This window comes from Arthrobacter sp. NPDC057388 (assembly GCF_042668165.1).
In the GTDB taxonomy this organism is placed as follows: Bacteria; Actinomycetota; Actinomycetes; order Actinomycetales; family Micrococcaceae; genus Arthrobacter.
Map to the genome: position 1 here is coordinate 57672 of NZ_JBHVBL010000009.1, position 56737 is coordinate 114408.

The following is a 56737-nucleotide window of genomic DNA, read 5'->3' on the forward strand; positions in this document are numbered from 1 at the left end:
AGGTACTGCGGATCCGTTGCGCCGAGCAGCGTTTCGATGTCCTCCTGGGCTCCGACGTGGGAGTCGGCGTGGGAGTGGAACTGCTGCTTGAGGCCGAAGTCCTCGAGCAGCGTCTTGCCCAGCCGGTTGTGGCCGGCGAACAGGTCGCTCCACGCCTTGTCGCTGAGCGTGCCGCTCTCCACGGCCTCGCCGGTGACGTCGTCGCGCCACATGGCCGGGATGACCACGATGTGCTCGCCGCCCATGGCTGCGGTCAGTTCGGCGACCTTGCGGGCCGGCTCCCAGGCTGTTTCCCACTGGTCCAGGCCGCGGTGGAACGCCGTGAAGACCGTTCCGGCGCAGACCTTCAGGTCGCGCTGCTTGAGCTCTTCGGCCAACCGCGCGGGGTCCGTGGGCAGGTAGCCGTACGGGCCCAGCTCGATCCACTTGTAGCCGGATTCGGCCACTTCGTCCAGGAAGCGCTCCCACGGCGTCTGCTTGGGGTCGTCCGGGAACCAGACACCCCAGGAGTCGGGTGCGGTGCCGATGATCAGCTTGTTCTCTGTCATTTCCGTTCCTTCTCATCGATTGCTCCGCAGGTGCCCTTTTGGACGCTCAAAACGGCGGTTACGGAGCAATCGATAGTGGCGTTGGGGGTTAGTTGGAGGGGAAGTTGTAGGAGGCGCCGGAGGCGTGGGTGGGTTCGGGCCAGCGGGAGGTGACGACTTTGCCGCGGGTGTAGAAGGAGACGCCTTCGGGGCCGTAGATGTGCTTGTCGCCGAAGAGGGAGGCCTTCCAGCCGCCGAAGGAGTGGTACGCGACCGGGACCGGGAGGGGCACGTTGATGCCGATCATGCCGACGGTGACACTGCGCTGGAACTTCCGGGCGGCGGCGCCGGAGGAGGTGAAGATGGCGGTGCCGTTGCCGTAGGGGTTGGAGTTGATCAGCTTGATGCCGTCTTCGAGGGTGTCGACGCGGACGACGACGAGGACGGGTCCGAAGATCTCCTCGGTGTAGGCGGACATTTCGGTCTTGACGTGATCGAGAACCGTCGGCCCGACCCAGAAGCCTTCCTCGTGGCCGGGGATGACGAGGTCGCGGCCGTCCACGACCATCGCGGCCCCGGCGGCTTCGGCTTCGGTGACGATCTTCACGATCCGTTCCTTGGAGGCCGGGGTGATGACCGGGCCCATTTCGGCGCCGGGGACGGTGCCGTTGTTGACCTTGACCGCGGTGGCGCGTTCTTCGACCTTCTTCACCAGCAGGTCGGCGGCGTCCCCGACGGCGACGGCGACGGAGATCGCCATGCAGCGTTCCCCGGCGGAGCCGAACGCGGCAGCGGCAAGGTGGTCGGCGGCGTTGTCCAGGTCCGCGTCCGGGAGCACGATGGCGTGGTTCTTCGCCCCGCCCAGGGCCTGGACGCGCTTGCCGTGCTTGGTGGCGGTCTCGTGGACGTACTTCGCGATCGGGGTGGAGCCGACGAAGGAGATGCCGTCGACGTCCGGGTGGGTCAGGAGCCCGTCGACGGTTTCCTTGTCGCCGTGCAGGACCTGGAACACACCGTCGGGCAGGCCGGCGTCCTTCCACAGCTTCGCGAGCAGGAGGGAGGCGGAGGGGTCGCGTTCGGAGGGCTTGAGGATGAAGGCGTTGCCGGTGGCGATCGCCATCGGGGCCATCCACAGCGGCACCATGACCGGGAAGTTGAACGGCGTGATGCCGGCGACGACGCCGAGGGGCTCGCGGAAGGAGAACACGTCGATGCCGGTGGAGACCTGGTCCGAGTAGTCACCCTTGAGCAGCGACGGGATGCCGCAGGCGAATTCGATGACCTCCAGGCCGCGGCCGATCTCACCCTTGGCGTCGGAAAGGACCTTGCCGTGCTCGGCCGTGATCAGCGCGGCGAGTTCGTCGATGTGTTCGGCGACGAGTTCGCGGAACTTGAACAGGACGGCGGTGCGCTTGGCCAGGGAAATGTCGCCCCAGGAATCGGCCGCCTTGCGGGCGGCGGCGACGGTGGTGTCCAGGTCGGCCCGGTTGGCCAGGCGCAGTTCCGCGCTGACCTGGCCGGTGGCCGGGTTGTAGACGGGGGTGGTGCGGTCGCCCTCGCCGGCGGTCTCGGCACCGTTGATGAAGTGGTTGATGGTGGTGGTGACGGTCGTCGTTGACATGTAATGACTTCCTTGGTCTGTAGCTGGTCGGAAAGCGTTGGGGGGGATTTAACCGAGCAGTTTGCGCTGGCGGTTCTTGTGGTCGGTGTAGGTCTTGAACGCCTGCTGCGTGGACTCCAGTTCGGAAACCGCGGAGACGGGCACGTCCCACCAGGACTCGGAGGACGGGGCGTCCAGCAGCGGGTCGGACTCGACGTGGATCACGATCGGGCCGCCGGTTTCCGGGGCGGCCTTGGCGTCGCGGATGGCCTGTTCGAGTTCGGCGATGGCCTTCTCCCCCGGTTCGATCCGGATGACCTTCACGCCGAGGGATTCGGCATTCAGGGCCAGGTCCACCGGGAGCCGCTCGCCCTCGTCGAAGGAGTGGTGTTCCTCGTCCAGGGCCCGGTACTGGGTGCCGAAGCGCTGCGAACCCAGCATCTCCGAGAGGGAGCCAATGGAGGCGTAGCCGTGGTTCTGGATCAGGACCACGATCAGCTTGATCCGTTCGGCGACGGCGGTGACCAGTTCGGTGTGCATCATCAGGTAGGAACCGTCCCCCACCATCACGACGACGTCGCGCTTCTCACCCCCCGATTTGGCTTCGGCGATCGCGGCGCGCTTGACGCCCAGGCCGCCCGGGATTTCGTAGCCCATGCAGGAGTAGGCGTATTCGACGTGGTAACCGAACGGGTCCCGGACCCGCCACATCTTGTGCAGGTCACCGGGCAGCGAACCGGCCGCGCAGATCACCACGTCCTGGGCGTCCATGGCCCGGTTGGTGGCGCCAATGATCTCGTTCTGCGCCGGCAGCGGCGTGTACCGGGTATCGAAGGCCTCGTCCACGGTCGCGTCCCAGCGTGCCTTCTCGGCGGCGATCTGCTGTTCGAGGTCGGCGCCGACGCGGTAGCCGCCGAGGGCCTGGTTCAGCTTGACGAGGGCCTTGCGGGCGTCGGCGACGATCGGCAGGTGCGTGCCGTGCTTGTACGCATCAATGGCTGCGACGTTGATGTTCACGAAGCGCACGTCGGGGTTCTGGAACGCGGTGCGGGAGGCGGTGGTGAAGTCCTCGTAGCGGGTGCCGATGCCGATGATCAGGTCCGCTTCGGCGGCGATGGCGTTGGCCGCCGTCGTGCCCGTCGAACCGATCGCGCCGAGGGAGTATTTGTGGTCCCACGGCAGGACGCCGACGCCGGCCTGCGTGTTGCCGACCGGGATCCCGGTCAGTTCCGCGAACTTTGCGAGTTCGTCGGTGGCGTAGGCGTAGAGGACGCCGCCGCCGGCGATGATCAGCGGCCGCTTCGCGGCGCGGATCGCTGCGGCGGCGCGGGCGATGTCGTCGTCGTCCGCTTCCGGGCGGCGGATTCGCCACTCCCGCTCGGCCAGGAATTCCTCGGGGATGTCGAACGCTTCGGCCTGGACGTCCTGCGGCAGCGAGATGGTCACCGCGCCGGTTTCGGCCGGGTCGGTGAGGACGCGCAGGCCGTGGTGGAACGCGGAGAACAGCTGCTCCGGGCGGGTGACGCGGTCGAAGAACTTGGACAGGGGCCGGAACGCGTCGTTGACGGTCAGGTCGTAGGCGTAGGGCTGTTCGAGCTGCTGCAGGACCGGGTCCGCCGCCCGCGTTGCGAACGTGTCCGAGGGGAGCAGCAGGACCGGCAGGCGGTTCGTGGTGGCCAGCGCGGCGCCGGTGAGCAGGTTGGAGGAACCCGGGCCGATCGAGGTGCTGACCGCGTAGGTCTGGCGGCGGCGGGTGTGCCGGGCGTAGCCGACGGCCTGGTGGACCTGGGCCTGTTCGTTCCGGCCCTGGTAGTAGGGCATGATCCGCGGGTCCTGGGACTGGTACTGCTTCAGGGCCTGGCCCACGCCGGCCACGTTCCCGTGCCCGAAAATACCGAACGTGCCCGGGATCAGCCGCTCACGGAAATCGACCCCACCCACGGAATCGACGGTGTACTGCTTGGAAAGATACTCGACCACGGCCTGCGCCACGGTCATCCGGCGGGTTCCAGTTCCTGTTTTCGTCTCCATGGGAGCTACTCCGATACTTCTGCGGTGAAGGGTGACGCGGTGTGGTGCAAGAGGGAAGCGGCCGCGGCGACAGCCCCGGCAACGTCACCGTCGGCCGGGTAGAGCAGGGTGCGGCCCACGGTAAGGCCCTGCACGCCCGGGAGGGCAAGGGCGGCTCCCCAGGTGGCGAACACCTCGTCTTGGCTGCCGGCCGGGTCCCCGCCCAGCAGCACGGTGGGCATGGTGGTCGCGGCCATGACGCGTTCCATCTGATCCACGACCGGCAGCTTCATCCATGTATAGGCACTGGTTGACCCCAGGCCCTCGGCGATGCCGATCGACTTGATCACGGCGTCCGTGGACAGGTCGTTGCGGACCCGGCCGTTCTCCCGGACGGACAGGAACGGCTCCACCATGGCGATGAGCTTCCGCTCGGCCAGTGAATCGATCGCCTTGGCGGTCGCTTCGAGGGTGGCCACGGTGTCCGGGTCGCCCAGGCAGATCCGGGTCAGCATCTTCCCGCCGTCGGCGCCCAGAGCCTCCAGCGCGGCGGCGGTGTGACCCGTGAAACGGTCATCGAACTCGTTGACCAGACCCGACAGCCCGCCGCGGTTCATCGAACCAAACACCAGCTTGCCCTCCAACGCGCCCAGGAGCAGCAGGTCATCCATGATGTCCGGCGAGGCCAGAACACCGTCAACGGCGGGGTTGGCCAGCGCGATCTGCAACCTGTCCAGGAGCTGGCGGCGGTCCGCCATGGCCACCGGGTCGTTGCCGACGGCGAGGGCGCCGCGGGCCGGGTGATCGGCGGCGACGATGAAGTTCTGCCGCCCGTACTTCAGGCCGGGGTGGCGACGGCGTGCCTTCGCGGCACGGGCCACTGCCTCGGGGTCTTCGAGGCGGATGGTGCTCAGGTGCTCGTAACGGCGGGGGTCGTCATCCACCGCCAGGGTTGCGGTGCCGGGGTGCAGGCTCACAGGGCCGCTCCTTCAGGGGTAAGTGCAGTGGGAACAGAGTCCTTGCCGGGGACAGCATCGCCGGGGACCAAACGTCCGCGTTCGGCCAACAGCGAGGTGACCTCGCCTGGCGTCGGCATCGCATCCGCGCAGGACAGCCGGGAAGCGACGATCGCGCCGGCCGCGTTGGCGTAGTCCAGGACCTGGGCCAGCGGCCAGCCCGAGAGCAGGCCGTGCACGAAGGCGCCGCCGAAAGAATCCCCGGCCCCCAGGCCGTTGACCGTCTCCACCGGGACCGGGGCGGACACCACGCGTTCGGTGCGGGTCTTGGCCATCACGCCTTCGGGGCCGAGCTTCACGACGGCGATCTCCACGCCGGCGTCCAGCAGCCGGTCGGCCTGCTCATCCGGGGTTCCCGGGCCCACGGCCACGGAGCATTCCTCGTCGTTGCCGATCGCAACGGTCACGTGGGGCAGGATCCGCGCCACCTGCTCCCGGGCCTCCTCCTCGGAAGCCCAGAACATCGGACGGTAGTCCAGGTCCAGAATGGTGTACTGGCCCTCTTTGAGGCCGGTGCGCGGCCGCGCCTCGTGCGCTGCAACATGCGCGGTGCGGGAAGGCTCCTGGCACAGGCCCGTCACCGTGGACCAGAATATCCGTGCGTTCCGGATCGCGTCCGTGTCGAGCTCATCGGCCCTGATCTGCAGGTCCGGTGCCGTGGGAAAGCGGCCGTAAAAGTACAGCGGGAACTCGTGCGTCTCGGGCATGATGGCGCAGAACGTCGCCGGCGTCTGCAGGCCCGCAACCGGGGAGACAAAGGAATCATCAACGCCGAACTTTTCCAGTTCGCGGTGCAGGTACGCACCGAACGGGTCATCCCCGGTGCGGGTGATAACGCCCGTGCGCCGGCCATGGCGGGCGGCGGCGACAGCAACGTTGGACGGGGAGCCGCCAAGGTACTTGCCGAAGGACGAAACATCCTCCAGGCCAACCCCGATGTCGTTCGGGTAAATATCAACGCTGATGCGCCCGATCGTGAGCAGTTCGTGGGTCACGGTGATCGTGGACCTTTCTTTTTGGATCTCAACCTCTAGGCAGTCGAACGGCCAAGGCTCCGGCGTTCCGGGCCCCGTGAGCGGGACCACAAGGACTACTGTGCCCTAGAATTTTTGTCCTGTCAAAGGTTTGTACTGACATATTTACAACGAGCAGAAGTCAGGGCTGACGCGGGCATTTCAGGACCACAAGGCGTGGCCCTGAGGCCTTTTGTCCCCCTATTTCTTGGGTACGGAAAGCTCTCCTGTGACGTACTGTGCGCGGCCAAAACCGAAGGACCAGTCACCCGCAGTGTTCTCGACATAGCCGATAAAGACATCTTCGCCGGCCACCCCCAGAGTCCCCAGCTTTTCCGCGACTGCCGCAAACAGGCTCTGCTTCGCCTCCTGGCTGCGTCCGCCCTGCGTGAAGATCTGGATCATCACGACGTCCCGCGTCCGCTCGAAACCAAGGCCGGCATCCTGGGCCACGATCTGCCCCGGGGCGTGTTCGGTGACGATATGGAAGTAGTCCCGCTCCGGGATGCCGTATTCAGCCAGGATGGCGTCGTGGATGCCTCGGCTGAGGAGGTTGAGGTCTTCCTGGGAGCGGCCCGAGTGGACGTCGATTCGTACGAGCGGCATTGCATCTCCTTTGATAGTTTGTACTGACATACTATCAAAGTGACTTTCAAGCGCAAGAGGGGTCGTCCTGACTGGCACCGCTGGGCCTGCGCTTGAAGCCCGACGGCGGCCGGTGACGTTTCGGGCAAAAGTCACCGACCGCCGTCGGACTGGCAAGTGGTGCCGCGCACCTATTGACCGAGCAGCTCTTCGAGCCGCTCGTAGCCGTCGCGCATGCCGGTTTCCATGTCTGGCTGGGCCATCCCGTCCCGGGCTTCCACCGTGGGACAGACCAGGTGGCCGCGGAGCCGGCAGCGCCCGCCGCCCAGGTCTTCGAAGTTCGTGAATTCGATCATCACCAAATCCGGGTAGCCGCTGAATTCAAACGTCTGGACGGCGAACTCGTTTTCCCGGACGGTGTGGAAGATTCCGTTGGCTGCGTGGGTCACGCCATCGGTGCCGGCATGGTTGTAGAGATAGCTCCCGCCGGAACGGAAGTCGTAGTGGTCGATCTCCACGTTCGTGCCCCGCGGGCCCAGCCACTGTTGAACCAGTCCGGGCTCCTGGTGGGCGCGGAAGACCGCCGACACCGGAAGGTCGAACTCCCGCTGCCAGTCAATGAAGGGGACGCCGTCCGGGACTGTGAAATTGAGTGCATTGCTCATGATCGGTCCTTGTCACTGCCGCCGCGGAAGGCGGCCCTTGAGCGGAGTACGGCATCAAAGTAGACCCCTGTCTGATGGCGCGCAAGAGGTCTCCCTTAAACGCAGAAACGCGGGGTCACCCGGCGCCCAATCCGGGGGGAGGATTGGGCTGGGAGTGACCCCGCGTTGCCTGAGGCGCGGCTTAGAGCGCGGCGTAGACCTCGCGCAGCAGCTTCGCGGTCTCGGACGGCGTCTTGCCGACCTTCACGCCGGCAGCCTCGAGGGCTTCCTTCTTCGCCTGGGCGGTACCGGCGGAACCGGAGACGATGGCGCCTGCGTGGCCCATGGTCTTGCCTTCCGGCGCGGTAAAGCCTGCCACGTAGCCGACGACCGGCTTGGTGACGTTGGCCTTGATGAAGTCGGCTGCACGCTCTTCGGCGTCGCCGCCGATTTCGCCGATCATCACGATGGCCTTGGTCTCCGGGTCAGCCTCGAACGCGGCCAGGGCGTCGATGTGGGTGGTGCCGATGATCGGGTCACCGCCGATGCCGATGGCCGTGGAGAAGCCAAGGTCGCGCAGTTCGTACATCATCTGGTAGGTCAGGGTGCCGGACTTAGAGACCAGGCCGATGGGGCCCTTGCCGGTGATGTTGGCCGGCGTGATGCCCACGAGGGCCTCGCCCGGCGTGATGATGCCGGGGCAGTTCGGTCCGATGATGCGGGTGACCTGGTTGCCGTCGGCGTCGACCGTGGCCTGTGCCAGTGCCCAGAACTCGGCAGAGTCCTGGACCGGCACGCCTTCGGTGATGACAACCACGAGGCCGATGCCGGCTTCGATGGCCTCGACCACGGCGGCCTTGGTGAATGCCGGCGGCACGAAGACGATCGAGACGTCAGCGCCGGTCTCCGCGATGGCTTCCTTGACGGTGCCAAAAACGGTGATTTCCTTGTCGCCGTGCAGCACGGTGGTGCCGGCCTTGCGGGCGTTCACGCCGCCGACGATGTTGGTGCCGGCCTTGAGCATCAGGGCGGTGTGCTTGGTACCTTCGCCACCGGTGATGCCCTGGACGATGACCTTGGAATCCTTGTTCAGGTAGATAGACATGTTTTCTTTCCTAGATCTCGACAGGCTCGATCAGCGGGCGTTGGCGAGCTCGGCGGCCTTGTCGGCGCCCTCGTCCATGGTTGCTGCCAGGGTCACCAGCGGGTGGTTGGCCTCGGTGAGGATGCGGCGGCCTTCTTCGACGTTGTTGCCGTCAAGGCGGACAACCAGCGGCTTGTTGGCGGAGGAGCCGAGTTCGGCAAGGGCGCCGACGATGCCCTTGGCCACAGCGTCACAGGCGGTGATGCCGCCGAAGACGTTTACAAAAACGCTCTTGACCTGCTGGTCGCCCAGGATGACGTCCAGGCCGGCAGCCATGACCTCGGCGGAGGCTCCGCCGCCGATGTCCAGGAAGTTGGCGGGCTTAACGTTGCCGTGGTTCTCGCCGGCGTAAGCGACGACGTCGAGGGTGGACATCACGAGACCGGCGCCGTTGCCGATGATGCCCACTTCGCCGTCCAGCTTCACGTAGTTGAGGTCCTGCGCCTTGGCCTTGGCTTCCAGCGGGTCGGCGGCGTCCTTGTCCTCCAGCTCGGCGTGGTGCACGTGGCGGAAGTCGGCGTTCTCGTCGAGGGAGACCTTGCCGTCCAGGGCGACGATGTCACCGGCGCCGGTGCGGACCAGCGGGTTCACCTCGACCAGGGTGGCGTCTTCCTTCTTGAAAACGTCCCACAGCTTCAGGATGACTGCGGAGACCTTGGGGGCCAGCTCGGCAGAGAAGCCGGCGGCGGCGACGATCTCGTCGGCCTTGGCCTGGTCAACGCCCACGGCGGGATCGATGGCAACCTTGGCAAGGGCCTCGGGGCGCTCGACGGCGAGCTGCTCGATTTCCATGCCGCCTTCCACCGAGCACATGGCCAGGTAGTTGCGGTTGGCGCGGTCCAGCAGGATGGAGAAATAGAACTCTTCGGCGATGTCCGCACCCTGGGCGATCATCACCTTATTGACGGTGTGGCCCTTGATGTCCATGCCCAGGATGTTGGTGGCGTGCTCAAGTGCCTCATCGGCTGACTTGGCGACCTTGACGCCGCCGGCCTTGCCGCGGCCACCGACCTTAACCTGTGCCTTGACGACAGTTACGCCGCCGATGTTCTCGGCAGCTGCCTTTGCTTCTTCAGGGGTGTGCGCCACGATGCCGGCGAGCACGGGTACACCGTGCGCTTCGAACATATCGCGCGCCTGATATTCAAACAGGTCCACGGTTTAGTGTCCTTCTACGTCGAAGTAGTTTCTGTACAGCCGGAAAACACCCAAAGGTGCGGGCCGGGCTGCGGAATTTACACGTCCCGCGGCAAGTCCGGAAACGAGCCACGCGGCGTATTGCTCCTTTGGGAACTTTAGTCCTTCGGAGCGACCGGCCCGTTCCAGACTACCTGTTCTGTGAGTAAGGACACTATTCTATGGAACGTAGAAAAACCGCGTGATTACGGGGTTTTTGAGGCTTGGGCTGGCGCCGTTTGGGCGTTTTTGCCCTTCGCGGCGATGAGTTCGTAATGATCCCGGCTGATAAAGAAACCGACGCCGGCCGAGACGTTTCCGCAGGCCACCCCGAAGCGGTAGGCGGAGCACCGGAGGCCGTTGCGTTCGAGGTTGCCGCCGTCGGCCAGGACGGGCAGTTCGGAGACGGGTCCGCCGGCTCTTCCCTTGGGCCCGTACTCGGTTTCCATCTGCGTAACGCCGGACCGGCATTCGCCGTAGCGGGCGCGGTCGGGCGTCAGGAGTGCCGCACCGCCGAGGTAGCCGAGGCCGGTCCCCGAGCAGTTGTCGCTGACGTCCGCAGCCGCCGGTGCCGGGTACACGGCGAGCTCGCAGTGCGCCACAGGCACGGTGGCCAGTTTTGTGTTGTCCGGATCGCCGAAGTTGTTGGCTTCGTACGGCAGGTTCAGGTGCGGACCGCGGGCGGACGTCAGTGCGCACACGATGTTCCGGTCAGCGGTGACAAACGCCAGCACATCCTCCCCGGCCGCGAATGGGGCGGGGTCAGTGAGCGGGGCCTGTTTCAGCTGTTCGATGGCCGGCAGCGGCGGCGGCGGGGTGTAGTCCGGATCCGCGACGGTCACGGAACAGCCGGCCAGCGTCATGGTGGACAACGCGGCGCATGCCAGCACGGCCAGCCGCGCGGCAACGCGTTCCGGGCGTGGCGGCACGGTCAGGCGTCGACCTTGGTCAGAGGCGCGTACCGCAGCAGCAGCCGCTTCTCGCCGACGTCGAACTTCACCTTGGCCACGGTCTTGTCCCCGGCGCCTTCAACGGCGAGGACGGTGCCGTTGCCGAAGCTGGTGTGGTTGACCTTGTCCCCCACGCTGACCGCGATGACTTCCTTCTGCGGCTGCACCCGGTTTTTGGCCACGGAGGCAGGAACGTCGGCGTTGAAGCCTGCGGAGGAGTCTGCCCTGTTGCCCCGGGCTGTTCCAGCGCCCCAAAAGGAACCGCTGTACCGGCTCGACCCGATGGACGCCCCGCTCCCCCAGCCTCCTACCTGCCGGCTGGTGCCCTCACGCTTCCATTCGACAAGCTCGGAAGGAATTTCCTCCAGGAACTGGCTGGCCGGGTTGTACTGGCTCTGCCCCCACATGTTGCGGACCTCGGACCGCGTGACGTACAGCCGCTTCCGGGCGCGTGTCAGTCCCACATAGGCAAGCCGCCGCTCCTCCGCCAGTTCCTTGGGGTCCGTGGCGGAGCGCTGGTGCGGGAAGAGCCCGTGCTCCATGCCGGTAAGGAACACCACCGGGAATTCCAGGCCCTTGGCGGTGTGGAGCGTCATGAGCGTGACCACGCCCAGCCGCTTGGCCTCCGCCACCGCGGCGTCGATGTCCGCGCCCGGGGCGTCCGGGATCTGGTCGGCGTCGGCGACGAGGGAAACCTGTTCCAGGAAGGCCTCGAGCGACCCTTCCGGGTTTTCCTGCTCGTATTCACGCACGACGGCGACGAGCTCGGCAAGGTTCTCCACCCGGGACTCGTCCTGCGGGTCGGTGCTGGAGCGCAGCGTGGCGAGGTAGCCCGTCTGTTCGAGCACGGCCTCGAGCGCGGCGGCGGCACCGGAGCCTGCGGCCACCTCGGCGAGGTCATCCAGGAGCTTCACGAACCCGAGCACCGCATTCACGGACCGGGTGGCCATGCCGGGTGCCTGGTCGGCGCGGCGCGCAGCCGCCATGAACGAGATGCGTTCCCGTTCGGCCAGTGCGGCCACCGCACCCTCGGCGCGGTCGCCGATGCCGCGTTTGGGTTCGTTGAGCACGCGCCGGAGGTTGACGTCGTCGTCCGCATTGACCAGAACCCGCAGGTAGGCCAGGGCGTCCTTGATTTCCTTGCGCTCGTAGAACCTGGTGCCGCCCACCACCTTGTACGGCAGGCCAACGCGCACCAGGACATCTTCGATGGAACGTGACTGCGCGTTGGTGCGGTAGAAGATGGCGACGTCGCCGGGGCGGAGGTTGTCTTCGTCCTGCAGCCGGTCGATTTCCTTGGCGATGAACTGGGCTTCGTCGTGCTCGTTTTCGCCCACATAGCCGATGATCTTGTGGCCCTCACCCTCCGCGGTCCACAGCCTCTTCTCCGGGCGGTTGGGGTTCCGGGAGATGACCGAGTTGGCCGCGCTCAGGATGTTCTGGGTGGAACGGTAGTTCTGTTCCAGCTTGATGGTGTGGGCGTCCGGGTAGTCTTTCTCGAACTCCACGATGTTGCGGATGTCCGCGCCGCGGAAGGCGTAGATCGACTGGTCCGAGTCGCCGACGACGGTCAGTTCCGCCGCGCCCGGACCCTCGCCGACGATCTCGCGGACCAGGGCGTACTGCGCGTGGTTGGTGTCCTGGTATTCGTCCACCAGGACATGCCGGAACCGGCGCCGGTAGGAATCTGCGAGCGCCGGGAACGCCCGGAACATGTAGACGGTCTGCGCGATCAGGTCATCGAAGTCCATGGCGTTGGCCTGGCGAAGCCGCTGGGTGTAGCCCTTGAAGACATCGGCCACGGCGCTTTCGAACGGGTCGCTGTGGTTGGCGGCGGCCGCGAAGGCGTCGTCGTCGATGAGTTCGTTCTTGAGCGCGGAGATCTTGTGCTGGATGGCCTTGGGGGCGAACTTCTTGGGGTCGAGGTCCAGGTTCTTGGCCACCAGCGTGATCAGCCGGAGGGAATCAGCGGAGTCATAGATGGAAAAGTTGGACTTCAGCCCGACGTTCGCGGCCTCGCGGCGCAGGATCCGGACGCAGGACGAGTGGAACGTGGAGATCCACATGGCCTTGGCCCGGCCGCCCACCAGGGCCTCGATGCGCTCCCGCATTTCCGCGGCGGCCTTGTTGGTGAACGTGATGGCCAGGATCTCGCCGTGGTGGGCCCGCTTGGTGGCGATCAGGTAGGCGATCCGGTTACTGAGGACACGGGTTTTCCCCGAGCCGGCGCCGGCCACAATCAGCAGTGCGCTGCCGGAATGTTTGACCGCTTCCTCCTGCTGCGGGTTCAGCCCTGCCAGCAGCGCCCCGGCATCGGGGAACTGGTGCCGTGCGTGCTCCTCAGCGTGGCCCGCCTCCTGCCCAACTGCCGGGTGACCAACTGCCGTGTGGCCTGCGGATTCGGCCGGGCCACCGCCGAACGCAGGCGTCATCAGCCCGTTCTCGGGGCGTGACTTGGTGATGGCACCGGCGTGGGAACCAGCCTTGAACGGACCGTCAGCATAGGGGTCAAACAACATATCCATGGTGACTACAAGTCTAGGCGGTGGGGCTGACACTCGAATCCGCCCTGTGGATAACCGGCGCGCCGCGGCGCTCCCTCGCTTGAAAGCCGGGGCGGGAAACTAGTCGACCGAACCGGACTCGAGCGCGGCACGCAGCTGGTGCACCGCCGTCGTTCCTCCCGCCATGAACCATTCCAGGCCGTTGACGTGGACGCTGCCGGCCACTCCGCCGGCGGCCGTAACGATCGCCTTTCCCGGAAGCCAGTCCCATTCGGGGCAGCTGTGCTGGAACCAGCAGCCAAGCTGGCCGTCGGCGACGCGCCCCAGGTCGCAGGAGCCGGAGCCGAGCATCCGCAGCGTCGCAGCCGAGGTGGCAGCGGCGTGCCATGGCATGGCGCACATGGGGTCGGCGAGCCAGCGCGGGTGGATATAGGTGGCGGCGCCGAGGTGCGAGAGGTCGGCGGCGTTCCGGTTGTTTCCGTCCTCCCGGAAGGTGGTGACGGGGTCGCCGTTGAGGGTGGTGGGGCGTTGCTTCCCGCCGACCCAGAGCTTGCCCTCCTCGGGCTGGAAAATGGCGCCGAGGAGCACGTCGGAGTCGTCCTTGAGGGCAATCGCCGAACACCAGTACGTGGAGCCCTGCAGGAAGTTGTAGGTGCCGTCCACCGGGTCGATGACCCAGGTCCGCCCGCTGCTTCCGCGCACCGCGGCACCTTCCTCACCCAGGACGCCGTCGTCGGGGCGGCATCGCTGCAGCTGCTCGAGGACGTACGCTTCGGCAGCATGGTCCGCGGCGGTGACGACGTCGGAGATCGAGGTTTTGCGCTGCGCGTCGAGGCCGCCCTGCCGCATCAGCAGCGCGAGCTGCCCGGCCTCGCGGACCAGTTCGGCGGCCAGCTCATAGTCATCGAGCTCGGGGCTCAGGTTGGTGGCGCTGTGTTTGCCCAGTTTGTGTCTGCCCAGTTCCGTCACGGTCCCACCCTATCGGCGCCGGGCCCGCCCTGCACAGCGATGGTTCACTGCACAGCAGAGGCAGCCTGCGGCGGGCGATAATGGACGCATGGCCAAGACACCTGCACAGCGGATCAAGAAGCACGGCGCAAGGGCCGCAGTTCCCCAGCACCATCTTCCGCCGGTGATCAACCCCGGCACCGACCGCTCGCCCGCGAAGGCGCAGAACAATGCCAACCTGATCGTCATCGCCGGCCTGGTGGCCAGCCTGTTCCTGTTCTGGTACCTGCACCTGCTGACACTGAACCAGCTCACGCAGCTCTCCGGCGGGCTTGCCATGCCCGATTCCCTGGTGGGCGGTTTCGACGCTGGCTACGCCGAACAGCTCCGCCGCGCCCTGGACGGCGACGCCCGCGGCCAGCTGAATTACGTCCACAAGACGGCGGGCACCCTGTTTCCGCTGATCTTCGGCTTCACGTGGCTGCTGCTGATCGGGACCAACGTTGCCCGGAAGGCGCTGCGCTGGGCGCTGTGGGCACTGCCGCTGCTGTTCGTGGCGGTCCGGCTGTGGGGCAACGTCACCATTGATGCCATGATCGCGGCCGTGAATCCCGACGCCGGCCAGGTCGCCTTGGCATCGGGCCTCACCGTGGCCGGCTGGGTGCTGTTCGTGGCCAGCCTCCTCGCCGGCGGCGCCGCCGTGTTCCTGGGACGGCGGTCCTCGAAGAAGGCCGCAGGCCAGCCGGCCGGACCGGGCCAGGAAGCGTAGGCAGGAACCCTCGGCCAGAAGACCAGGCAGGGAACTTCAGGCGCTCCCCGCCACCCGGGCCCTGGCTGCAAGCGCCCTGCGCACCTGCCGCTCCTGCCGGACCCGCTGGGCGATCACGAGGCCGGCAGCCGAGAGGCCAATGGTGATGGGATAGCCCATCAGCCGTTCCAATGTCCCCGGCTCGGGGACGTCCAGGCCGGTAAAGGCGGCCGTGACGAGCGCCGCAGAGGCTACGGCGCCGGCGGCCAGGACAAGCCAGCCCAGCGGCGACTGCCGGAGCCACAGTGCACCGAGGAGCAGCAGCGCCAGGGAGCCGCCGATGAAGTACATGACGGCTCCGGTGTAGTGCCAGCCCGTTTCCAGGTCCTCCGGGACGAGCCCGACGATGATCGTGCCGGTGCCCGCGGCCCCGGTCAGGAGCCGCACCGCCACCGCCGTGTACCAGGGCACTTCCCCCGTGTGGCTCGCCATGACCCGGACGCCGGCCCGGGCGGCCACCCGCAGCAGCGCAGAACTCAGCAGCAGCGCCCCCAGCAGCATTCCCAGGCCCTGCACCACAAAGGAGGCGTTCATCAGCACGTGCAGCGGCGAACAGACGCTGCGGCCGTCGTACAGCCCGCACGTGACGGCCCCCAGGTCGCTGATGAGCCCGGTCCGCCGGCTGTAGGGGTCCGGTCCGGCCCAGGCGCCGATGACGGCGGCCTCGGCGACGAAATACTGGACGACGCTGAGCACCGCCCACGCCCCGACATACTGCCGTGTCGAGGCGGTGTCTGGCAGGAACGTTTCCCGAAACGCGGGGACATGAGCTGCGGCGGCCATGCCAAGAGCGTAGTACGCGCCGTCACCTTGTATGCTTATAGGCGTGCCCGAAGGGGCCGGTCCACAACGCCGGCCGCGGCGGGCGCCCGCCCTCGTAGCTCAGTGGATAGAGCACGGCTCTCCTAAAGCCGGTGTCGTTGGTTCGATTCCAATCGAGGGCACTTGAATCTGCAGCATCCGTCCGGGCTCCGCGACTATCTGCTGGGCGCAACGCCGGCAGAGCCCCCATCCCCCGGCCCTGCCGGGCCAGGGCGATGGTCCGTGGAACGGACCATGCTGGACCGGGCCGCGGGCACCCGCGGAACCTTTGCCGGCGTCGTGATTTTTTCCCCCGACGACGACGGGCTCCGCTTCCACGAGGAAGGGACCGTAATGTGGCCCTCCGTGAACTGGCCGGCCGGGGACGGTGAAACCTTCACCGGCCCCGCCACCCGTGACTATCTGCTCAGGCCGGCGCAGACGCCGGACGCCATGGACATGTTCTTTCCCGACGGGCGGCCGTTCCACCGGATGAGCTTCTCTCCGGAGGCCAGCCAGGACCGTCACTGGTGCGATCCGGACACCTACCGGGTCACCTATGTCCGCCACGGCGACGACGAGTTCAGCTACGCCTGGGATGTCACCGGCCCGCGCAAGGACCTGTTGCTGCAATCAGTGCTGCGCCGGCTGCCCGCCGCCACAGCACCCGACGGGTTAGGCTCGAATCCGTGAATCCGCGCATCATCGTCTCCGCCGTGTGTGTCTATGACAGCGCCGGCCGGCTCCTGACCGTCCGCAAACGCGGCACGGACAAGTTCATGCACCCGGGAGGCAAGCCCGAGCCCGGCGAGACGGCGGTGCAGGCCGCGGCACGGGAACTGCAGGAGGAGGTCGGCATCATTGTCGATCCCCGCGAACTGACGCTCATGGGCGTCTGGCTGGCCGACGCCGCCAACGAGGCCGCCACGGAAATCGAGGCCACGGTCTTCAGCGCGCCGGGCGCCTGGGCGGCGCACCCGTCCGCCGAGATCGCCGAAATCCGCTGGCTGGACATCGCTGCGGAATGGCCCGGCGACCTGGCACCGCTGCTCACGGAGCATATCCTTCCGGCGCTGGTGCACACCGGGCGCTGACCCCTCCGGCCCCGGGCCGGCACCGCGATTTTCACCCGCCGTTTCCGGCTTCGGGCTGATCGCGGGCCGCCCACTTCCCGCGGCAGCGGCCAAGGTTTTCGCAAGCCCCCGACCCTAGCTTCGTCCTGTCATCGGTCAACTGGATCCGGGGGGAGACGGAGATGCGTCGGTTTAGGTCCGCGCTCATTGTGGCGATGCTGCTGACCACGGGATACGTGGCAGTGGCTCCGAACGATTCATCGGGCACCACAGGACTTCACAGCCACTTCGCCGCACTGCCGGCTGCCGCGGCAGAGCCCGTTCCGCTTCCACTGCCCCGCACCGGATGGACAGCGACGGCCAGCGACGAAGAAGCCTCCGGTGAAAACGGCTTGGCGGCCAACGTTCTTGATGGAGATGCCACCACTTATTGGGTCAGCGCAGGCACTGAGCCGCTGCCCCACACCATCACCATAGACACCGGGACAATCCAACCCATCTCGGGGTTCCGCTATCTTCCGCGTCCCGATGTCCCGGACGGCAGGATCGGCAGCTTCGAGATCACGGTGAGCACTGACGGCGCCACCTGGGAGCCGCCCGTTGCCAGCGGTACCTGGGCTGACAGCAGCGAAGAGAAAAGCGTGACATTCACTGCCGTGGCTGCGCGCTACGTCCGGCTCCAGGCCATCACCGAGGCCGGCGGCCGCGGGCCCTGGAGCAGTGCCGCAGAGATCAATCTGGTTGGTGGGGCTGCCAGCACTCCGCCAGCCCAGGAAGAGGGTTCCGGCCTGTTGGGGTCCTGGGGTCCCACCATCAACTTCCCGATTGTCCCGGCGGCGGCGGCACTGTTGCCGGACAACCGGCTGCTGACGTGGTCCGCCAGCGCGCCCGCCATGTACGCCGGCGGCGGAGGCCTGACCCAGACATCCATTCTGAACCTCACCACCGGTGAAGTGACCCAGGCTGAAGTGTCCAACACCGGCCACGACATGTTCTGCCCGGGCATTTCGATGCTGCCGGACGGCCGGATCATGGTCACGGGAGGCAGCAGCACCACCAAAACCAGCCTGTATGACCCCGCGACGAACGCCTGGACCTCGGGGCCGCCAATGCTTATCGCGCGCGGATACCAGTCCAGTGTGACCACGTCCACGGGTGAAGTGTTCACCATAGGCGGGTCGTGGTCCGGCGGCCTCGGTAACAAGCACGGCGAACTGTGGTCCGAAGCAGGCGGCTGGCGCGCGCTTCCCAATGTGCTGTCCAACAGTATCCTGACCAACGATCCCGGGGGCGACTTCCGTTCGGACAACCATGCCTGGCTGTTTGCCGCCCCGGGCGGGCAGGTCTTCCAGGCCGGCCCAAGCCGCCAGATGAACTGGATCTCCACCACGGGAGCCGGCACCATCACGCCGGCCGGGTTCCGTGCGGACAGCGCAGACGCGATGAACGGCAACGCCGTGATGTACGACGTCGGGAAGATCCTGACGGTGGGCGGGGCCACCGCCTATGCCGGGGTCCCGCCCACGGCGAAGGCCTACACCATCGACATCAACAACGGGGTCACAGTGGCCCCGACCGCGAGCATGGAGCACACCCGGCAATACGCCAACGGGGTGGCGCTGCCCGACGGCCAGGTGCTTGTGATTGGCGGCAAAGGCACCCCGGAAACCGCAACGGACACCGGGAACAGGATGTCGCCGGAGATCTGGAACCCGGAGACAGGGCAGTGGACCACCCTTGCCCCCATGGCCGTCCCCCGGGCGTACCACAGCGTGGCCACGCTCCTTCCGGACGGCCGCGTCTTCGCCGGCGGCGGCGGACTGTGCGCGGGTGCCTGCAACACCAACCACCTCGACGGACAGATATTCACCCCGCCCTATCTGTTGGACGCAAACGGGAACGCACGCGTCCGGCCCGAGATCCTCAGCGCGCCGACCGTTGCCGCTAACGGCAGCACCATTTCGGTGACCACCGGCCAGCCGATCAGCAAATTCTCCCTGGTGCGGACGGGCACCGTGACGCACAGCGTGAACACCGATCAGCGGCGCATCCCGCTGACCGCAACTTCAGTATCGGGCAATACTGCCTCCTTGAACCTGCCGGCGGATCCCGGCATCCTCGTACCCGGCAATTACCTGCTCTTTGCCATGGACGACGCCGGGGTCCCCAGCGTCGCCGCCACCGTCAGGATCGACCCCCGGGCGACGCCGCTTTCAACGGCGCGCCTGTCCATCGGCAGCGCCGCAGACACGGTAGCTGCCGGCCCGGACGGCACGCTGTGGAACTACCGGGCAACCGGACAGGGCGGCCTCCAGCCCCGGGTCAAAATCGGCAGCGGATGGACAGGACTCAACAAGGGGTTCGTGACGGACTGGAACGTGGACGGTGTCTTCGACATCATCGCGCAGTGGAAGGACGGGCGGCTGAGCCTTTACGCCGGCAAGCCAGGCGGCGGATTCGCGCCGGCGCAGCACATCGGGTCCGGATGGGGCAAGTACCAGATAGTGCTGGGCCGCTGGCGGACCACCGACAAATATCCCAGCATCGTCGCCCACGACTACGCCGGAACACTCTGGCACTACGGCAACAGCGCAGGAAACACGCTCAGCCCCCGCACCCTGATCGGAAGCGGCTGGCAGGGCCTGTATCCCACCATGGCCGATTTCGACCAGGACGGGAAGCAGGACCTGCTCGCCAAGCGGAGCGACGGCAACCTGCTGCTGTACCGCTCCACGGGGGCCGGCACCTTCATCCCCGAAACCAGGCGGGTGGTCGGCGTGAGCTGGAACATCGTGGACAGCATCACCAAGACGACGGGGTTCACCCCCGGCAAACAAGGCCTGCTCAGCCGGCTCAGTGACGGCAGGCTGGCCCACTATCCCTTCCGGAACGGGATCTGGGGCGCACGGACCATCGTCGGAGCGGGGTGGAGCAACTACAACATCTTCCGGTGAGCCGGCAGCACCTCAGTATTCCGGGACAGCTTCCTCCGCCACCGCGGCCGCCTCAGCGAACTGCGTCCGGTACAGCTCGGCGTAGCGGCCGTCCGCGGCCAGCAGCTCGGCGTGGGTTCCGCGCTCCACGATGCGGCCGTCCTCCACCACCAGGATGGCGTCGGCGGCACGGATGGTGGAGAGCCGGTGGGCAATGACGACGGCGGTGCGGCCTTCCAGCGCAACCCCCAGTGCCGCCTGCACCGCGGCCTCGTTCGTGGAGTCCAGGGCAGCTGTGGCCTCGTCCAGGATCACCACGCGGGGCTGGGCTATCAGCAGCCGGGCGATGGTCAGCCGCTGGCGTTCGCCGCCGGAGAGCCGGTAGCCGCGCTCCCCCACCACGGTGTCCAGGCCGTCCGGCAACGAGCGGACCATCGTTTCGAGCCGGGCCTGGCGCAGCACCGCCCACATGTCCTCCTCGGTCGCCTCCGGGCGGGCCAGCCTGAGGTTGGAGGCGATGCTTTCGTGGAACAGGTGCCCGTCCTGCGTGACCATGCCAAGGGTGGCGCGCATGGAATCAAAGGTCAGGTCGCGGACGTCCAGACCCGCGGCGGGGCCGAAGCCGCCGAGGCGCACGGCCCCGGAGTCGACGTCGTACAGCCGTGACAGCAGCTGGGCGACTGTGGACTTCCCGGCCCCGGAGGAGCCCACGAGGGCGACAGTCTGTCCCGGTTCCACACGGAAACTGATGCCGTGCAGCACTTCCTCGCCGCCGCGGGTATCCAGCGTGGCCACCTCTTCGAGCGAGGCCAGTGACACCTTGTCCGCGGACGGGTAGGAGAAGCGGACGTCGTCGAACTCCACGGCCACGGGTCCGGGCGGGACTTCCAGCGCACCGGGCTTTTCCTTGATGAGCGGATCGAGGTCCAGGATTTCGAAGACCCGCTCAAAGCTGACGAGGGCACTCATGATTTCCACCCGGGCGTTGGACAGCGAGGTGAGCGGGGCGTAGAGGCGGGTCAGCAGCAGTGCCAGCACCACGACGTCGCCCGGGGCGAGCTGGCCGCCGATGGCCAGCCAGCCGCCGAGGCCGTAGACCAGGGACAGGGCCAGCGCGGAGACGAGCGTCAGCGCCGTCACGAAGGTGAACTGCAGCATGGCGGTCCGCACGCCGATGTCGCGGACGCGTCCGGCGCGGAGCGCGAACTCGCGGGATTCGTCGTCCGGCCGTCCGAAGAGCTTCACCAGGGTGGCGCCGGGTGCGGAGAACCTCTCGGTCATCTGGGTGCCCATGGCGGCGTTGTGCTCGGCCGCCTCGCGCCGCAGGTCAGCGAGCCGCGAGCCCATCCGCCGTGCGGGGATCAGGAAGATCGGCAGCAGGATCATGGCCAGCACCGTGACCAGCCAGGAGGTGTTCAGCATGACCACCAGGGTGAGGATGAGCGCCACCACGTTGCTCACCACACCGGACAGGGTCCCGGCGAACGCGGACTGGGCGCCGATCACATCGTTGTTCAGGCGGCTGACCAGCGCACCGGTGCGGGTCCGGGTGAAGAACGCGATGGGCATCCGCTGGACGTGGTCGAACACCTTGGTGCGGAGGTCCACAATGACGCCCTCGCCGATCGTGGAGGACAGCCAGCGGCTAACCAGCCCAAGGCCCGCTTCCGCCACGGCCACGCCGGCGATCAAGGCAGCCAGGCGGAGCACCTCGCCGGCATCCGAGCGTGCCACGATGGTGTTGACCACCTGGCCGGCCAGCACCGGGGTGGCCACCGCCAGGAAGGCCAGCGCGACGGACACGGCCACGAAGGCGGCCAGCCTCCCGCGGTGCGGCCGGGCGAAGCCCAGGACCCGTTTGAGGGTCGCCTTTGAAAACGGCTGGGAGCCGCTCTTGGCCCGGGTGATCTGGTGCAGCGAGCGCCAGGCGACGCCATCCATGCTCATCTGTTCTGCTCCATCTTGCCAGCCGCCAGTTCGGTGACGGCTCCGTTGTCCACGTTCCAGCGCACATCCAGCCGGACATTTTCCAGCAGCCGCCGGTCGTGGGTGACCAGCAGCAGGGCGCCGTCGTAGCTTTCCAGTGCTTCTTCGAGCTGCTCGATTGCCGGGAGGTCCAGGTGGTTGGTGGGCTCATCCAGAACCAGCAGGTTCACACCGCGGGCCTGCAGCAGGGCGAGGGCGGCGCGGGTCCGCTCCCCCGGCGACAGTGAATCCACGGCCCGCTGGGTGTGGTCCGCCTTGAGGCCGAACTTCGCCAGGAGGGTCCTGACCTCGGCGGACGTGTAATCGGTCAGGACGGATTCGACGGCGTCCGCCAGTTTGAGGTGTCCGGCGAGCAGTCCGCGGGCCTGGTCGATCTCGCCCACCGCCACGGACACACCAAGCGAAGCGTCCCCGGAGTCAGGTTCCTGGGTTCCCAGAAGCAGCCGGAGCAGCGTCGATTTCCCCGCACCGTTGGGCCCGGTGATGCCGATCCGCTCACCCGCGTTGAGCTGGAGGTTAAGCGGTCCCAGGGTGAAGCCGCCCTGCCGGACCACCGCGTCGCGCAGCGTTGCCACCACGGAGCTGGAGCGGGGAGCCTGGCCGATGCTGAACTGCAGCTGCCACTCCTTGCGCGGTTCCTCCACCACTTCGAGGCGGGCGATGCGCGACTCCATCTGCCGGACCTTCTGTGCCTGCTTCTCGGACGACTCAGTGCTGGCCGCCCGGCGGATCTTGTCGTTGTCGGGGCTTTTCCGCATCGCGTTCCGGACGCCCTGCGAGCTCCATTCCCGCTGTGTGCGGGCACGGGATACCAGGTCCGCCTTGGTGGCGGCGAATTCCTCATACCGTTCACGGGCATGCCGGCGGGCCACGGCGCGCTCTTCCAGGTAGGACTCGTAGCCGCCGTCGTATACGGCCACCGCGTTCTGGGCGAGGTCCAGTTCCACGATGGAGGTCACGCAGCGGGCCAGGAACTCGCGGTCATGGGAGACCAGCACCACTCCGCCGCGAAGGCCCTGCACGAAGGCTTCCAGTTTGGCCAGGCCGTCCAGGTCAAGGTCGTTGGTGGGTTCGTCCAGGAGCACCACGTCGAAGCGGCTCAGCAGCAGGGCGGCGAGCGCCACGCGTGCGGCCTGGCCGCCGGAAAGGCCGGTCATTTCGGCGTCGGGTCCGACCTCCAGGCCCAGGTCCGCCAGGACAGGTGCTATGCGTTCGTCCAGGTCCGCGGCGCCGGAGGCCATCCAGCGGTCAAAGGCCACCGCGTACGCATCATCGGCGCCCGGCGCCCCCGAGCCCAGCGCTTCGGCAGTGGATTCCATCTCGGCGGTGGCCTTCGCGCAGCCGGTGCGGCGGGCGATGTACGCGGCGACTGTCTCGCCGGGAATCCGTTCATGCTCCTGCGGCAGCCATCCCACAAAGGCGTCCGCCGGGGCGAGGCTCACTGTGCCGTCCTGCGCCTGGTCCGCGCCGGCGAGGAGCCGCAGCAGGGTGGACTTGCCGGCGCCGTTGGCGCCGACCACGCCAACGACATCCCCGGGGGCCACTGTGAGGGACAGCCCGGAGAAGAGGGTGCGGTGGTCATGACCGCCCGAAAGGTCCTTCGCAACAAGGGTTGCAGTCATCAATCCATCCTCTCACCGCTGCCCGTTTTCGCCCGAAAATCCGGGCGGGCATGAAAGAACCCGCTGGTCCGGACTTGGGGGGTGTACGGACCAGCGGGTTCGACCATTTAGCATAGTGGAAGTGGCGCGCTACGTAAAATCGAGGCGGCGGGCTGCCCCTTCCCACCACCTTTCCAGCCAGCAGAGAGCGATCGATGCCCTTACCCGCCAAGGCCTTCCAGCGCTGGCTGCATGGCATCGCCCCCGACGCCAGCGTTGCCGACGTCGCCCGGGCATCAGGGGTCAAACGGACCACCCTTGCCCAGCAGCTGGTCCGCGGCAAGGTGGCCGAGACAACCGTGGTGGGCATCAGCCGGGCCTATAACATCAACCCGGTGGCGGCGCTCGGTTCCTTCGAGCCTTACCGGGATCTGGAAATGCCGCCGATCCCGCCCACCCTGCAGGAGCTGGTCAGCCAGATTGCAACCGCGGACCTGCTGCACGCCATCATCGCCCGCACGGAGCCGGACGGCGGTGCCGGTGCGGGGGCAGCACCGCCTGAACTGAGCCCGCCGCCGCATGCCACCTCCGTGAAGAACTGGGTGGACGCCATCGACGACGGCGAACTCCGCCACCGCGTCTCCGCCGCCACCGGCGTCGCTCCCCAAAACTACTCAGCACAGCTGACCGCCAACCGGCTCGCCCCCGAACTGGCCGTCGCCACCTCCCGCGCCGCCGGCGTCGGACTCGCCAGCGGACTGGTAGCCACCGGACTGGTCACCGAAACCGAAGCCGGCTGGCCCCCCGGCGCCCGCCAGGCGGCCCTGGACCGGCTAAGCGACGGCGACCTGACGGCCCTGGCAGGCGAACGGCTCCAGGCCCTCGGCAAAACCCTGCGCCGGCAGGAACACGACCAACGACAAACCGAACAGATCTGGAAGAACCTCGGATGATTGAGATCCTGCAGTGGACCACGCTGGCTGCGTCCGGCATCGCGGCGCTGAGCCGGGTCCCCAACCTGGTCCGCGGGAAGAACAGCTCCATCTTTTATGCCCTGGCGCTCCTGACGCTGGCTATCCTGCTGAGCATCCACGAACCCTACATGGCAATCGATGCCCTGCTGGGCGGCACAAACCTTGCCAACCTCCTGCTGCGCTTCATCATCTTTGGGGCCATCTTTTTCCTTGCCCTGCGGATCGCGGCCGCATTTGGCGACAAGCGCGGAATTCAGCTGATCCGGGGAAGCATCGGCACGTCCGCCCTGGCACTGATTTCTGTGGCGATGCTGGTTTGCTTCGCCCTCATGGACACCTCGGGGTCGTCCGCGGGGCTCGTCGAGGTGGCGGCGAAGGACCAGCGGAACGCACTGCTCGTCGAGTACTACGGCGCCGCCGGCCGGGCGTACCCGGCCTACGTCTGCCTGGCGATCCTTCCGGGAATGCTGCGGGCCGTCAGGAGCTCGCTGCCCGCCCTGGTCCGGACCAGTGCGGCACTTCTGGCCGTGGGCAGCATCGCCATCCCTCTGTCATTGCTTTTCCCGCTCGTCCCGCCGGGGCTGGGCTTCCTGCGCTTCGTCGTCAACTACACGGCCATCCTTTGCTTTGTGGTTGGCCTGGCGCTGATCTGGGTGGCCAGCGGCCGGGCCGGCCGGAAGCACCGGCCGCGGGCCACCGGACGCCGCTGATAAGCATCGCCGCTAGGATAAGTCAAACATTCGTTCAGCAGAGAGCGTTTCATGCCCCTTCCCGCCAAAGCATTCCAGCGCTGGCTTAGCGGCGTAGCACCGGATACCAGCACGGCCGATATTTGCAGGGTCTCAGGCGTCAAACGGACCACCCTCGCCCAGCAGATGGTGCGGGGCAAGGTCGCCGAGGCCACAGTGGTGAGCATCAGCCGGGCCTACAACATCAATCCGGTTGCAGCGCTGGCCACCTTCGAGGTTTACAGCGACCTCGCCGGTTCCCCGATCCGTCCCACCGATAAGGAACTGGTAAGCCAAATCGCCACCGTCGACCTTCTGCGGGCCGTCATTCTTCGCACCGCGCCAAAGAGTTCCGCCGGCCCGGCCGGGCCTGAAACTTCGTTGCCTGAACTGAGCCCGCCGCCGCATGCCACCTCCGTGAAGAACTGGGTGGACGCCATCGACGACGGCGAACTCCGCCACCGCGTCTCCGCCGCCACCGGCGTCGCTCCCCAAAACTACTCAGCACAGCTGACCGCCAACCGGCTCGCCCCCGAACTGGCCGTCGCCACCTCCCGCGCCGCCGGCGTCGGACTCGCCAGCGGACTGGTAGCCACCGGACTGGTCACCGAAACCGAAGCCGGCTGGCCCCCCGGCGCCCGCCAGGCGGCCCTGGACCGGCTAAGCGACGGCGACCTGACGGCCCTGGCAGGCGAACGGCTCCAGGCCCTGGGCAAAACCCTGCGCCGGCAGGAACAGGACCAGGAACAAACGGAAAGAATCTGGGAGAACCTGGTATGAGAGAGATTCTTCCGTGGATAACGCTGGTTGTCTGTGCGGGTGCTGCCGCGGCCCGGATCCCCAGCGCCCTTCGTGGGCGGAATCCCTCCCTTTTCTTCATCTTCCTTCTGGCCACCGCGGCCAGCGTCCTCAGCATCGAAAGTTTCTACCTGGCCATTGACCGGGCCCTTGGCGGCGTCAACATCGCCAATGTCATCCTCCGGCTCATCGCCTTCGGCACCATACTCCTGGTGGCGGTCCGGGTGACGAAGGCCTTCGGGGCCGCCGGCGCCTACCGCCTGATCACAGGACGCATCGGACTGGCCATGCTTGCCGTGTTTTCCGTCGGCCTCGTGGCGATCTTCCTGATCATGGATGCCACCGCGTCATCCGTCGGCCTGCGGGGGACAGCGGACGCCAGCCCGCGGAACGCGGTGCTGGTGCCGCTCTACTGGGCCGCTGCCCGCGGGTACCTGGCCTACGTTGCGCTCGCACTCCTGCCGTCGCTGCTCCGGTGCCTGCGCAGCCCGCTGCCGTGGCTGGTGCGTTCCGGTGCTGCCCTGATGGCCGCCGGAGCCATGGCAACTGTGGCGGGTTTCCTGCTGGAATTCGCCGCGGCGGCATTGGACCGGCAGAGGCTGCTGGTCAACAACGCCGCGGTGGTTTTCTTCGCTCTCGGGCTGGCGTCGGTGTGGTTGGCGCGGGTAGTGGCCACCGGGCGCCGCAGTCACGGAACGTCATCTACCGCAGGGTAGCAATATGGGATTCACAAAATCATTAGACCGTGAGAGAATCATGAATGTGTGAAAGCAGTTGCTGCCTGGCTCACAAGCCGTGGCGCCTGCCGGATCACACATTGGGGGGATGAGTGGTGGCGGCCGTTGGGGACCGCCCCCACTCAGCCTTTTTAAGGGCTCTTTAGGGGCGCGCCGGGGCCTGCCGCATAGCGGCACAGCGCCCCTCGTATGATGGCGAAATAAAAGGTCTTTTCAAACGCGTTGCATCCAGTAGCATCGCCGGCGGCCCTGGCCGCCGCGGTGCCCGCCGCTGCCGCCTGAAGAAGAAGGTACCCGCCATGAACCGTACCCACACCCGCCGCTCTGCCCTCGCAGCCACCCTCGCCGGACTGGCCCTGGCGCTGACGGCCTGCGGCGGCGGATCCCAGGCTCCCGCCGCCAGCAGCCCGGGCACCGCCGGCGGCACCGACACGTCACTGAGCGACGTGAAATCCAGGGGCGAGATTGTCATCGCCACCGAGGGCACGTACAAGCCCTTCAGCTTCCACGCCGAGGGTGCCGGCGACCTCACGGGCTACGACGTCGAGATCGCCCGCGCCGTCGCCGGGAAACTCGGCGTGAAGGCCACCTTCCAGGAGACCCAGTTCGACGGCATCTTCGCCGGCCTCGACGCCAAGCGCTTCGACACCATCGCCAACCAGATCTCCATCAACGACGAACGCAAGGCCAAATACGACTTCTCCAAGCCGTACACCGTCTCCACGGGCGTGGTCGTGACGAAGGCGGACAACAACAGCATCACCGGTTTTGACAGCCTTAAGGGCAAGACCACGGCCCAGTCGCTCACCAGCAACTTCTACAAACTGGCCGTCGACGCCGGCGCCAACGTCCAGTCAGTGGAAGGCTGGGCACAGAGCGTGGCACTTGTCCGGCAGGGCCGTGTGGATGCGACCGTGAACGACAAGCTCACGTACCTCGACTACGCCAAGACGAATCCTGACGCCGGGCTGAAGATCGCGGCCGAGACCAGGGAGAAATCGGAAAGCGCCTTCGTGTTCCGTAAGGGCTCCAAGGAACTCACGGCCGCGGTGGACAAGGCGCTGGACGACCTCCGCGCTGACGGAACGCTGACCAAGATCTCGGAGAAGTACTTCGACACGGACGTCACCAAGTAGATGCCGTTCAACTGGGATCTCGTCTGGAGCTCCTTCGGCCCCCTTGTCACGGGCGCAGTCACCGGCACCATCCCGCTGACCCTGGCATCGTTCGCGATAGGCCTTGCATTGGCCCTGCTGGTAGCGCTGATGCGCCTGAGCCGGAACGTGGTGGTGTCCGGCGTGGCGCGGTTCTACGTGTCGGTGATCCGCGGGACGCCGCTGCTGGTGCAGCTATTTGTGATTTTCTACGGCCTGCCGAGCCTCGGCGTGAAGCTCGATCCGTGGCCCAGTGCCATCATCGCCTTCTCGCTCAACGTGGGCGGATATGCGGCGGAGGTCGTCCGCGCAGCCATCCTGTCCGTGCCCAAGGGCCAGTGGGAAGCCGGCCACACCATCGGCATGTCGCGGGGCCAGTCCCTGCGCCGCATCATCCTTCCGCAAGCTGCCAGGGTGTCGGTGCCGCCGCTGTCCAACACCTTTATTTCGCTGGTCAAGGACACCTCGCTGGCTTCGCTGATCCTTGTCACGGAGCTGTTCCGCAACGCCCAGCAGATCGCGGCCTTCAGCCAGGAGTTCATGGTGCTGTACTTGGAGTCGGCCCTCGTCTACTGGGTCATCTGCCTGGCACTCTCCTCCGGGCAGTCCGTCCTTGAAAGGAGATTGGACCGCTATGTCGCCCACTGACGGCGCAACCCATACGGCCGCCTCCGGCGCCGCAGGTCAGGCCAGGCCGGTGCTCTCTGTCCGCAACCTCGCGAAGGCATTCGGCAGCAACGTGGTGCTGCGGGACATCGACCTCGACGTGCGCCGGGGCAACGTGGTGGCCCTGATCGGGCCGTCGGGGTCCGGCAAGACCACCGTGCTGCGCTCACTGAACGGACTGGAAAAGCCCGACGCCGGCACTGTCACCTTTGCCGGCTCCGGCCCCGGCCTTGCCCTGGATTTCGCCGCCAAAGTCTCCAAGAAAGAGATCTCGGACCTGCGGGACCGCAGCGCCATGGTGTTCCAGCACTACAACCTGTTCCCGCACATGACCGTCCTGCAGAACGTCATCGAAGGACCCGTGCAGGTCCAGAAGCGCAAACGGGCTGAGGCGGTTGCCGAGGCCGAAAAACTCCTTGCCAGGGTGGGCCTGGCGGACAAGCGCGATGCGTATCCCTTCGAGCTGTCCGGCGGCCAGCAGCAGCGCGTGGGCATTGTGCGTGCCCTGGCCCTGAAGCCCCAGCTCCTGCTGTTTGACGAGCCCACATCGGCGCTGGACCCGGAACTCGTGGGCGACGTCCTGGGCGTGATCCAGGAGCTCGCCGACGAAGGCTGGACCATGGTCATCGTCACCCACGAGCTGGCCTTTGCCCGGCAGGTGGCGGACGAAGTCATCTTCATGGACGGCGGCGTGGTCGTGGAGCGCGGGCCGGCCGCGGAGGTCCTGCGGGCGCCGCGGCAGGAGCGGACCCGGCAATTCGTCCGGCGCCTGCTGCACGAGTTCTAAGCCGGGGTAGCTGCCGGCAGCGCCAGCCTCCGCCATTTCGCCAAAAAAGGCCGCGCAGCAGCCAAGCTGAGCGGCCCTTTTTGGCAATTCGCCAGACCACTCGTCCCTTGAGCGGCCCTTTTTGGTAAATCCCCGGACCATCGCCCCTCGAGCGGCCCTTTTGGGCAAATCAACGAGCCCGAACAAAAGTGACGCCCCGCCAGGCCACGCGAAGCACGAAGGCAGCCGCTCCAGCCTTCGCTATTTCGCCAAAAAAGGCCGCCCAGCAGCCAAGCTACGCGGCCCTTTTTGGCAATTCGCCAGACCACTCGTCCCTTGAGCGGCCCTTTTTGGCAATTCGCCAGACCACTCGTCCCTTGAGCGGCCCTATTGGTAAATCGACGAGCCCCGAAACCTGACGGCTTGCCAGCCCACGCCAAGCACGAAAGCCCCCCGTCTCCGCCGTTTCGCCAAAAAAGGCCGCCCAGCAGCAAGCTAGGCGGCCCGTTTTGGCAATTCGCCCTGGCGAGTCACCGTTCAGCGGGCGAGCCGCAGGGTCACCAGCTGGAACGGGCGCAGCGTGAGCTCCGCGGAGTCGGCCCCGGCCACCACGCCGGCCGTCTCGACCGGACGCTCCAGCAGGTCCACGGCCTGGATTCCCTTCGCCGGGAAATTGGCCGTGAGCCGTCCGGCCGAGCGCCGGCCGAGCGACTCGTACAGCCGGACGATGACGTCTCCGGAGCCGTCCTCGGCGAGCTTCACGGCTTCAACCACCAGGGCCGGGTTGTCCACGGAGACCAGCGCTTCGGCCTGGTGCGCGCCGCGGACCGTCCTGGGCGCGAGGTTTGCCCGGTAGCCCTCTTCCACGGCCTCCGCGATTCCCGCTGCCGGGCGGATCGAGACATCCAGCACGTGCCGGCCGCGGTCGGCCTGGGGATCGGGGAACTTGGCCGCGCGCAGCAGTGAGAGCCGGACGGTGGTGGTGGTCCCGCCGTCGTCCCGGACGGACCGGGCGACGTCGTGGCCGTACGTGGAGGCGTTGGCGATGGCCACGCCGTAGCCGGGCTCGGCGACGTGGATCCAGCGGTGCGCGCAGATCTCGAACTTCGCCGCCTCCCAGGACGTGTTCACGTGGGTGGGCCGGAAGACGTGGCCGAACTGGGTCTCCGCCGCCGACCGGTCGGCCCTCAGGTCCAGCGGGAAGCCCAGCTTGAGCAGCTTCTCGCGCTCCTGCCAGTCCACCTCGGTGGAGATTCCCAGGGACGGGCTGCCCGCCGCCAGGGTGATGCGCTGGGTGATGCGGGAGGAACCGGTGCGCCGTTCCACCACGACGACGGCGTCCCCGCCGTGCCGTTCCAGCCTCACCTCTGCGGCATCATCCAAGGAGACGACGGTCCGCCGGTAAAACTCATCAATGTCCCAGGCATCCCATTCGTTCGGGGTGTCCCGGTGCAGTTCCAGATGGTTTCCGAACTGGCCGGGGGCGATGGCCTCCCGGCCCGTCCCGTGATCCCGCAGGGAAGTCAGGAGCCCGTTGCTGTCCAGCACCGCACGGATGACGCCATTGTCCAGGACAAAGCCGCCATCCCGGGGGGTGGCCTGAACTGGGTCTTCCGTTGGGGCCGGCACTGCGGCGGCGAGCGCCGGGACCCCGGACCGGGCGTGCGGGCCGGCGTTGAGCAGGAACTCCTCGGTCCCCTCGCCCAGGAGGGCGCCGGCCGCCTCGCTGATGAGCGCTTCGAGCCCCTTGGCCACGGCTGCATAGTTTCGCTCGGCGTCCTGGTGGACCCAGGCGATGGCGCTGCCGGGCAGGATGTCATGGAACTGCTGCAGGAGCACCAGCTGCCACAGCCGCTTCAGCTCGGCTGCGGGGTAGGAGTACTCGCCGGAGCGCACGGCCGCAGTGGCGCACCAGAGCTCCGCCTCGCGGAGAAGGTGCTCGGAGCGCCGGTTGCCCTGCTTGGTCCGGGCCTGGCTGGTGTAGGTGCCGCGGTGCAGCTCCAGGTACATTTCGCCCACCCAGACCGGCAGCGCCGGGTACTCGGCTTCGGCCTGTTCAAAGAAGCTTTGGGGCGTTCCGATCCGGACTTTCGGCGAGCCTTCCAGGTCAGCCGCGCGGTGTGCGGCAGCGAGCATCTCCCGCGTGGGTCCCCCACCGCCGTCGCCATAGCCGAACGGAACCAGCGAGGTGGTGCCGTAGCCGTGATCGCGGTAGTTTCGCTCGGCATGCGCCAGGTCCCGGGCGCTGAGTTCGGAGTTGTAGCTGTCCACGGGCGGGAAGTGTGTGAAGAGGCGGGTGCCGTCAATACCTTCCCAGTTAAAGGTATGGTGCGGCATCCGGTTGATCTGGTTCCAGGAGATTTTCTGGGTGAGGAACCAGCGGCTCCCGGCGGCCTTAACGATCTGTGGCAGGGCTGCGGAGTAGCCGAAGGAATCCGGCAGCCAGGCTTCCTGGCATTCGACGTCGAATTCCCTGAGGAAGAAGCTCTTGCCTTCCACGAACTGCCGGGCCATGGCCTCGCCGCCGGGCATGTTGGTGTCGGATTCCACCCACATGCCGCCGACGGGAATGAACTGCCCGGACGTCACCTTTTCCCGGATGCGCCCGAACAGCTCCGGGTAGTACTCCTTCATCCAGGCAAGCTGCTGGGCCGAGGAGCAGGAAAACACGAAGTCCGGATCCTCGTCCATCAGGGCCACGACGTTGGAGAACGTCCGGGCGCACTTGCGCATGGTCTCCCGCACCGGCCACAGCCAGGCCGAATCGATGTGCGCATGCCCGGTGGCCAGGAGTTGGTGGGCGGAAGCGTAAGCAGGCCTGGCCAGGACCTCGGCCAGCGCGGCCCGTCCCGCCGCCGCCGTGCCCGCAATGTCATCCGGGTCCATGGTGTCCATCATGCGTTCCAGGGCACGAAGGATCTCGTGCCGGCGCGGCAGTTCGGTGGGCAGCTCATGCATGAGGCCGCTGAGCGTCAGCACGTCCTGCTGGAGTTCCCACACGGCGCGGTTCAGCTCCGCGATGGCGATGCTGCCCAGGCGGTACTGCGTTTCGTTGCCGGCGGTGGCCTTGTCGCCGTACGGAGTGGGCGCGAAGCTCCAGCCCTGGGCCACGTCGGGATTGGCTGCCGCCTCCACGTAGAAGTCGACCGCCAGGCCGCTGCCCAGCAGTTTCAGCGGGATGTGCTGGTTGCGGGGCGAAATGGCCTTGATGATCGTCCCGTCCGGACGCCACGCGATCCCCTCGCACTGGAAGCCCGGGATTTCGGTGGTGAACCCGAGATCCACGATGATTTCCACCTCGGTGTCCGGCGCCATTCCCCAGGCCTCCGGGACCTCGCCCTGCAGGCGCAGCCATTTGGTGCTCCACGGACGTCCCCAGGCGGCACCGTGTTCCTGCGGCACGAAATCCTGCCGCAGGGCTTCCAGGACGGGGACGGGTTCATCGGGAACGTCCCAGCTTGTGAGCTCCAGGGGGACGCTGCGCCCATAGATGGCGGGCGTGATCCGTTCGCGGAGAAAGCGGTCCAGGCGGACTTCCGTGATCCGGCGGTCGTCGTGCAATGTGTACCTCTTTAGTACGTGAAAGCGGAAGCGGGGTGTGCTGGCTTTCGTGCGGGCATGGGCGTCGCGTCAGCTTGCGTCCGGGCAGTTCGGCTGCAGCCGGATCGGATCAGCGCTTCCATTCGATGGATAAAATCTACTGCGTCCGCGTCCGGCCGCCAAGAGGCCACGCCCTTACTGCGCCACCGGCGCCGGAGTGGAAATGCGCTCGGGACCTGCGTATACGTTAAGGCTGGTTCGCCGGCTGAAGCCGGCGAGTGTGACGCCTGTGGACTCCGCAAGCTCCACCGCAAGGCTTGACGGTGCGCTGACTGCGGCGAGCACCGGAATGCCTGCCAGCGCGGCCTTCTGGACCAGTTCAAAGGAGGCCCGCCCGGACACCTGGAGCACGGTGTTGGTGAGCGGCAGCCGCCGTTCGCGCAGCGCCCAGCCCACCACTTTGTCCACCGCGTTGTGCCGGCCCACGTCCTCCCGCAGGCACAGCAGTTCGGCACCGCCGTCGTCGCCGATCCTGAACAGCCCGGCCGCGTGGACTCCCCCGGTCACCTCGAACACGGCCTGGGCTTCCCGCAGCCGGTCCGGCAGGGCAGCCAGCGTTTCAACGGGAACCGTGAGCCGGTCTGCGGCGGGGTTGAAGTGCGAGGACTTCGTGACTGCCTCAATGGAATCGGTGCCGCAGATCCCGCACGAGCTGGATGTGTAGACGCGCCGCCCGGTGTCCGGCAGGGGCACATCGGGCCGCAGCTGGGCCTCGACCACGTTGAATGTCTGCACGCCGTTTTCGTCTTCGCCGGCGCAGAACCGGAGCGAGATCAACTGTTCGGCATCCCAAATGACACCCTCGGAGACGAGGAAACCTGCGACGAGGTCAAAGTCGTCCCCGGGCGTGCGCATGGTGACCGAGTAGGAAAGGTTGCCCAACCGGATTTCCAGCGGCTCCTCCACGGCGAGCACGTCCTCACGGTGCCGGACCGGGAATTCCAGGGCCGCGGCCGAACCGTCCAGGACGTAGCGGTGCACCTTGCGTCGTTGCGTTACACGGCCCATGCGGTACTCCGCGCTGAGTGGCTGTTCATGACTCCATCATTGCACCTCAGCCGGGCAGGTCTCAGTCCAGCAGGGCACTCCAGTCCACCGGACCGCTTTGGGCTCCCTGCTTGGTTGTGCGGGACGGGGACTTCCGCGCCGGGCTCTTGGCCTTGGGCCCGGCGGCCTTGGTTTCGGGGATGGCAGGGCCCCACGGCAGTGCGAAAGCAGGCACCATCTCGCCCAGCTGCACGCCGTGCGGCGGAACCACCAGCACACCGTCGGCCGACGCCAGCCCGCGCATCATGCCGGGCCCGGCGTGCTGCGCGGGCGAAGCCATCCCGTAAAGGAGCCGGAAGGGCATCAGCCGCGTACGGCCGGGCTCGGGATCGAGCATGGTGCCGCAGGGAACTTCCCGGACCGGCGGCAGCTTGCCGTGTCCCAGGGCGGCCAGGAGCGGTGCGCCCACCGTCGAAAGGGCCATCATGGCCGCCAGCGGGTTGCCCGGCAACCCCAGAACGAACCGCCCGTCCGGCAGCTCAGCCAGGACAGCGGGGTGGCCCGGCCGCATGGCCACGCCGTCAATGATCAGCCGTCCGCCCAGTTCAGCGACGGCGCGCCGGAAATGGTCCGTTCCCGAGACGCCGGTGCCGCCGGTGGTGATGACGACGTCGGCCGGCAGGTTCTGTGCCTCCGGGATGCCCGTGTCCTCGAGGCCTGCCAGCCACTCCTCGTAGCTGTCCCCGATCCGGAGCTGTTCACGGCACAGCCCGCCCAGCATTTCCACCACTGCGGGCAGCTGCGGTCCGAACGTGTCACGCACACGTCCGGGATCAGGCAGTCCCCGCTCCACGACCTCCGAGCCTGTCAGCAGCAGCTTCACCACCGGTTTGCCCAGGACCGCCAGTTCGTCGTGGCCGGCCAGTGCGGCCAGCGCCACGTGGGCGGGATTCAGCACGGCGCCGGCCCTGACCAGCACGTCCCCGGCGGTGGCCTCCTCCGCAGCCTTGCGGATGTGCTGGCCGTTGCGCGGTTCGCCGGGGCGGGCGGTGCCGCCCAGCGTCAGGACAGGCAGGCCGTCGTCGTCTGTGGAGATCACACCGCTCTCTTTGCGCAGCACGGCCTTGGCGCCGGGCGGGATGAGTCCGCCCGTCACAATCACGCTCGCCTGGTGCGGTGCCAGCCTCTGCCCCGCTTCGGCCAGGATCCAGGGGCCGCTTCCGTTGACGGCCCAGCCGTCCATGGCTGATGACGCATAGTGCGGCAGGTCCTGGCGGGCGGTGATATCCACGGCCAAGGTCCGTCCGACGGCGTCGCGCAAGGGCACGGGCGCCGCCGGGATCGGGGTGGCACAGTCGAAGGCTGCCCGCCGGGCTTCCTCCCAGGTGTGATCCAGGTGCTTGGCGTGGGCCGCCTCCACGGCGGGTTCGCTGTCTGTGGCGGGTCCGGCACCGGAGGCGGGATCGCCGGCGCCGGCGGGTTCACCATCCGGGGCAACGTCCGGAACAACTGCCTCACCGGCAGCAGCGGCGTCACTGTTAAGGCTGGCGTCGCCTGAGGAGTCCGGAGTGCCGGAAGGGCCGGGACCGGCGGAGCGGTGCTCGGGCGCGGCCGTCATTCCCCCGGGGTCCCGGTGGGCACCGCGGATCCGGCGGAGCCGGCGGCCGGGGAACCTTCCGCAGACTGCGCCTCGTCGGCGGCATAGGCCTTGGCCACGGACCGCGCCACGTCCATGGCGTGCTGCACGGATGCGGCATCGGGCGCCCGGCCCGAATCAGCGGCCAGTCCGACGGCGAGCCCGGCTATGAAGGTGGTCAGCGGTGCCGCCGGACGCACCACTGAGTGCGCGGCCACTCCCGCGACGGACAGCACCTCGTTGATGTCAACGTCCACGTCCTCGAGCTTAAAAGCCCGCAGCAGCAGACGGCACCATTCCTCAAGTGTCTCGTCCTGGCTCTTCATGCCTGCCTCCAAATTCACGGCGGCCCGGAAGGCGGCTCACGGCTCCCGGACAGCTACTCCCAACGCGGCCGCGTCGTCCCAGGTATCCACGTCATCGGTGGACCCGGCAGGGACAGCCACAGCCTGCAGGTCAAGACTAGCAAGGAGGGCGAACACCGAGCCGTGCACCAGGGCATTGCGCGCGGCGGCAGCGCGCACCGCGCGTTCCAGCACAGCTGTGCCATAAAAACCGGCCAGCGGCTGGAGCCGCCCCTCTGCGGACGATGCCATGACGCCGTCGGCGCCCCCTGGGAGCGCTGCCCGGAGGGCACGCACAGCGTCTCCAGCCCGCGGCATGTCGCAGGCGAGGACCAGAACCAGGTCCGCCCGGCCCGCACCGCGGAGTGCGTCGAGGCCGGCGGCAATCGCTGCCGCGGGGCCCGCAAAAGGCGGGTCCTCACGGCAGGTGAGCACGCCGGCCGGAAGGGCCGCCGCCTCAGGACCGACCACAACCATGTGCCGGGCCCCGGCGGCGGCTGCGAGGGACCGCTCAAGGAGGGTGGCGCCGTCGAATATCAGGGCAGACTTGGGTGAGCCGCCCAGCCGCGAGGAGCGGCCGCCGGCCAGGATGATTGCGTCAAAGTCCACAACACCCAGCGTAATGCTGGAAGACTCAGGCTGCCCTTTCCGGAAGCAGGAACGGGTCCCACGCCGGTGTGGGCTTTTCCAGTTCCTTGATCTGCCACATGGTGCCCACCGGTGGAGCCGGATCGAACCGGAGCTTCCAGCCCATCTCCGCGGGCGTGTGGTCGCCTTTGACGTTGTTGCAGCGCAGGCACGCTGCCACGAGGTTCTCCCAGGAGTCAGCACCACCCCGGGATTTAGGCTGGACATGGTCTATGGTGTGGGCTGCTTTGCCGCAGTAGGCGCACCGGTGGCCGTCGCGGCGGAGCACACCGCGCCTGCTCACCGCGGTGATCATGTTGTACCGGGGACGGATATAGCGGTTGAGGAGAATCACGGACGGACGGCCCATGATGTCCTGGGGCCCGACGACAGGATCGTCGCCTTCGGCCACCACGCTTGCCTTTCCGGTGAGCACAAGGACCAGCGCCCGGCGGAATGTCACTACCGCCAGCGGTTCATATCCAGCATTCAGAACGAGAGTGCGCATGCACATACCTCTTCACGGCCGCACCCGGCAGAGGCGCGAGGGCCGGCTGCCCTCTGCATGTCCGGGCTATGGATCGACACCATAAGAGTAAACACTCACTAGGCAGATGAGCGAATCGAACACAAGCACCGTCATGGCGTGTCACCAAAAATTCGTGCGCCCGCAACATGCAAAAGGACCCCCGCCGGGTGGCAGGGGTCCTTCAGAACGCTTTGGGCTGTCTTAGCCGCCGACGCGGATGAAGACGGGGCCGGAGCCGACGTTCACGCTGAACAGCGCGGTGGTTCCGCCGTTCCAGCCGCCGTGAACGGCCTGGCCGTTGCCGACGTAGACAGCGATGTGGGCCAGGCCCATGCCGCCGTTCTGGTAGTAGGCAAGGTCGCCCGGCTTCGCTTCAGCGGCGCTCACGGTGCGACCGAGGGACAGGTAGCCGGCCGGCCAGCCGTGGTAGTGGATACCCACTGCGGCGAGGGCGTTGGTGGCAAGCGCGGTGCAGTCCTGGGAAACACCGAGCTGGGCGTAGGCGGCAGCGGCGATTGCAGCACCCTGGCCGCTCGCGGCGGTGGTCTTCGGCGCTTCCGGAGCAGCGGTCTTCACGGCAGCGGCGGCCTGGACAGCCGGAGCGGCCTCAGCAGCCGGAGCCGGAGCCGGCGCAGCTTCCTCGGCGGGCGCGGCTTCCTGCACCTTGACAACAGGCTTCGGGGCCTCGACGACGGGAGCCGGGGTGGTGGAGACAGCAGGCTTCTCGTAGGAGATGGCGATGCTGGAAGCGGCGGAGATGGTGGCCGGAGCAGCGGACTGGACTTCCAGCGTGGAAGCTGCGGCGGATTCGCGCTGAACGTTGGTCTCAGCGGCGTTGGCGGCGATGCCGCTGGTCAGGACCAGACCGGAAGCAGCAGCGATAACTGCGGCCTGGCGGCCCACACCACCGGCGTTGTCGCCGACGGCCTTGGCAATGACAGCCAGCGAGTTGGTCTTGGTGACCTCGGCGCGGTGCCGTGCAATGGTCGCACGTGTAGTCATTAAAGTTTCTCTCTTTCGTGTTCCACGGTCCGCGGTAGCAGGCCGTGGGTTATCGACGCGCCAGCATCTTGGGGGTAAGCCGGCCCGTCTCGAATCGGATTTTTAGCGAAGGGTGTAAAAAGCGGACGTGCCCGTTGCGGACACCGCGTGCAGGAGAGTGCCCTGCGAGGGGTTCAATGCGCTGATCATCATGCCGTTGCCGACGTAGATTCCCACGTGGGCGCCGCCGTTCTGCATGACCAGGTCACCGGGAGCAGGCGTGGAGGTGGGCTTCATGGCGTTCCACGCGTTGACGCGGGGAATGCTGATGCCTGCCTGTGCGTAAACCCACTGAGTGAAGCCGGAGCAGTCCCAGCCGCTGGGGGTGGTACCGCCCCAGACATAGGGGCTGCCGATGCCGGTGTACGCGATTGCAGCCAGTCCGGACGCTGCGGCGGAGGCCGCACCATCGGCGGACTTTGCGGTGACGGCCATGGCCCCACCGGTGCTCTCGTCGTCGCTGGCCTGGCCTGCCTCGGCTGCCTGGCCCTCATCGCTCGACTGCGGAGCGATGGTTTCGGCGACCGGGGCAGCCACGGTGGTGACTTCAGGACGCTCGAAGGAGACAGTAGCGGTGGGCGCGGCGGTCACAGCAAGCTGTGCGGCCTGGGATCCGGTCTCCGAGGAGGCGGAAACACCAATGTTGGCATCGGCTGCGTTGGCCGGCAGGCCAACACTCAGGATGAGTCCTGAAGCAGCTGCGATGACAGCTGCCTGGCGACCTACTGTGCCGGCATTGGCGCTAACCGCCTTGGACACGGAGTCCAACGGGTTCATACGAACCGTCTGCGCGCGATGGCGCGCGGCATTGTGGCGTGAAGACACGAAGGTAGCCTCTCCCAATGCCTACGAGGTGAGCTGTCGGATTCGGATGGGAGTCACCCGGCCGCGCTGCTTCCTGGGAAGCTTTGCGACTTAACCCCAAGGCCTTCTTGCGAAGACCAAAATTGGTTCCCCCGCCCCTGCCAGACGATGTAATGCGAACGGACCTTGAGCGGTGGCAGAGTTAGGCAATCCACTCAAGAGCGTCAACTTCGGCGAAGTTGACGCGGTTTAGACGGTACAGCAGTTCGGAGCGAAAGTCACATTCAGGTCACGGCGTGTCACGGGAATGAGAGTGCTCACTCGGATTGGCTCAGAGCCAGCCGGTGGGATCAACGACGTCGCCGTTGACCATCACCTCGAAGTGGAGGTGGCAGCCGGTGGAGGCGCCGGTGGTCCCGCTGAGGGCCACAACTTCGCCCCGGGTGACCTTCTGGCCGACCTGGACGCTGGAGGACGACAGGTGGTTGTACGTGGTTTCCAGGCCGTTGCCGTGGTCGATGACCACGCGGTTGCCTCCCCCGTACGGGTGCCACCCGGCGAAGGTCACCTTGCCGCTGGCCGCTGCCAGTACCTCCGTGCCGCACTGGGCGGCGAAGTCCTGGCCGCGGTGGAATTCGCCGGCGCCGCCTGTGATCGGGCTGACGCGGTAGCCGAACGGCGAGGACTTGACCATCGTGGTCAGCGGCGCGCCGAGGGAACCCACCGAAGCCGAGCGGCTGATGCTGCCGGCTGACTGGGCACTGAGGAGCTGCTTGAGCTTCCCGTCCGGGTCCCCGGTGGTGGAGACCGATGTGCGGCTGAAGTCGATCTTTGCTGCTGCTTCTGCGGACACCTTGGGCTGGGCCGGTGAGGCGGCCGAAGCCGATGCCGTTTCCTGCTGCTCGCCCGCAGCCAGCACCGGGCTGGTGGCGGGGACGGTAACAGTCAGCAGCAGGCCGGTGGCAGCGAGGGCTACGCCAGCTTTCTGCCCAACGCCGCTGGCTGAAGCGAAATCCGTAACCTGCCGGAACGGACCCCGGCGGCGGCGCGCTTCACGCTGGGCGTCCCGGGGACGGTCCGCGGAAATGGCCTCCGCAGGGCGCGGCTCCGGAGCGGGACCGGTCGCGCGGCGGCGGCCCCGGGCATTCTGCATGGACAAGTACTGCTTCCTCTCTGGATAGCCTGCGAAGTTAGCTGTCGGATTCGGGTCAGAGAGTGCGTAGACCCGGTCCGCCATGACAAGCCAATCCGGCACAGGGGTATCCCGGGAGGATTCCTTCTGCGGAGAGGACTTGCTGCTGCGGACTTCACCCCAAGGCTGTGAAACAGCCGGTTGTGGTTCCCCCGCCCCTGCCAGTGGGTGACTCGTGCTGCTGATCTGCTGGCAGGGTTCGGCTCCAGATCAGGTAACGCTTTTGTATCGGCGTTGCCGTTTAACTATAGGCGATTAAAGAGCGCAGTAATAATTCCGTTATATTCGCTGTGCAAAAGTGGTGGGTCATCCTGCCTGCAGATGTCAGACAGAAGCCTCGGTCATTGACGAAGGGCCCCACGGCTGCCCGCGGAGGGTCCCGCCGGGACCTAGTCCACGCGGACGAAGACGTGCGCGGCCACTTCCGGCGGCAGCTCAAGGGCGCCCTCAAAGCCGGGCACGCGCACCGAAATGTACTCCCCCACGCGCTCCAGCGAGACGGCGGCGCCGGGCCGGATTCCGCCCTCATCCAGCTGGAGGAGGAGCTCCGGCTCCACCTGGATGGGTTCCGCCAGTCGGCTCACCCTGACCTTCGATTCCGGGCCGTAGCCGGTCATGGCGTCGAGCAGGTTCACCACGCCGTCCGCGAACGGGCGGGCCGGCTGTCCGCCGAGTGCCGCGAGTCCCGGGATCGGGTTGCCGTAGGGCGATTCGGTGGGGTGGTCCAGCATTTCGTAGATCCGGCGCTCCACCCGTTCACTCATGACGTGCTCCCAGCGGCACGCCTCATCGTGGACGTAGGCCCAGTCGAGGCCGATCACATCGGCCAGGAGGCGCTCGGCGAGGCGGTGCTTGCGCATCACCTCGGTGGCGCGCTTGCGGCCCACTTCGGTCAGTTCGAGGTGGCGGTCACCGGAGACCACAACGAGGCCGTCGCGTTCCATCCTGCCGATGGTCTGCGAAACGGTGGGACCCGAGTGGCGGAGACGTTCGGCGATGCGTGCCCGAAGCGCCACGATGTTCTCTTCCTCCAGCTCCAGGATGGTGCGAAGGTACATCTCCGTGGTGTCGATCAGATCCGTCATTCAGCTCAGCTCCTCGAGCACAGTATGTGTGTCTGTCCCACCGTACCGCGGGCCCACGCACCGGGGGCCGGCAGGCTGCAGCGGCGGTCGCATATCCGACGGCGGCGCAGCACCGGCTCTCTGCCCGTGCGTCCACTGCCAGCTTAGCCTATTTTGAATTAGTCCGAATAATTCATGAAGCAGGGGGCGGCCTTTGTCTCAGTGACCGGACTATGACGGGCCCGTGTTCCCGGGGTATCCGCGCTTCGGGCAGAATAAGGAGGGTCTTCGTGGCGGTCACGGTTGCCTGCCGGCCACCACCCCGACCCAGCCGAACCATACTTCCATGCCGAAAATTGGAGCCCCTGTGAGCGACACCAGCATCACTATCCCCGCAAATCTCCTGCCCAAGGACGGACGGTTCGGCGCCGGTCCCTCCAAGGTCAGGCCGGAGCAGATCGAGGCACTCTCCGCCGCCGCCACCACGCTCCTTGGCACCTCCCACCGCCAGGCTCCGGTCAAGAACCTCGTGGGCTCCGTCCGCGAAGGCCTCAGCACCTTCTTCCGCGCCCCCGAAGGTTACGAGGTGGTCCTCGGCGTCGGCGGCTCCACCGCATTCTGGGACGTCGCCAGCTTCGGCCTGGTGGAAGAGAAGGCGCAGCACCTGTCCTTCGGCGAGTTCGGCTCCAAGTTTGCCGCGGCCACGAACAAGGCACCCTTCCTCGCGGAATCGACCATCATCAAGTCCGAGCCCGGCACCTGCCCCGCACCCAGGGCCGAGGCGGGCGTTGACGTGTACGCGTGGCCCCAGAACGAGACCTCCACGGGCGTTGCCGCTCCCGTCCAGCGGGTGAACGGCGCCGATGAGGGCGCGCTGGTGCTGGTGGACGCCACTTCCGCTGCCGGCGGACTGGACGTCGATGTGGCCCAGACGGACGTCTACTACTTCGCGCCGCAGAAGAATTTCGCCTCGGACGGTGGACTCTGGCTGGGCCTGTTCTCCCCTGCCGCGCTGGAGCGGGCCGAGCGCGTCAAGGCCAGCGGGCGCTGGATCCCGGACTTCCTGGACCTGAAGACCGCCATCGACAACTCCAAGCTCAACCAGACGTACAACACCCCGTCGCTGTCCACGCTCGTCACGCTGGACGCCCAGGTGCAGTGGCTCAACGCCAACGGCGGCCTGGACTTCGCCGCCGGGCGCACGGCAGACTCGGCCGGACGCATCTACAAGTGGGCGGAAGCCTCCGAGTTCGCCACGCCGTTCGTGGCCAACGCCGCCGAGCGCTCCAACGTCATCGCCACCATCGACTTCGATGACTCGATCGACGCCGCCGCCATCGCCAAGGTGCTCCGCGCCAACGGCATCGTGGACACCGAGCCCTACCGGAAGCTGGGACGCAACCAGCTGCGCATCGCCACCTTCGTGGCCATCGAGCCGTCCGACGTCTCCGCCCTGCTGGAGTGCATCGACTACGTGGTGGGCGAGCTGAAGAAGTAGCGCGCCGGCGAGGAGTTTTTGTCCAGATAATCGGGGTTTGAGGGCCGTTTGGCCCCATTATCTGTACAAAACTCTTCGACGGCGTCGTCCGGGCTTGTGTGCCGGACGGCGCCGTCCGCCGTCAAAGCCATAAAGGATTAAGCCAAAAGATTTGCCCCCGCGTTCGAAGAACGCGGGGGCAAATGCATGCTCAGACCGGGACCGGCGGCGGGTCAGCCGTGCTCCTGGCCGACGGACCCTGTTTCGCTGCCGGCCGCAGTATCAGCGCCGGAGTCCGTACCGGCGTCGGGGTCTTCTTCAGGAGCAGCGCCAGCGGCGTCCTCCTCCGGCTCTTCAACCGGGGAATCCTGAGCCTCCTGGTCCTGTGCCTCCACGTCCTGGACCTCCTGGCTGTCCTGGTCCTGGTCCCCCGCCTCCTGGGCGTCCTGTTCCTGCTCCTGGGCGTCCTCCGGGCGTACGCGCTCGGCCCACGGCACCCACTCCGGTGCGAGGATCGAGTTTTCGGACGGCAGCAGGCCAAGCTCGTTGACCGTGACCACTTTGGAGCGCGAGTTGCGGGTCAGCACCGCGTACCACTGCCAGCCGATGTACCCCGGCAGGCGTGATTCGAAGAGGTGCGTCACCACGCGGTCGCCCTCGGTGCGGGCGGCAAGGTGGTCCCCGATTTCGGATGCCTTCGCAATGCCTTCGATGGCGGTCCGCGCGGTCTCCACGGCAGCGGCCAGCACGGCGTCGGGCTTCCCCGTCCGCCACACCGGGACGCCGGCACGCCGCTTGGGCGCTTTGGATTCCACCTTGGATTCAGCCTTGGATGCGGCCTGTTCAGGTTCCGGGTTCATCGGGAGGCCTAGGCGTCCAGCTCGTCGGCAACCTTACGCAGGGCGGCGGCAATGGCCTTGCCCTTGTTGCCGTCCGGGTACTTGCCCGAGGACAGCGTCCCGGACAGGTTGTCCAGGACCGTCACCAGGTCCTGCACCAGCGGGGCAAGGTCCCTCGCGCTGGGGCGCTTGGCCTTGGCGATGGACGGCGTCTTTTCGAGGACACGCAGGCCAAGGGCCTGGGCACCCTTGCGCCCGTCGGCAACGCCGAACTCAACCCGGGTGCCGGCCTTGAGTTCCGAGACCCCTGCGGGCAGCGCTGACTTGGGAAGGAACACTTCCTGCCCGTCCTCGCCTGCGAGGAATCCGAACCCTTTGTCCTTGTCGTACCACTTGACCTTGCCGGTAGGCACCTAATCAACCTTCTTCGTTCTGCGTTCTGGGACATGGCCGGCCGTCACCGCATCCGCACTGATGTGCGGGTTCAGGGTATGACTGCCTGGTCCATGTTGGTCTGCTTCTTCAAGGTTATCCTGACCGGCAGGCTAATCCCGCTTTGAGGCGCAGCGGCGGCGCTGCTGTTAGCGTTACATTCATGACATCCGCGCGTTTCCGGCGGCCATTGACGGCCGCCGCAGTGCTCCTTGCAGTTTTGTCCCTCGCAGCCGTCGGGGCAGTCATGGCGCTGGCCGCCGCGGGCCAGGCCGCACCGCAGTGGGTCACGTCAACAGCGCTCTACGGTCTTCCGGCAGCCTTCCTGCTGATGCTCGTGCTCGTGGTCGACGCCGTCGCCGCCCGCCGCCGGGCAGGAACCTCCGGCGGGCGGTAACGTTGGACTGATGTCCCTCATTCGTGCGCTCAGCAAGGAACTGGAGGCACGCAGCGACGAATCGCTGCGGGCTCTGTTCGCTGCGCGGCCGGACCTGATCTCCCCCGGTGTTCCGGACTTCCCGGCCCTCGCTGCACGCGCCAGCGCGAGGGTGAGCGTACAGCGCGCCCTGGAACGCCTGAACCGCCCCCAGATGCAGGTACTGGAGACCCTGCACCTGTGCACCAACACGGACACCGGTCACAGCGCATCGGCCGCGGTGCTGAAGAAGGCCATCGCCGGCTCAACGGTGGCCGCCATCGAGCAGCTCCTGCAGTCGCTACATGACCTTGCCCTGGTCCAGCGCGCGGAGCCGCCGCACGGCGCGGGGCCGGGCGCCCAGCGGCAGCGGTTCTACCTTCCGGTGAGCAGCCTGAAGGACGTCGTCGGGATCTACCCTGCCGGACTGGGACGCAGCTACACCGAACTCGTCAGGCTGCAGCCCGCATTCGCCCAGCGCGTTGTCCAGCTGGTCGGCGAACTGCACCGCAGCGGCGCGGCGGTGCGGGCGGCCACCACGCCGATGGACGCAGCACTGGCGCTGCAGCACTGGACTTCCTCCCCCGAGGCACTGCAGGCATTGCTGGCGACCGCGCCGGAACGTACCGCTGCCCTGCTGGCCCGGTTCAGCAACTGGGCCATGGGCGCTGTGCCCCAGGCCCAGCGGAAAGCTTCCGTCACTACTGAAGGCCACGACGTCGGCCCCGTTGACTGGCTCCTGGCCCGCGGCCTGCTGGTGCCGCTGGACGCCGCCCACGTCGAACTTCCGCACAGCGTGGGCATTTCCCTCCGCGGCGGGGCCATCATCGACAACTTCTCGCTGGCTCCCCCGGTGCCGACGCTCGGCGTCACCACGGCCGCGCTCCGCCGCAACGCCGCACTCGGCGCCATCGCGGAGACGCTGCGCCTCACCGGAGAGGTGCTCCATGCGGTCAGGGACCAGCCCCTGGCCACCCTGCGGAGCGGAGGCGTGGGAATCCGTGAGATGCGCCGGCTTTCCGAGGCCCTCCGCGTGGACCAGCGCACCACTGCCCTGCTGCTGGAGCTCTGTGCCCTGTCCGGCCTGATCCGGCTGGACCCCGACAGCTCCTGCTGGGTGCAGCCGCCCCAGCTGGAGTGGCTCGGCCTGCCGCGGCAGGAGCAGTGGCTGTGGCTGGTCAACGCCTGGCTGGCCAGCGAGCGCGCCCCGTCGCTCGTGGGGGGGCCCATCAACGGCCAGCCTGCGGTCCCCGCCAACCACCGCACGGCCGCCGCGGCCACCGTCAACGCCCTTTCCGCCGAAGCCCAGCGGTCCGACGCGCCCGTCATCCGCAAGCGGATCCTGGAAATCCTGCGGGAGCTGACGCTGGAGGCCGAGATGCCCGACGACGCGGCACCGGTGCTGAACGCCGAGGCGGTGCTGCAGCGTGCCGAATGGTCACAGCCCCGCATGGCGCGGCGGTTCAGTTCCCTGATCAGCGGGGTCCTGGCCGAAGCCGAGCTGCTGGGCCTGATCGGGTCCGGTGCGCTGAGCCAGCTGGGTGCCGCCATCGCCGCGGACGCGCCCGACGACGCCATGGACCTTCTGGGCGAACACCTGCCCGCGGCCCTCAACCACGTACTCCTGCAGGCAGACCTGACCGCCGTGGCACCGGGCTATCTGGCTCCCGACCTGGCCGAACAGCTCCTGCGGATGGCCGACGCCGAAGGGCAGGGACCGGCCACGACGTACCGGTTCTCGGTCGAGTCCATCCGCCGCGCCCTCGATTCAGGCCAGGACGCCGCTGCCATCCTCGACTTCCTCCGCCGGCACTCCGCCACGGCGGTGCCGCAGCCGCTGCAGTACCTCGTGGAGGACACCGCGGCCAGGCACGGCAAGCTGCGCGTCGGGGCGGCTGCCAGCTTCATCCAAAGCGACGACGAGGCCGCGCTTAGCGAGCTGTGCCGGGAGGCTGCGGCCTCGTCGCTGGGGCTGGTCCGGATCGCCCCCACCGTCCTGGTCTCCATGGCCTCTCCCCGGCAGACGGCCCTCGTGCTGCGCGGGCTGGGACTCTCACCCGCCGTCGACGACGCCGGATCCGCCGTCGTCCGCCTGAACCGCACCGCGCCGCCTCCGGGCGGCGGGCGCCCCGTCTACAGCGCACCGCGCACCGCCCTTCCCGACGCCGACGTCAGCGCGCAGCTGGCAGTCCTGCGCAGCCATGCGCCGGCCGGCATGAGCCCCAACGGTTCCCGTCCGGCCGGCGCCGGCAGCGAAGAGGCGACGCAGCTGGGACTGGAGACGCTGCACAAGGCCATCCGGCTCCGGCAGAAAGTCGTGATGAACGTCGTGGACAGCCTGGGGAATGCGAAACTGGAAACGGTGGTTCCGGTCTCCGTGGCAGGCGGACGCGTCCGGGTGTTTGACCCCGCGAAGGACACCGAAAGGGTGCTCTCCATCCACCGGATCATCGATATCGAGGCAGCAGAGGAAATGCAGCAGTGAAGGTTCTACCTGCGTGAACGACGGACCCCTGATCGTCCAGAGCGACAAAACCATCCTCCTCGAAGTGGACCACGAGCAGGCGACGGAGGCCAGGCACGCCATCGCGGCCTTCGCCGAGCTGGAACGCGCGCCCGAGCACATGCACAGCTACCGGCTCACGCCCCTGGGGCTGTGGAACGCCCGGGCCGCGGGGCTCGACGCCGAGAAGGTGCTGGACACGCTGCTGAAGTACTCCCGGTTCCCCGTGCCGCACTCGCTGCTGGTGGACATCGAGGAGACCATGTCCCGGTACGGCCGGCTGCGCCTCGAGAAGGACTCCCAGCACGGACTGGTCATGCGTACCAGCGACTACCCCGTGCTGGAGGAGGTCAGCAGGGCCAAGAAGATCCAGCCCCTGCTGGGACCGCGCATCGACGCGGAGACCGTGGTGGTCCACTCCTCCCAGCGCGGCCAGCTCAAGCAGCTGCTGCTCAAGCTCGGCTGGCCCGCGGAGGACCTGGCCGGCTACGTCGACGGCACGCCGCACCTGATCATGCTGAACGAGTCGGGCTGGAAACTGCGCCCGTACCAGCGGCTGGCCACGGAGAACTTCTGGGCCGGCGGCAGCGGCGTCGTCGTGCTCCCCTGCGGTGCCGGAAAGACGCTCGTGGGCGCCGCGGCGATGGCCACCGGCTCCACCACCACTCTCATCCTGGTCACCAACACCGTCTCCGCGCGGCAGTGGAAGGACGAGCTGCTCAGGCGGACCTCGCTGACCGAGGACGAGATCGGCGAGTATTCGGGCGCCGTCAAGGAAGTCCGGCCGGTGACGATTGCAACGTACCAGGTCCTCACCACCAAGCGCGGCGGCATTTACCCGCACCTGGAACTCGTTGACGGCCACGACTGGGGCCTGATCATCTACGACGAGGTGCACCTGCTCCCCGCGCCGATCTTCCGGATGACGGCGGACCTGCAGGCCCGGCGCCGGCTGGGGCTCACGGCAACCCTGGTGCGTGAAGACGGCAGGGAAGGCGAGGTCTTCAGCCTCATCGGCCCCAAGCGCTACGACGCGCCGTGGAAGGACATCGAGGCCCAGGGCTACATCGCGCCCGCGGACTGCGTGGAGGTCCGCATCGACCTCCCCAAGGATGAGCGGGTGGCGTATGCCATGGCTGAGGATGCCGACAAGTACCGCCTGTGCGCCACGTCCGAGACGAAGACCCTCGTGGCCGAGCAGCTGGTGGAGCACCACCGGGGCGAGCAGGTGCTCGTGATCGGGCAGTACATCGACCAGCTCGACGAGCTGGGCGAGCGGCTGGACGCCCCGGTCATCAAGGGTGAAACCACGGTCAAGGCCCGCCAGAAGCTTTTTGACGCCTTCCGGGCCGGGGAGATCCAGACCCTCGTGGTGTCCAAGGTGGCCAACTTTTCCATCGACCTGCCCGAAGCCTCCGTGGCCATCCAGGTCTCCGGCTCCTTCGGTTCGCGCCAGGAGGAGGCCCAGCGCCTCGGCCGGCTGCTGCGGCCCAAGCAGGACGGGCGGGCGGCCCGCTTCTACTCGCTCGTGGCACGGGACACCCTGGACCAGGATTTCGCCGCCAAACGCCAGCGCTTCCTCGCCGAGCAGGGGTATGCCTACCGCATCATGGACGCCAAGGACGTCGAATCCTGCTGACCCAAGCAACACACAACATCCATCCAGAAAACTCCCAGATTCTGGGAGCATCATGGGAAACATGAAAAAGAACACCGCCGAAGCGAAGCTCCTCGTGGTTGACGACGAACCGAACATCCGCGAGCTGCTCTCCACGTCATTGCGCTTCGCCGGCTTTGAAGTGGTGTCCGCCGGGAACGGGCGGGAGGCGCTGGCCGCCGTCGAGGCCCACGCGCCCGACCTCGCGGTGCTGGACGTCATGCTGCCGGACATGGACGGCTTCACCGTCACCCGCCGCCTGCGCGCGGCCGGCAAGCATTTCCCTGTCCTCTTCCTGACCGCGAAGGACGACACCGAGGACAAGGTCACCGGCCTGACAGTGGGCGGGGACGATTACGTCACCAAGCCCTTCAGCCTGGACGAGGTGGTGGCCCGCATCCGTGCCGTGCTCCGCAGGACGCAGCCGCTGCTGGAGGATGACGAGGCCGTCATCCGGGTGGACGACCTGGAGCTCGACGACGACGCCCACGAGGTGCGCCGCGGCGGCAAGGTGATTGAACTGTCCCCCACCGAATTCAAGCTGCTCCGCTACCTGATGCTGAACCCGAACCGGGTCCTGTCCAAGGCACAGATCCTGGACCACGTCTGGGAATACGACTTCAACGGTGATGCCTCCATCGTCGAATCCTACATTTCCTACCTGCGGCGCAAGGTGGACATCGATCCGGATGCCCCGGCCCTCATCCAGACCAAGCGCGGCGTCGGCTACGTGCTGCGGACAGCAGAAAAGCGCTGACGTTGCTGGAGCGCTGGAAGTCCGGGCTGGAGCGTTGGAAGTCCGCCAACCTCCGGTCCCAGCTGGTGGCCATCATGATGGCCCTCCTGCTGGTGGCGCTGGCCGTGACCGGCACGGGGGCGCTGACACTGCTGCGCGGGTTTCTCGAGGGCCAGGTGGACGACAAGCTGGGGGCCGCCGTCGACGTAGCCCAGCGCCAGCGCTCCATCTCCCCCATTGCCAACCCTGTGGTGCCCACGGATTACACGGTGACCCTCTACTATCCGGGAGCCGAGGCCAGTCGTCTGGACAACAAGGACAGCCGGCCCGCCATTGACTCGGTTTCCCTGGACGAGGCACGGGAACGCGACTTGCGCCCGTACCAGGTCCGGGGCACCGACGGTAAGAACTGGCGCGTCGTGGCTGTTCCCGTCCTTGTGGGCACGGAACAGCAGCGCGCCGTGGTGGTCATCGGGCTGCCGCTGTCGCCGGTGGATGAGGTGCTGCGCCACGCCACCCTGGTGGTGGTGGGGGTGGGCCTCCTGACGCTCATCCTTGCCTTCTTCATCGCCAACTGGACTGTGACCAGGTCCTTCCGCCCGCTGTCCAGGGTGGAGAAGACGGCCGCAGCCATTGCGGCGGGCGACCTGTCGCGCCGCGTCGACGTGGAGAACCCGTCCACGGAAGTGGGCCGCCTGGGCAGGTCCCTGAACGCCATGCTCGCCCACATCGAGGCGGCCTTCGCGGCCCGGATGGCCTCCGAGGACCGGATGCGCCGGTTTGCCGCGGACGCCTCGCATGAGCTGCGCACCCCGCTGGTGACGATCCGGGGCTATTCGGAACTGTACCGGCACGGCGCCCTGCAGTCGCCCGAAGACGTGGCCAGTGCCATGGGCCGGATCGAGAGCGAAGCCAAACGGATGGGCTCCATGGTGGAGGACCTGCTGCTGCTGGCACGGCTCGACGAGCAGCGGCCCCTGCAGCGCAAACCCATCGACCTGCAGCTGCTGGCCCATGACGCGGTCGTGGACACCCAGGCCAGCGAACGGAACCGCAGCATCACCCTCACCGGCCTGCACAACGGCAGTGCCGAACCGGCTCCCGTGCTGGGCGACGAGGCGAAGCTGCGCCAGGTCATCGGCAACCTGGTGGGCAACGCGCTGCGGTACACCCCGGCAGGAACCCCCGTCGAGCTCGCCGTTGGCGTCCGGCGGGCCGACGACGGGTCCGCCCAGTCGGTCCTGGAGGTCCGGGACCACGGGCCCGGGATCTCCGACACGGAGGCGCCCAGGGTGTTTGAGCGCTTCTACCGCGCCGATACTTCCCGTACCCGCGAGACGGGCGGCAGCGGGCTGGGCCTGGCGATCGTGGCCGCCATCGTCGGTTCGCACGGCGGCACCGTCCGGGTGGAAGGTACCGACGGCGGCGGCGCAACACTCGTGGTCAGCCTCCCCTTCCGCACGGACTCCCCCGAGCCGGACGGACAGGCGGACGGCCTTACCGCGCACGGTCAGGCGGACGGCACCGACGTGGCGGGCAGCGGCGTGGAGAGCATCGGGACGTTCTCAGACAGCGCCGGCGGGAACCGGTTATCCACATAGCGGCACCGGCTGTGGCGCCGCCTGCGGGCGGGTTCCTAGGCTCGAGGTAGCGGACTGGACCGCCCGGTCCGCCAGCCCGGCGGCTGTCCTGCCGGGCAGGTACCCTACTGTCGAAAGGCCCGCCATGAGCATCATTTCCGTCGATACCGACCTGCTGCAGGTCAAATCAGCCAACGTGAAAGCCACCGTGGACCGCATCAGCGCCGACGTCCAGGCCATGAAGCACGGCCTGGACGAACTGCAGGCCACGTGGCGCGGATCGGCCGCCACCAACTTCCAGGCCCTCGTTGCCGAGTGGACGCTGACCCAGGGCAAGGTCGAGGCCTCGCTCGCCTCCATCAACCTGGCCCTGTCGTCCGCCGCTGACACCTACGCCCAGGCCGAACTGGGCAACGCGCAGCGCTTCAGCTGAGACACCCCGGGGGTTCCGGCGGGGCAATGACGGGATGGCGGGCCTTCAGGCTTCGGGCGTGCCCTGGTGGAACCGCAGCCGCCACTGTCCGCCGTCCAGGACCCACAAGGAACTCCGGAGGGCTGAGCCGGCGCGGGAGTGGCTGCGGTAGGTCAGCAGAACCGTGTCGGCACCGATCCGGTCGGCGCTGAGCACGTCCAGGTCAACCGGGCCGGCCGGGCTTTCCTCAAGGGACATCATCATGGCATCGCGGGTCCAGAGGCGCCCGGCCGTACCGATTTCCGTGAAGTCAGGGTGCAGGAGCTGTCCTGTACGCCCGATGTCGCTGCGGACGTCCGGGCGGAGGAGCTCACGTTCCAGTGCCTCGACGGTTTCTTCGGGCGTTGCGCCGGCCGGGGATCCTCCGAACGCCCCGGCGTCCAGTTCGTTCAGGCCCAGTTCATTCAGACCCAGTTCGCTGAACAGGTCGGGCTCGTCGGCTGCAAAGAACGCCTGCGGTTCGGGTTCAGGTTCCAGGAGCGGGGGGACGCCGCCCTCGCCGCGGCCCTCCTTGACGGCCCGCCGGGCCGGTGCCGGCTCGGCGTCGGGGAACCCGGGGCCTGACCGGGCGGCCACGCCCTGCTGGTAGGCCAGTGCCACGGCCCTGGCTCGCTCATCCGCGGCTTCGTTCAGCTCGTGCCCGGCGTGGCCCTTGACCCATTCGAACCTGTACTTGCGGCCGGCCAGCTCCCGGTCGATGTCCTTGAGGATGTCCACGTTCAGCACGGGCTTGCCGTCGGCCTTGCGCCATCCCTTGCGCTTCCATCCGGGCATCCACTTGGTCACGGAATTGATCACGTACTGGCTGTCGCAGAGGATGTGCAGGTCCTCGTCGGGCAGGTGTGCGGTGGAGCGGAAGAGGTCCAGGACGGCCATCAGCTCACCCTGGTTGTTGGTTCCGTGCGGCCAGCCGCCGGCCCGCCAGCAGTCGTCGTTCACGTACCAGGCCCACCCTGCGGGACCCGGGTTTCCCAATGCCGAACCGTCGGCTGCTGCTGTAATCGTCACCGAACCATCCTGCCAGACTGGGCGGACAAATAAACGCCGGCCAAAGGCCGAGCAGGCTGCACAGACGAAAAAGTGCGGCCCCCTCCGTGGAGGGGGCCGCACTCAATGAACAGCTGGGATCAGCGGGAGGCTAGAAGCCGCCCATGCCGCCCATGTCGTCGCCGCCGCCGACGGCCGGAGCAGCCTTCTCCGGCTTGTCGGCCACAACGGCCTCGGTGGTGAGGAACAGGCCGGCAATGGAAGCCGCGTTCTGCAGGGCAGAGCGGGTGACCTTGACGGGGTCGTTCACGCCGGCAGCAAGCAGGTCGACGTATTCGCCGGATGCTGCGTTCAGGCCGTGGCCGGCGGGCAGGCCGCGGACCTTGTCCACCACAACACCGGGCTCGAGGCCGGCGTTGAAGGCGATCTGCTTCAGCGGGGCGTCGATGGCAACGCGGACGATGTTCGCACCGGTTGCTTCGTCGCCTTCGAGCTGCAGGTTGGCGAATGCCTTGGCGCCGGCCTGGATCAGGGCCACGCCACCACCGGCAACGATGCCCTCTTCGACGGCAGCCTTGGCGTTGCGGACAGCGTCCTCAATGCGGTGCTTGCGCTCCTTGAGCTCAACCTCCGTGGCGGCACCGGCCTTGATGACTGCAACGCCGCCGGCCAGCTTGGCCAGGCGCTCCTGCAGCTTCTCGCGGTCGTAGTCGGAGTCGGAGTTTTCGATCTCGGCGCGGATCTGGGAAACGCGGCCGGCGATCTGGTCTGCGTCGCCTGCACCTTCGACGATGGTGGTCTCGTCCTTGGTCACGACAACCTTGCGTGCCTTGCCCAGGAGGTCGAGGCCGGCGGTCTCAAGCTTGAGGCCGACTTCCTCGGCGATGACCTGGCCGCCGGTGAGGATGGCGATGTCGGCCAGCTGCGCCTTGCGGCGGTCGCCGAAGCCCGGAGCCTTGACGGCGACGGACTTGAAGGTGCCGCGGATCTTGTTGACGATCAGGGTGGCCAGGGCCTCGCCCTCGATGTCTTCGGCGATGATCAGCAGCGGCTTGTTGGACTGCATGACCTTCTCGAGGACAGCAACCAGTTCCTTGACGTTGGAGATCTTGGAGTTGACGATCAGGATGTACGGGTCCTCGAGGACCGTTTCCTGGCGCTCGGTGTCCGTGACGAAGTACGCGGAGATGTAGCCCTTGTCGAAGCGCATGCCTTCGGTGAGCTCCAGCTCGAGGCCGAAGGTGTTGGATTCCTCGACCGTGATGACGCCTTCCTTGCCCACCTTGTCCAGGGCTTCGGCGATCAGGGCGCCGATTTCGTCGTCACCGGCGGAGATGGAAGCCGTGGCTGCGATCTCTTCCTTGGTTTCGATTTCCTTGGCGGAGTCCAGCAGTTCAGCGGTGACTGCCTCGACGGCCTTCTCGATGCCGCGCTTGAGGGACAGCGGGTCAGCGCCGGCCGCGACGTTGCGCAGGCCTTCCTTGACCAGGGCCTGGGCCAGGACGGTGGCCGTGGTGGTGCCGTCGCCAGCGACGTCATCCGTCTTCTTGGCAACTTCCTTGACCAGCTCGGCGCCGATCTTCTCGTAAGGATCGTCCAGCTCGATCTCCTTGGCGATGGAGACACCATCGTTGGTGATCGTGGGGGCGCCCCACTTCTTTTCGAGGACGACGTTGCGGCCACGCGGGCCGAGGGTGACCTTGACGGCGTCGGCGAGGGTGTTCAGGCCCCGCTCAAGACCGCGGCGTGCCTCTTCATCAAATGCAATGATCTTGGCCATAACGGCAGTAGTCCTTTCGGGACAGTCGTTAAGAAGGAACCTCGCTGCGGTGCCCGCGACGGACGATCCCTTCCGCGGGCCTCTGTACGCCCGACAGTCCGGATCTCACCCCAACCAGGTGTTTCTTTCGCTCCTTGCGCCGCCGCCGTAAGGTACCGGCCTGGACCGGACGACCCTTTAGCAGTCGGCACGCTGGAGTGCTAATCAATAATTAGCACTCCCCCGGGGAGAGTGCAAGCAGATGGCGGTGTTTGTCCCGCCGGGCGAAGGAGTATTCGCTGCCAGCGATCAGCCGGCGGACCTGCCGGCAGCCTCGCTGCCCGTGAGCTTGGCCTTGTTGTCCGCCCCGTAGCTGAACACCATGTACCTCGCCGCGGTGACGTCCCCGTTGGCATCGAAGCGGACGGGTCCCGACTCGCCGTCGTAGTCGATGGCCTTCCCGTCCCGGATAGCGGCGAGGCAATCCTTGTACGTGCTGCAGGGAGTCGGCTTGCCGGACTGCGCTGAGGAGGCACGGGTGCCGGGCGTGCCGCCGGAGACGGCGATGAGGGTACCGGCGATGGAGGCACCGGCGTCGTCCTCTGCCGCAGCGGCGGCCAGGGCCGCGAGGTTCACGGCGTCATACGTCTCCGCCGCGAACGTCATGTCCTTGAGCCCGGCGTCGATGGCCACCAGTTCAGCCTGGAAGTGGGCCGAGGGGAAGGTTCCGGGCACCAGGGCGCGTGCGCCCTCCAGTGCCTTCGAGCCGAGGTCGGAGCCGTACTGCCGGAAAGCGCCGTCGGTCAGGATGAGTTTGTTGCCGGCCAACCCGGCGTTGGCCAGCTCGGCAAGGGCGCCTTGCGCACCGTCCCGGGCAATGACGACGACGGCGTCCGGCGCGGCGTCGCGGGCGGCGGCCGCGGACTTCCGGGCCTCGCCGGCCTTGAAGCCGCTAACTGTCACGGGGTCAAGCCCGGCGGCCTCGGCGGAAGCTGACACCGCTGCAGACAGTTCCTGCCCGTAGTTCCCGTCCTCATAGACCACCGCGAGGCTCTTGGCCCCGGCATCCCTGGCGATTTTCACCAGGACAGGCGCCTGGGCGACGTCCGCCGCGGCTGTGCGGAAGTAGTAGCCGCCGCTCTTGTAGCTGCTGAGTTCTGGCGCCGTGTTGGCGGGTGAGATGAGCGTGATCCCGGCCTTGGAGAGCACGTCGATGGCGGCAGGGGCCCGGCTTGAGTCCGTGGGGCCGATGACGACGTCGGCTTTGGCATTGACGAGCTCCCGGGCCTGCGCGGCGGTGTCGCTGCCGGTGGTCTCGGGCAGCAGCTCCACGGGCCGGCCCTTGTGGCCGCCGGCAGCGTTGATCTGCTGGACGGCGAGCCTGGCCGCTGCCAGCTGTGCGGCGTTCAGAAAGGCCTGGGGCCCGGTGTTGTCGAGGATCAGCCCGATCCGCAAGGTTGCGTCCCCACTGGCTTCAACCGGAGCCGTCCGGGCATTGTCGCCGGATGCGGAGCAGGCACCGAGTGCCAGCACAGCGGCGGCACACCAGGCGGCGGTGCCCCGGGCAGCAGCACCCCGGAAAGCTGTGCCGGGGAAACGTGTGCCGCGTACCACTAGACGGGCCGGACCATTTCTGCCTGCGGACCTTTGTCGCCTTCGCCCACTTCCAGCTCCACCCGCTGGCCTTCGTCGAGCGAACGGTAGCCGTCGGTCTGGATGGCCGACCAGTGCACAAAGACGTCGTCGCCCGATTCGTCAACGGTAATGAAGCCGTAGCCCTTTTCCGCGTTGAACCACTTCACGGTTCCCAATGCCATGATCCCCACACTTTCAGCTTGCTTCCGTAAGGCCCACGTCGGTGTGTGCCGTTGATTACGCCTTGAAGCCTGCCTTCACTCTATCCAAACAGGGACGTGCCAGCGGAGGCCGGCCGCCCGGGGCGGGGGCAATAGTTATTCAGGCGTAACCGGGATGGCTACTGGTACCCGGGGCCGAGCACCACGGCAACGGGCGTCGGGAAGTCCGCGCTTTCCACCAGGGTGGGGATGTTCAGCAGGGCGCCGAGGGCTTCGGCGTTGGCACGGTGCGCGGCGTCCGAGTAGAAGATCACCGACTGCTGCTGCGGCGATCCCTGCCAGTTGGCCACCTCACCGAGCACCCAGCCGTCCGACTGGACCGTGGCACCCACGCGCCCGGCCAGGCCGGCGGTCAGCGTTCCGTTGAAGACGGCGACCGGCTGCGACTTGTCCACGGCTGCAGGGGCGATGGTTTCCGAGGTGGCGGGCTGCAGGGCCGAAGGGGAAGCCGCTTCGGAGTCAGCCGAGGACTGCGGCTCCGGTGCGGCGGCGCCGGACGCCGGGCTTTCGGAGGGTGCCGTCGTCGGGCCGGCCGGCGCAGAGGTGCCGGCTGCCGCGGCGGAGGGCGGCGCCATGGCGGGCTGGAAGCCCAGCTGCGGCAGCAGGAGGAAAGCCACCAGGCCCACGGCGAGCGCCCCGATTCCGACGGAAAGGATGGGCCACAACTTTGGCCGCGACGGCGCGGAGACAGCGCGGTGTACGCCCTGCCGGGAGGAGACCTCAGGTACCCTGTCGAATTCGTCCCGAGCAAAATTAGTCATGGTAAACAGGCGTCCTTGTTGGTTTTCGCCGGCAGTCCGGCACTAGCAATTACGCGTCAGAACCAAGGCGGCGTGCAGTGCGGGCCCGCTGACGTGACGTACGTAGTCTACGCAATCTCTTCACCAGCATGGGGTCGTGCGCCAGCGCGTGCTCGGTGTCGATCAGCGCGTTGAGGATCTGGTAGTAGTGCGTCGCGGACAGGTCAAAGAGCTCCCGGATGGCCTGTTCCTTGGCGCCGGCATACTTCCACCACTGACGTTCGAGGGCGAGAATCTGCTGCTCCCGCTCGCTCAGCG

Annotated in this window: 51 protein-coding genes, 1 tRNA gene and 2 riboswitches (2 of these 54 only partly in view); of the genes, 19 read left to right on the plus strand and 33 right to left on the minus strand. The window is 67.4% G+C overall.

Going from position 1 to position 56737, the window contains the following annotated elements:
• The 12 genes from ACFUTU_RS06565 to ACFUTU_RS06620 form a co-directional block, all read right to left on the minus strand.
• On the minus strand, nt 1–548 hold the 5' portion of the coding sequence (locus ACFUTU_RS06565) for a sugar phosphate isomerase/epimerase family protein (protein ID WP_377962244.1). It extends 364 nt beyond the left edge of the window; 548 of the gene's 912 nt are visible here — the first part of the coding sequence; the start codon lies at nt 546–548; its stop codon lies beyond the left edge, outside the window.
• 88 nt (nt 549–636) lie between these two features.
• Nucleotides 637–2148, minus strand: coding sequence for a CoA-acylating methylmalonate-semialdehyde dehydrogenase (locus ACFUTU_RS06570; protein ID WP_377962247.1), 1512 nt, complete (start codon nt 2146–2148; stop codon nt 637–639).
• 48 nt (nt 2149–2196) lie between these two features.
• Nucleotides 2197–4125: a 3D-(3,5/4)-trihydroxycyclohexane-1,2-dione acylhydrolase (decyclizing) gene (iolD, locus tag ACFUTU_RS06575; protein ID WP_377962433.1), complete on the minus strand. Its 1929-nt coding sequence runs from the start codon at nt 4123–4125 to the stop codon at nt 2197–2199.
• 38 nt (nt 4126–4163) lie between these two features.
• Entirely contained in the window at nt 4164–5114 is a 951-nt protein-coding gene (locus tag ACFUTU_RS06580) for a deoxyribose-phosphate aldolase (protein WP_377962250.1), read from the minus strand.
• Complete coding sequence (gene iolC, locus ACFUTU_RS06585) at nt 5111–6148, minus strand: 5-dehydro-2-deoxygluconokinase (protein WP_377962253.1); 1038 nt, start codon at nt 6146–6148, stop codon at nt 5111–5113. The genes ACFUTU_RS06580 and iolC overlap by 4 nt, the downstream gene beginning before the upstream one ends.
• A gap of 219 nt (nt 6149–6367) precedes the next feature.
• Nucleotides 6368–6772, minus strand: coding sequence for a tautomerase family protein (locus tag ACFUTU_RS06590; RefSeq protein ID WP_377962256.1), 405 nt, complete (start codon nt 6770–6772; stop codon nt 6368–6370).
• Between the two features lie 170 nt (nt 6773–6942).
• Nucleotides 6943–7416, minus strand: a complete 474-nt coding sequence (locus ACFUTU_RS06595) for an SRPBCC family protein (RefSeq protein WP_377962260.1) — start codon at nt 7414–7416, stop codon at nt 6943–6945.
• A 181-nt stretch (nt 7417–7597) separates the two neighbouring features.
• Nucleotides 7598–8500: a succinate--CoA ligase subunit alpha gene (sucD, locus tag ACFUTU_RS06600; RefSeq protein ID WP_377962263.1), complete on the minus strand. Its 903-nt coding sequence runs from the start codon at nt 8498–8500 to the stop codon at nt 7598–7600.
• A 30-nt stretch (nt 8501–8530) separates the two neighbouring features.
• A complete protein-coding gene (gene sucC, locus ACFUTU_RS06605; RefSeq protein ID WP_377962266.1) occupies nt 8531–9697 on the minus strand; it encodes an ADP-forming succinate--CoA ligase subunit beta in 1167 nt (388 codons plus the stop codon).
• Nucleotides 9698–9921: 224 nt separating this feature from the next.
• Entirely contained in the window at nt 9922–10578 is a 657-nt protein-coding gene (locus ACFUTU_RS06610; RefSeq protein ID WP_377962437.1) for a hypothetical protein, read from the minus strand.
• 68 nt (nt 10579–10646) lie between these two features.
• Entirely contained in the window at nt 10647–13190 is a 2544-nt protein-coding gene (gene pcrA / locus ACFUTU_RS06615) for a DNA helicase PcrA (protein WP_377962269.1), read from the minus strand.
• A 99-nt stretch (nt 13191–13289) separates the two neighbouring features.
• Entirely contained in the window at nt 13290–14138 is an 849-nt protein-coding gene (locus ACFUTU_RS06620; protein WP_377962272.1) for an inositol monophosphatase family protein, read from the minus strand.
• 88 nt (nt 14139–14226) lie between these two features.
• Between ACFUTU_RS06620 and ACFUTU_RS06625 the strand changes: the two genes are divergently transcribed.
• Complete coding sequence (locus tag ACFUTU_RS06625) at nt 14227–14886, plus strand: hypothetical protein (RefSeq protein ID WP_377962275.1); 660 nt, start codon at nt 14227–14229, stop codon at nt 14884–14886.
• A gap of 36 nt (nt 14887–14922) precedes the next feature.
• Here ACFUTU_RS06625 and ACFUTU_RS06630 read toward each other — a convergent pair whose 3' ends face one another.
• Nucleotides 14923–15708 (minus strand): hypothetical protein, encoded by a 786-nt coding sequence (locus ACFUTU_RS06630; RefSeq protein WP_377962278.1) that lies wholly within the window; start codon nt 15706–15708, stop codon nt 14923–14925.
• Between the two features lie 88 nt (nt 15709–15796).
• Here ACFUTU_RS06630 and ACFUTU_RS06635 point away from each other — a divergent pair.
• The 4 genes from ACFUTU_RS06635 to ACFUTU_RS06650 all read left to right on the plus strand — a co-directional run bounded on the left by ACFUTU_RS06635 (nt 15797) and on the right by ACFUTU_RS06650 (nt 19753).
• A tRNA-Arg gene (locus ACFUTU_RS06635) sits at nt 15797–15869 on the plus strand.
• Between the two features lies 1 nt (nt 15870).
• A complete protein-coding gene (locus tag ACFUTU_RS06640; RefSeq protein ID WP_377962281.1) occupies nt 15871–16419 on the plus strand; it encodes a DUF6314 family protein in 549 nt (182 codons plus the stop codon).
• A complete protein-coding gene (locus tag ACFUTU_RS06645) occupies nt 16416–16820 on the plus strand; it encodes an NUDIX domain-containing protein (protein ID WP_377962284.1) in 405 nt (134 codons plus the stop codon). The genes ACFUTU_RS06640 and ACFUTU_RS06645 overlap by 4 nt, the downstream gene beginning before the upstream one ends.
• A gap of 161 nt (nt 16821–16981) precedes the next feature.
• A complete protein-coding gene (locus ACFUTU_RS06650) occupies nt 16982–19753 on the plus strand; it encodes a discoidin domain-containing protein (RefSeq protein ID WP_377962287.1) in 2772 nt (923 codons plus the stop codon).
• Nucleotides 19754–19765: 12 nt separating this feature from the next.
• Here the strand turns inward: ACFUTU_RS06650 and ACFUTU_RS06655 are convergent, their stop codons facing one another.
• Together ACFUTU_RS06655 and ACFUTU_RS06660 are read right to left on the minus strand one after the other, a co-directional pair.
• On the minus strand, nt 19766–21679 hold the full coding sequence (locus ACFUTU_RS06655) for an ABC transporter ATP-binding protein (RefSeq protein ID WP_377962290.1): 1914 nt from the start codon (nt 21677–21679) through the stop codon (nt 19766–19768).
• Nucleotides 21676–23340: an ABC-F family ATP-binding cassette domain-containing protein gene (locus ACFUTU_RS06660; RefSeq protein WP_377962293.1), complete on the minus strand. Its 1665-nt coding sequence runs from the start codon at nt 23338–23340 to the stop codon at nt 21676–21678. Before ACFUTU_RS06660 ends, ACFUTU_RS06655 begins: the two co-directional genes overlap by 4 nt.
• 194 nt (nt 23341–23534) lie before the next feature.
• On the opposite strand from ACFUTU_RS06660, the gene ACFUTU_RS06665 reads away from it, so the two are divergent.
• The 7 genes from ACFUTU_RS06665 to ACFUTU_RS06695 all read left to right on the plus strand — a co-directional run bounded on the left by ACFUTU_RS06665 (nt 23535) and on the right by ACFUTU_RS06695 (nt 29163).
• Nucleotides 23535–24272 (plus strand): hypothetical protein, encoded by a 738-nt coding sequence (locus ACFUTU_RS06665; protein WP_377962296.1) that lies wholly within the window; start codon nt 23535–23537, stop codon nt 24270–24272.
• A complete protein-coding gene (locus ACFUTU_RS06670) occupies nt 24269–25003 on the plus strand; it encodes a hypothetical protein (RefSeq protein ID WP_377962299.1) in 735 nt (244 codons plus the stop codon). Before ACFUTU_RS06665 ends, ACFUTU_RS06670 begins: the two co-directional genes overlap by 4 nt.
• A 51-nt stretch (nt 25004–25054) precedes the next feature.
• Nucleotides 25055–25801 carry a hypothetical protein gene (locus tag ACFUTU_RS06675; RefSeq protein WP_377962302.1) on the plus strand — a complete coding sequence of 249 codons (747 nt, stop codon included), beginning with the start codon at nt 25055–25057 and terminating at the stop codon, nt 25799–25801.
• Complete coding sequence (locus ACFUTU_RS06680) at nt 25798–26535, plus strand: hypothetical protein (RefSeq protein ID WP_377962305.1); 738 nt, start codon at nt 25798–25800, stop codon at nt 26533–26535. The genes ACFUTU_RS06675 and ACFUTU_RS06680 overlap by 4 nt, the downstream gene beginning before the upstream one ends.
• A 320-nt stretch (nt 26536–26855) precedes the next feature.
• Complete coding sequence (locus ACFUTU_RS06685) at nt 26856–27692, plus strand: amino acid ABC transporter substrate-binding protein (RefSeq protein WP_377962308.1); 837 nt, start codon at nt 26856–26858, stop codon at nt 27690–27692.
• Entirely contained in the window at nt 27693–28358 is a 666-nt protein-coding gene (locus ACFUTU_RS06690; protein WP_377962311.1) for an amino acid ABC transporter permease, read from the plus strand.
• Nucleotides 28345–29163 (plus strand): amino acid ABC transporter ATP-binding protein, encoded by an 819-nt coding sequence (locus ACFUTU_RS06695; protein ID WP_377962315.1) that lies wholly within the window; start codon nt 28345–28347, stop codon nt 29161–29163. Before ACFUTU_RS06690 ends, ACFUTU_RS06695 begins: the two co-directional genes overlap by 14 nt.
• A 516-nt stretch (nt 29164–29679) precedes the next feature.
• Here ACFUTU_RS06695 and ACFUTU_RS06700 read toward each other — a convergent pair.
• The 10 genes from ACFUTU_RS06700 to ACFUTU_RS06745 form a co-directional block, all read right to left on the minus strand.
• Complete coding sequence (locus tag ACFUTU_RS06700) at nt 29680–32703, minus strand: alpha-mannosidase (RefSeq protein ID WP_377962318.1); 3024 nt, start codon at nt 32701–32703, stop codon at nt 29680–29682.
• Between the two features lie 174 nt (nt 32704–32877).
• Nucleotides 32878–33750: a formate dehydrogenase accessory sulfurtransferase FdhD gene (gene fdhD / locus ACFUTU_RS06705; RefSeq protein WP_377962321.1), complete on the minus strand. Its 873-nt coding sequence runs from the start codon at nt 33748–33750 to the stop codon at nt 32878–32880.
• A gap of 61 nt (nt 33751–33811) precedes the next feature.
• On the minus strand, nt 33812–35347 hold the full coding sequence (locus tag ACFUTU_RS06710) for a molybdopterin molybdotransferase MoeA (protein WP_377962324.1): 1536 nt from the start codon (nt 35345–35347) through the stop codon (nt 33812–33814).
• Nucleotides 35344–35691, minus strand: a complete 348-nt coding sequence (locus tag ACFUTU_RS06715) for a DUF6457 domain-containing protein (RefSeq protein ID WP_377962327.1) — start codon at nt 35689–35691, stop codon at nt 35344–35346. Before ACFUTU_RS06715 ends, ACFUTU_RS06710 begins: the two co-directional genes overlap by 4 nt.
• A 36-nt stretch (nt 35692–35727) precedes the next feature.
• A complete protein-coding gene (locus ACFUTU_RS06720; RefSeq protein ID WP_377962330.1) occupies nt 35728–36318 on the minus strand; it encodes a molybdenum cofactor guanylyltransferase in 591 nt (196 codons plus the stop codon).
• A 25-nt stretch (nt 36319–36343) separates the two neighbouring features.
• Nucleotides 36344–36844: an HNH endonuclease gene (locus ACFUTU_RS06725; protein WP_377962333.1), complete on the minus strand. Its 501-nt coding sequence runs from the start codon at nt 36842–36844 to the stop codon at nt 36344–36346.
• Nucleotides 36845–37066: 222 nt separating this feature from the next.
• The gene (locus ACFUTU_RS06730; RefSeq protein WP_377962336.1) at nt 37067–37867 is read right to left on the minus strand and encodes an NlpC/P60 family protein; all 801 of its coding nucleotides are present in this window, start codon (nt 37865–37867) and stop codon (nt 37067–37069) included.
• A 102-nt stretch (nt 37868–37969) separates the two neighbouring features.
• Nucleotides 37970–38683, minus strand: a complete 714-nt coding sequence (locus tag ACFUTU_RS06735) for a C40 family peptidase (RefSeq protein ID WP_377962339.1) — start codon at nt 38681–38683, stop codon at nt 37970–37972.
• Nucleotides 38684–38735: 52 nt separating this feature from the next.
• Nucleotides 38736–38929: riboswitch (cyclic di-AMP (ydaO/yuaA leader) on the minus strand.
• 112 nt (nt 38930–39041) lie between these two features.
• Nucleotides 39042–39863 (minus strand): M23 family metallopeptidase, encoded by an 822-nt coding sequence (locus ACFUTU_RS06740; protein ID WP_377962440.1) that lies wholly within the window; start codon nt 39861–39863, stop codon nt 39042–39044.
• 11 nt (nt 39864–39874) lie between these two features.
• Nucleotides 39875–40117: riboswitch (cyclic di-AMP (ydaO/yuaA leader) on the minus strand.
• Between the two features lie 174 nt (nt 40118–40291).
• Nucleotides 40292–40987 carry a metal-dependent transcriptional regulator gene (locus ACFUTU_RS06745; protein ID WP_377962342.1) on the minus strand — a complete coding sequence of 232 codons (696 nt, stop codon included), beginning with the start codon at nt 40985–40987 and terminating at the stop codon, nt 40292–40294.
• A 346-nt stretch (nt 40988–41333) separates the two neighbouring features.
• On the opposite strand from ACFUTU_RS06745, the gene serC reads away from it, so the two are divergent.
• Nucleotides 41334–42464 (plus strand): phosphoserine transaminase, encoded by a 1131-nt coding sequence (serC, locus tag ACFUTU_RS06750; RefSeq protein WP_377962345.1) that lies wholly within the window; start codon nt 41334–41336, stop codon nt 42462–42464.
• Between the two features lie 212 nt (nt 42465–42676).
• On the opposite strand, the gene ACFUTU_RS06755 is transcribed toward serC, so the two are convergent.
• Both ACFUTU_RS06755 and ACFUTU_RS06760 read right to left on the minus strand, forming a co-directional pair.
• Nucleotides 42677–43303 (minus strand): DUF3027 domain-containing protein, encoded by a 627-nt coding sequence (locus ACFUTU_RS06755; protein ID WP_377962348.1) that lies wholly within the window; start codon nt 43301–43303, stop codon nt 42677–42679.
• A gap of 8 nt (nt 43304–43311) precedes the next feature.
• The gene (locus ACFUTU_RS06760; RefSeq protein WP_003804678.1) at nt 43312–43695 is read right to left on the minus strand and encodes a cold-shock protein; all 384 of its coding nucleotides are present in this window, start codon (nt 43693–43695) and stop codon (nt 43312–43314) included.
• Nucleotides 43696–43877: 182 nt separating this feature from the next.
• On the opposite strand from ACFUTU_RS06760, the gene ACFUTU_RS06765 reads away from it, so the two are divergent.
• The 6 genes from ACFUTU_RS06765 (at nt 43878) to ACFUTU_RS06790 (ending at nt 51038) form a co-directional block, all read left to right on the plus strand.
• Nucleotides 43878–44111: a hypothetical protein gene (locus tag ACFUTU_RS06765; protein ID WP_377962351.1), complete on the plus strand. Its 234-nt coding sequence runs from the start codon at nt 43878–43880 to the stop codon at nt 44109–44111.
• A gap of 10 nt (nt 44112–44121) precedes the next feature.
• Nucleotides 44122–46614: a helicase-associated domain-containing protein gene (locus tag ACFUTU_RS06770; protein ID WP_377962354.1), complete on the plus strand. Its 2493-nt coding sequence runs from the start codon at nt 44122–44124 to the stop codon at nt 46612–46614.
• 13 nt (nt 46615–46627) lie between these two features.
• A complete protein-coding gene (locus ACFUTU_RS06775) occupies nt 46628–48271 on the plus strand; it encodes a DNA repair helicase XPB (protein ID WP_377962357.1) in 1644 nt (547 codons plus the stop codon).
• A 61-nt stretch (nt 48272–48332) separates the two neighbouring features.
• Complete coding sequence (locus tag ACFUTU_RS06780) at nt 48333–49046, plus strand: response regulator transcription factor (protein WP_377962443.1); 714 nt, start codon at nt 48333–48335, stop codon at nt 49044–49046.
• Between the two features lie 74 nt (nt 49047–49120).
• Nucleotides 49121–50626 (plus strand): sensor histidine kinase, encoded by a 1506-nt coding sequence (locus tag ACFUTU_RS06785; RefSeq protein WP_377962446.1) that lies wholly within the window; start codon nt 49121–49123, stop codon nt 50624–50626.
• 124 nt (nt 50627–50750) lie between these two features.
• Nucleotides 50751–51038 carry a WXG100 family type VII secretion target gene (locus tag ACFUTU_RS06790; protein WP_377962360.1) on the plus strand — a complete coding sequence of 96 codons (288 nt, stop codon included), beginning with the start codon at nt 50751–50753 and terminating at the stop codon, nt 51036–51038.
• 45 nt (nt 51039–51083) lie between these two features.
• On the opposite strand, the gene ACFUTU_RS06795 is transcribed toward ACFUTU_RS06790, so the two are convergent.
• The 6 genes from ACFUTU_RS06795 to ACFUTU_RS06820 all read right to left on the minus strand — a co-directional run.
• Entirely contained in the window at nt 51084–52085 is a 1002-nt protein-coding gene (locus ACFUTU_RS06795) for an RNase H family protein (RefSeq protein ID WP_377962362.1), read from the minus strand.
• A 130-nt stretch (nt 52086–52215) separates the two neighbouring features.
• Nucleotides 52216–53844 carry a chaperonin GroEL gene (groL, locus tag ACFUTU_RS06800; RefSeq protein ID WP_377962365.1) on the minus strand — a complete coding sequence of 543 codons (1629 nt, stop codon included), beginning with the start codon at nt 53842–53844 and terminating at the stop codon, nt 52216–52218.
• Nucleotides 53845–54132: 288 nt separating this feature from the next.
• Nucleotides 54133–55437, minus strand: a complete 1305-nt coding sequence (locus tag ACFUTU_RS06805) for an ABC transporter substrate-binding protein (RefSeq protein WP_377962368.1) — start codon at nt 55435–55437, stop codon at nt 54133–54135.
• A complete protein-coding gene (locus ACFUTU_RS06810) occupies nt 55437–55640 on the minus strand; it encodes a cold-shock protein (RefSeq protein WP_377962371.1) in 204 nt (67 codons plus the stop codon). The genes ACFUTU_RS06805 and ACFUTU_RS06810 overlap by 1 nt, the downstream gene beginning before the upstream one ends.
• A 158-nt stretch (nt 55641–55798) precedes the next feature.
• On the minus strand, nt 55799–56440 hold the full coding sequence (locus ACFUTU_RS06815) for a LytR C-terminal domain-containing protein (protein ID WP_377962374.1): 642 nt from the start codon (nt 56438–56440) through the stop codon (nt 55799–55801).
• Nucleotides 56441–56489: 49 nt separating this feature from the next.
• A protein-coding gene (locus ACFUTU_RS06820) for a DUF3263 domain-containing protein (protein ID WP_377962377.1) crosses the window boundary here: on the minus strand, nt 56490–56737 show its 3' portion. It continues 151 nt past the right edge of the window; 248 of the gene's 399 nt are visible here — the last part of the coding sequence; its start codon lies off the right edge, out of view — the gene reads right to left on this strand; it ends in the stop codon at nt 56490–56492.

What these genes read in the sequence shown, in the direction of transcription:
- ACFUTU_RS06570 (WP_377962247.1), bottom strand. Translation starts at nt 2,148, where the DNA reads ATGTCAACGACGACCGTCACCACCACCATCAACCACTTCATCAACGGT.
- iolD (WP_377962433.1), bottom strand. Translation starts at nt 4,125, where the DNA reads ATGACCGTGGCGCAGGCCGTGGTCGAGTATCTTTCCAAGCAGTACACC.
- ACFUTU_RS06590 (WP_377962256.1), bottom strand. Translation starts at nt 6,772, where the DNA reads ATGCCGCTCGTACGAATCGACGTCCACTCGGGCCGCTCCCAGGAAGAC.
- ACFUTU_RS06595 (WP_377962260.1), bottom strand. Translation starts at nt 7,416, where the DNA reads ATGAGCAATGCACTCAATTTCACAGTCCCGGACGGCGTCCCCTTCATT.
- sucD (WP_377962263.1), bottom strand. Translation starts at nt 8,500, where the DNA reads ATGTCTATCTACCTGAACAAGGATTCCAAGGTCATCGTCCAGGGCATC.
- ACFUTU_RS06610 (WP_377962437.1), bottom strand. Translation starts at nt 10,578, where the DNA reads ATGACGCTGGCCGGCTGTTCCGTGACCGTCGCGGATCCGGACTACACC.
- pcrA (WP_377962269.1), bottom strand. Translation starts at nt 13,190, where the DNA reads ATGGATATGTTGTTTGACCCCTATGCTGACGGTCCGTTCAAGGCTGGT.
- ACFUTU_RS06625 (WP_377962275.1), top strand. Translation starts at nt 14,227, where the DNA reads ATGGCCAAGACACCTGCACAGCGGATCAAGAAGCACGGCGCAAGGGCC.
- ACFUTU_RS06630 (WP_377962278.1), bottom strand. Translation starts at nt 15,708, where the DNA reads ATGGCCGCCGCAGCTCATGTCCCCGCGTTTCGGGAAACGTTCCTGCCA.
- ACFUTU_RS06650 (WP_377962287.1), top strand. Translation starts at nt 16,982, where the DNA reads ATGCGTCGGTTTAGGTCCGCGCTCATTGTGGCGATGCTGCTGACCACG.
- ACFUTU_RS06655 (WP_377962290.1), bottom strand. Translation starts at nt 21,679, where the DNA reads ATGAGCATGGATGGCGTCGCCTGGCGCTCGCTGCACCAGATCACCCGG.
- ACFUTU_RS06660 (WP_377962293.1), bottom strand. Translation starts at nt 23,340, where the DNA reads ATGACTGCAACCCTTGTTGCGAAGGACCTTTCGGGCGGTCATGACCAC.
- ACFUTU_RS06665 (WP_377962296.1), top strand. Translation starts at nt 23,535, where the DNA reads ATGCCCTTACCCGCCAAGGCCTTCCAGCGCTGGCTGCATGGCATCGCC.
- ACFUTU_RS06670 (WP_377962299.1), top strand. Translation starts at nt 24,269, where the DNA reads ATGATTGAGATCCTGCAGTGGACCACGCTGGCTGCGTCCGGCATCGCG.
- ACFUTU_RS06675 (WP_377962302.1), top strand. Translation starts at nt 25,055, where the DNA reads ATGCCCCTTCCCGCCAAAGCATTCCAGCGCTGGCTTAGCGGCGTAGCA.
- ACFUTU_RS06680 (WP_377962305.1), top strand. Translation starts at nt 25,798, where the DNA reads ATGAGAGAGATTCTTCCGTGGATAACGCTGGTTGTCTGTGCGGGTGCT.
- ACFUTU_RS06685 (WP_377962308.1), top strand. Translation starts at nt 26,856, where the DNA reads ATGAACCGTACCCACACCCGCCGCTCTGCCCTCGCAGCCACCCTCGCC.
- ACFUTU_RS06690 (WP_377962311.1), top strand. Translation starts at nt 27,693, where the DNA reads ATGCCGTTCAACTGGGATCTCGTCTGGAGCTCCTTCGGCCCCCTTGTC.
- ACFUTU_RS06695 (WP_377962315.1), top strand. Translation starts at nt 28,345, where the DNA reads ATGTCGCCCACTGACGGCGCAACCCATACGGCCGCCTCCGGCGCCGCA.
- fdhD (WP_377962321.1), bottom strand. Translation starts at nt 33,750, where the DNA reads ATGGGCCGTGTAACGCAACGACGCAAGGTGCACCGCTACGTCCTGGAC.
- ACFUTU_RS06710 (WP_377962324.1), bottom strand. Translation starts at nt 35,347, where the DNA reads ATGACGGCCGCGCCCGAGCACCGCTCCGCCGGTCCCGGCCCTTCCGGC.
- ACFUTU_RS06715 (WP_377962327.1), bottom strand. Translation starts at nt 35,691, where the DNA reads ATGAAGAGCCAGGACGAGACACTTGAGGAATGGTGCCGTCTGCTGCTG.
- ACFUTU_RS06725 (WP_377962333.1), bottom strand. Translation starts at nt 36,844, where the DNA reads ATGCGCACTCTCGTTCTGAATGCTGGATATGAACCGCTGGCGGTAGTG.
- ACFUTU_RS06730 (WP_377962336.1), bottom strand. Translation starts at nt 37,867, where the DNA reads ATGACTACACGTGCGACCATTGCACGGCACCGCGCCGAGGTCACCAAG.
- ACFUTU_RS06735 (WP_377962339.1), bottom strand. Translation starts at nt 38,683, where the DNA reads ATGAACCCGTTGGACTCCGTGTCCAAGGCGGTTAGCGCCAATGCCGGC.
- ACFUTU_RS06740 (WP_377962440.1), bottom strand. Translation starts at nt 39,863, where the DNA reads ATGCAGAATGCCCGGGGCCGCCGCCGCGCGACCGGTCCCGCTCCGGAG.
- ACFUTU_RS06745 (WP_377962342.1), bottom strand. Translation starts at nt 40,987, where the DNA reads ATGACGGATCTGATCGACACCACGGAGATGTACCTTCGCACCATCCTG.
- ACFUTU_RS06755 (WP_377962348.1), bottom strand. Translation starts at nt 43,303, where the DNA reads ATGAACCCGGAACCTGAACAGGCCGCATCCAAGGCTGAATCCAAGGTG.
- ACFUTU_RS06765 (WP_377962351.1), top strand. Translation starts at nt 43,878, where the DNA reads ATGACATCCGCGCGTTTCCGGCGGCCATTGACGGCCGCCGCAGTGCTC.
- ACFUTU_RS06770 (WP_377962354.1), top strand. Translation starts at nt 44,122, where the DNA reads ATGTCCCTCATTCGTGCGCTCAGCAAGGAACTGGAGGCACGCAGCGAC.
- ACFUTU_RS06780 (WP_377962443.1), top strand. Translation starts at nt 48,333, where the DNA reads ATGAAAAAGAACACCGCCGAAGCGAAGCTCCTCGTGGTTGACGACGAA.
- ACFUTU_RS06785 (WP_377962446.1), top strand. Translation starts at nt 49,121, where the DNA reads ATGATGGCCCTCCTGCTGGTGGCGCTGGCCGTGACCGGCACGGGGGCG.
- ACFUTU_RS06790 (WP_377962360.1), top strand. Translation starts at nt 50,751, where the DNA reads ATGAGCATCATTTCCGTCGATACCGACCTGCTGCAGGTCAAATCAGCC.
- groL (WP_377962365.1), bottom strand. Translation starts at nt 53,844, where the DNA reads ATGGCCAAGATCATTGCATTTGATGAAGAGGCACGCCGCGGTCTTGAG.
- ACFUTU_RS06810 (WP_377962371.1), bottom strand. Translation starts at nt 55,640, where the DNA reads ATGGCATTGGGAACCGTGAAGTGGTTCAACGCGGAAAAGGGCTACGGC.
- ACFUTU_RS06815 (WP_377962374.1), bottom strand. Translation starts at nt 56,440, where the DNA reads ATGACTAATTTTGCTCGGGACGAATTCGACAGGGTACCTGAGGTCTCC.